Here is a 55,750-nt window from a genome sequence, read left to right as displayed (position 1 = left end):
CCGGCGATACGTTTCCTAGCAAGGCACTCGCCGGCGTAGGCGTGGCGTTTTATCTGATGGCCGCGCTGACGCGCGCTATGCAAGAGCGCGGGCTCTCGGCGAATCCGCCGGCGGTGGCCGAGTTGCTCGATCTCGTCGCGCTCGGCACGGTGGCGGATCTGGTGCCGCTCGATAGAAACAATCGCGTGCTGGTGTATCAGGGACTGCGTCGCATTCGCGCGGGTCGATGCGCCGCTGGTATTCATGCGTTGCTCGAAGCGGCGAATTGCATTCCCTCCACTGTGAACGCAGCGGCTCTGGGTTATCAGATCGGGCCGCGCTTGAACGCGGCGGGCCGGCTCGACGACATGTCGATCGGCATTCAATGTTTGCTCACGGACGATCCCAACATGGCCCGCATGCTGGCCGCGCGGCTGACCCAACTCAACACCGATCGCAAAGAGCTCGAGCTGCAGATGCAGCAGGAAGCGCTGATGGCGATCGCGGACATGCGCGCTGAAGATCCGCAGCTGCCGCTGGGCCTCTGTTTGTTCGATGAGTCGTGGCACCAGGGCGTCGTCGGTCTGGTCGCGTCGCGCGTCAAGGAGCGGGTCAATCGTCCGGTCATCGCGCTGGCTCGCCAGGATGCAGACACGTTGAAGGGCTCGGCGCGCTCCATTTCCGGCGTTCATATTCGCGACGTGCTCGATGCGGTCGCGACTCGTCACCCCGGGTTGATCGAAAAGTTCGGCGGTCACGCCATGGCGGCGGGCTTGACCTTGCCGGCTGCGACGCTCGAGACGTTCCGCGCCGAGTTCGACGCCGAGGTGCGTCGTTGGATGAGTGTCGATGACACCATCGGCATCGTGCATTCCGACGGCAGCCTGCAACAGGAGGAGTTGACGCTCGATGTCGCCCGGCTGCTGCAGCAGGCGGGGCCGTGGGGCCAGAACTTTCCCGAGCCGATGTTCGATGGCTGCTTCGAGGTGCGCAACGTGCGCATCCTCGGCGAGCGGCACTTGAAGCTGGAGGTGAGGAGCGTGTCGGGCGACGGTCCGATCAAGGCTGCGACCAGCTGCGAGGCCATCGCCTTCCGGCATTTCGATCACGACGACGCGCCGCACGTCGAGCCCGAGTCCCGGGTCGAGCTGGCCTACCGGCTGGACGTGAACCGGTTCAACGGCTCGGAGCGCCTGCAATTGGTCGTGGAGTATTTGCGGGTCCTTTAAGGGCCCGTTTTTGCTAGGATCCGCCTCCCGCAATTGAATTGCCCGCGACCGACGCCACGCTCAAGACATGGAAACCAACCCTATTCGCCGAGCCATCGAAGACCTCACCGAGCGCAGCGGGGCGCTCCGGAGGTTTCTTTGACTACGACACCAAGGCCGAACGACTCACGGAAGTAAGCCGCGAGCTGGAAGATCCCAAGATCTGGAACACGCCGGACCGGGCTCAGGAGCTGGGCAAGGAACGGGCGCGCCTGGAGCAGGTGGTCGGCACGATCGACAAGGCCACCAAGGGCCTGGCGGACGCCACCGAGCTGCTGGACATGGCCATCGCCGAGAATGAGCCGAGCGCCGTCGCCGATGTCGAGCGCGATGTCGCGGCCATCGACGAGTACATCAAGAAGCTGGAATTCCAGCGCATGTTCCCGGGCGAGATGGATCCGCACAGCTGCTTCCTGGACATTCAGGCCGGCGCCGGCGGTACCGAGGCGCAGGACTGGGCCAGCATGCTGATGCGCATGTATCTGCGCTGGGGCGATCAGCACGGCTTCAAGACCGAGGTTGAGGAAGTCAGCGACGGCGAAGTCGCGGGCATCAAGAGCTGCACGATCAATTTCAGCGGCGAGTATGCCTACGGCTGGCTGCGCACCGAGACCGGCGTGCATCGCTTGGTCCGCAAGTCGCCGTTCGATTCCAACGCGCGGCGGCACACGTCGTTCGCGTCCGTGTTCGTTTCGCCGGAAATCGACGACAACATCAAGATCGACATCAATCCCGCGGACCTGAAGACCGACGTGTACCGCTCGAGCGGCGCCGGCGGTCAGCACGTCAACAAGACCGAATCCGCCGTGCGTATCACGCACATGCCTACCGGCATTGTGGTGGCCTGCCAGGCCGAGCGCAGTCAGCACAAGAATCGCGACAAGGCGATGAAGATGCTGAAAGCCAAGCTGTACGAGCTGGAAGTGAACAAGCGCAACGCGGCCGCCAAGGTGCTGGAAGACTCCAAGTCCGACGTGAGCTGGGGCAACCAGATTCGTTCGTACGTGCTCGATCAGTCGCGCATCAAGGATCTGCGCACCAACGTCGAAATCGGGGCCACCGACAAGGTGCTCGACGGCGATCTCGATCCGTTCCTGGAAGCCAGCTTGAAGCAGGGTCTGTAAAACATGTCCGATAACACCAAGACTCCGCCGACTGAAGCACCGGTCGATGAGAACAAGCTGATCGCCGAACGGCGCGCCAAGCTCGACAAGCTGCGCGGCCCGGGCGCCAACGGCTTTCCGAACGATTTCCGTCGTGACGCACTCGCGGATCAGTTGCTGACCGCTTACGGCGATCGCGAGCCGACGTGGTTCGACCAGAACACGGTGCGTGTGAAGGTCGGCGGCCGCATGATGAGCAAGCGCGTCATGGGCAAGGCCAGCTTCGCCAAGATCGCCGATCGCACCGGTGAGATTCAGCTGTTCCTGCAAAGCGCCGCCATCGGTGCGGCCTATGACGAGTTCAAGGGTTGGGATGTCGGCGACGTGCTCGGCGCCGAAGGCACGCTGTTCATTACCAAGACCGGCGAGCTGTCGGTGAAGGTCGAGAAGCTGCGCCTGCTGACCAAGTCGCTGCGACCGCTGCCGGACAAGTGGCACGGCCTGTCGGATCAGGAGACGCGCTATCGCCAGCGTTACGTCGATCTCATCGTCAGCCCGGAAAGCCGGCAGACGTTTCGTACGCGCACGCGGCTGGTGAAGTATCTGCGTGACTTCCTCGATGCGATGGATTTTCTGGAAGTCGAGACACCGATGATGCAGGCGATCGCCGGCGGCGCGGTGGCGCGGCCTTTCGTCACGCATCACAACCAGCTCGACATCGATTTGTATCTGCGCATCGCGCCGGAGCTTTATCTGAAGCGTCTGGTGGTCGGCGGTTTCGAGCGCGTGTACGAGATCAATCGCAACTTCCGTAACGAGGGCGTGTCGACCCGACACAATCCCGAGTTCACGATGCTGGAGTTGTATCAGGCGTACGCGGACTACACCGATCTGATGAATCTGGTCGAGCGGATGTGTCAGGGCCTGTGCGACACCATCCTCGGCAAGCGCCAGATCGAATATCAGGGCGAAGTGTTCGACTTCGGTCAGCCGTTCCGTCGCGTGACGGTCGAGGACCTGGTCGTGCATTTCAATCCCGGGATCGAGCGTTCCAAGTTGCGCGATCTGGACTATCTGCGCGCTCATTGCGACAAGATCGGCGTGCCGTACGGGCAGGGCGATGGGCCGGGCAAGCTGCAAATCGAGATCTTCGAGAAGACCGCCGAGCATCGGCTGCTCGCGCCGACGTTCGTTTACGGCTATCCGACCGAGGTGTCGCCGCTGTCACGTCGCAACGATTCGGATCCGTTCATCACGGATCGTTTCGAGTTCTTCATTGGCGGACGTGAGATCGCCAACGGCTTCTCGGAACTGAACGATCCTGAAGATCAGGCGCAGCGATTCAAGGATCAGCTGGCCCGCAAGACTGCCGGTGATGAAGAGGCGATGCAGTACGACGCCGATTACATTCGCGCGTTGGAATATGGCTTACCGCCTACGGCGGGGTTGGGCATCGGTATCGATCGGCTTGTGATGTTGTTTACCAACTCGCCGTCGATTCGCGACGTGCTGCTGTTCCCTTACATGCGGCCTGAGACCTGACGCTATCGCGGTTGCGCTTCGCGTTGTCGCAAACGCGTTGCGCGCAGCCTTCGGCAGAGCTGGGGCGTAGGTGGGGGTCTCGGGAAACTCGCGAGCGTCTTCACCGCCGGCTGACTTTGCCTTCGATGGCTGCCGCACGATTCGGTCAGTTGCCGTTTCACGCTCCGTATCGCTCGGTCGCGCTATCGCGCTCCGAGCTGCAACGCGCGTCGTCGGCTGTACTGCCAACGTGCAACGGCTTGCTCGACTGGCCGCGGTGGGCCGAGTCACCGTGGTTGCGAACTTCCCGAGACCCCCACCTTTCCCAGCTCGAGATGCGCGACTCGATGCCTCTTACCACGCCCGCAGTGGTGTGATCGAAGCAGTCGCTTTGAGGCACTCGCTTCGCGTGCGCCTGCGCTTCGCTGGGCGCGGAAGCCGGCGCTGAGCGTCGGCGTGAGGGAGCGGTCGCTGAGGTGGAATTTTACGTTCGGCGTTTCCGCAGAAACTTTCGGGCACGAATTCGCGCGTGAGGGGTGAGCTCAATAGCAGTTCATTTGCGCGTGCCGGCAGGCGCCAAACTTCTGTCGGCTGCATAGTCGAGACAGCGAGAGGTGATGCTCCCTCGTGCGCCTATCTTCCTTGCCAAACCTCTTATCCCGGGGAATAGGGCATCGTCAGCCGCGTAAGCGCGCCATCCTGCCCATCAATGCTCAACTCGCTGTCGAGCTGCGCCAGGCTGATGACGGCGAGGATGTCACTACCATTCTCGGTGGCGACGGCATCCACGATGTCGCCAGCGTGTTGCTCACCAGCCAACACGCGCGTGCCGGGCACGGGCGCCGGGCCGGCGCTGTGGAATAGAAACATTCGTCGTTTGACGGCGCCGCGGAAGTGGGTGCGGGCGATGATTTCCTGGCCGGTGTAACAGCCTTTCTCGAAGTTGATGCCGCCGAGCAGATCGATGTTCAGCATCTGCGCCACGAACGCTTCGTGGGTCTCTGGATAAACCTGCGGCAATCCGGCACGCACTTGTGACAAATGCCAGCGATGCTCGGTTGCCGGATCGGCGGGAGCGGAAAACGCACCGAGTACCAGAACATCGTCCACGCCGGGCAATGTGAAATAGCTCACACCGCCGAGCTCCCGATGCGAGCCGGCCTCGGCCAAAGTCACATCGGCAGGCAGGGCGCTGCGAGAGATAACGCCGACCTGCAAATGTTTCGCGGCTTCGATCTTCGCTTTCGCACGCAGGACATATTTTCGTAGGCGAAGCACAGTCGAATCGACCAGTGCGGCCGGTAGCACTAATGCAATGCCCTCCGAGCGTTCCAACATCCAGAACACCGCCTGCACGCGCCCCTGCGGGGAATTGCAGCAGGCGAGCTGCGCTCGATTCGAGTTGAGCGTGTCCAGATCGGCCGTCAGCTGACCTTGCAGATAGGCGCGTGCGTCCGCGCCGCTGACCATAATCGCGGCGAGCGTTGTCAGGGGGCGGAAATCGGGGATCGGGGTCCCGGCAGCCACGGCCGGGGCGGAAATAGGGGCAGACATTCGTGAAATCCGAAATCAAGCCTCGCCACAAACGAAAAGCGTCCCGTTCCGGGCCTGTGGTGCTTCTGGCACACTACCGGCCGTTCGAACGGTCACCGCCATCATCGTCCGGTTCAATGGCAGATACAAATTCGCGGCCAGATTCACCGCCCGAGGCCGAGCGCCTCGAGCCGGCGATTGCGACGGCCACCGATATAGGGACCGGACCGCGCACCGCGGGTTCCGTGGCGCCCAAAGAAATCGGTGGCCGCGACGGGCCGGAGCCGACGCGGTTCGGCGATTGGGAAAAGTCCGGCCGTTGCATCGATTTTTGAAATCCATCCGATTGCCGGAAGAGCAGGCTATCCCCACATGAGCAATCCCAAGTTGGAACGGCCACTGTCGCCGTTCATGAATTATCGATGGCAGTACACCAATACGCTGTCGATCCTGCACCGGGTCACCGGCATCGCGCTCAGCGTCGGTTTGCTGTTGTTTGTTTATTGGCTGGTCGCGGCTGCCAACGGCCCTGAGGCCTATGCCTCGGCGCAAGCGGTGTTCGCGCATCCGCTGACCATCGTTCTGCTGGTCGGTTTCTCGTTCGCGTTCTTTTATCACTTGTTGAACGGCGTGCGTCACCTGGTGTGGGACGCGGGCCATGGCTTCGAGAAATCCACGGCTCGCACCAGCGGCTGGCTCGTTGCCATCGGCGCAGTCGTGCTCACCGCGATGCTTTGGTTCCTGCTGGTCCGCGGAGGTGCGGTATGAGTTTGCGCAGTCCAGTCGGACGAGTTCTGGGATTGGGCGCGGCCGGCGAGGGTGTCGGTCACTGGTGGACACAGCGAGTCACCTCGGTCGCGCTGGTGCTGCTCGGCCTGTGGTTTGTGTTCGTGCTGATTGCTTTACCCGATCGCAGCTATGAAACGGTCACGGCGTGGATGCATGCTCCGTTCAATGCTGTGATGTTGTCGCTGCTGGTGGGCACGGCCGTGTATCACTCGCTGCTCGGCGTCGAAGTGGTGGTCGAGGATTACGTGACCGATCACGCCACAAAGATCGTCACGTTGCTCGCCCTGAAGTTCATTCATATCGTCATTGGCGCTCTCGGTGTCTTCTCCGTGCTGCGCGTCGCATTCGGGAGCGCGGCATGAGCGCCTATCAATTCATCGATCACAACTACGACGTGGTCGTCGTCGGTGCCGGTGGCGCCGGCCTGCGCGCCACTTTCGGTCTGGCGCATTCCGGTTTGTCGGTTGCGTGTATCACCAAAGTTTTCCCGACGCGCAGTCACACGGTCGCCGCGCAGGGTGGCATCAGCGCCGCGCTCGGCAACATGGGCGAGGACGATTGGCGCTGGCACATGTATGACACCGTCAAAGGGTCGGACTGGCTGGGCGACCAGGACGCGATCGAGTTCATGTGTAAAGAAGCGCCCGGCGCCGTGATCGAGCTGGAGCACTATGGTGTGCCGTTCTCACGCACCGATGACGGTCGCATTTATCAGCGTCCGTTCGGCGGCATGACCACGCATTACGGCAAGGGCACCGCGCAGCGCACTTGCGCAGCGGCGGACCGTACCGGCCACGCGATGTTGCATACGTTGTATCAGCAGGCGCTGCGTCACGAAGCGCAGTTCTTCATCGAATATTTCGCCGTCGATCTGATCATGGAGAACGGCGAGTGCCGCGGCGTCGTCGCCATCAACATGTCGGACGGCACGGTGCATCGTTTCCTCGGTCATCAGACGATTCTCGCCACCGGCGGTTACGGTCGCGCGTACTTCTCTTGTACGTCGGCTCACACTTGCACGGGCGACGGCGGCGGCATGGTGTTGCGCGCCGGCCTGCCGATGCAGGACATGGAGTTCGTGCAGTTCCATCCGACCGGCATCTACGGCGCCGGCTGTTTGATCACCGAAGGCGTGCGCGGCGAGGGTGGCATTCTGCGTAACTCGCAGGGCGAGCGTTTCATGGAACGTTATGCGCCGAACGCGAAAGACCTCGCGTCGCGCGACGTGGTCAGCCGTTCGATGACCATGGAGATTCGCGAAGGCCGCGGTGTCGGTCCTCACAAAGATCATATCTTCCTGCACCTCGAGCACCTCGGTGCCGAAGTGATTCACGAGCGTCTGCCGGGCATCGCCGAGACCGCGAAGATTTTCGCCGGCGTCGATGTGACCAAGCAGCCGATCCCGGTCCTGCCGACCGTTCACTACAACATGGGCGGCATCCCTGCTAACTATCACGGCGAAGTGGTGACGCTGAAGAACGGCAACCCCGACTCCGTGGTGCCGGGCTTGATGGCGGTGGGCGAGGCGGCTTGCGTGTCGGTGCACGGCGCGAATCGTCTCGGCTCCAACTCGCTGCTCGACCTGGTGGTGTTCGGTCGCGAAGCCGCGCGTCATGCCGCCGAGATCGTCAAGCCGAATACCAAACATCGGCCGCTGGCGAAGGATGCGGGCGATCTCGCGATCAGCCGCATCGACAAGTTCCGTCACGCCAAGGGTTCGCTGAAGACCGCGGACATCCGCCTGAACATGCAGCGGACGATGCAGAACCACGCCGCTGTGTTCCGCACTTCCGAATCACTCATCGAGGGCGTGCACAAGATGCGGGAAGTGTTCAAGTCGTTCGAGGACGTGAACGTCAGCGACCGCGGCATGGTGTGGAATACCGACCTGATCGAAACGCTGGAGCTCGACAACCTGCGCAGCCAGGCGGTCGCGACGATCGTCTCCGCGGAGAACCGGAAGGAAAGCCGTGGCGCGCACGCCCACGAGGACTATCCGGAACGTGACGATGTGAACTGGATGAAACACACCCTCTCGTGGGTGGACCCGCAGGGCAAGGTGTCGCTCGACTACCGCCCGGTGCACTTGAACACACTGACCAACGACGTGGAAGTCGTTCCGCCGAAGGCGAGGGTGTACTGATCATGGCGCAATTCCGTCTTCCCAAGAACTCGGTCGTCGGTGTCGGCAAGACCTATCCCGCGCCCTCGGGTGCCAAGGACGTGCGGTCGTTCCGCATCTATCGCTTCGATCCGGAGTCGGGCCAGAACCCGCGCTACGACACGTACGAAGTGGACATGGCGACCTGCGGCCCGATGGTGCTCGACGCGCTCATCAAGATCAAAAACGAGATCGACCCGACGCTGACGTTCCGTCGCTCGTGTCGCGAAGGCATTTGCGGCTCGTGCGCGATGAACATCGACGGCGTCAACACGCTGGCCTGTACGCGGGCCACCGAGGATGTGAAGGGCACGGTGAAGATTTTCCCGTTGCCGCATATGCCGGTGATCAAGGATCTCGTGCCGGATCTCACCAATTTCTATGCGCAGTACGCGTCGGTGAAGCCGTGGCTGCAGACCCGCACGCCGGCGCCGCCGGATCGCGAGCGCCTGCAGTCGAAGGAAGATCAGGAGAAGATCGACCGTCCGGCGGCGTGCATCCTGTGCGCCTGCTGCTCCACCTCGTGCCCGAGCTACTGGTGGAATGGCGATCGTTACCTGGGCCCGGCGGCGTTGCTGGCGGCTTATCGCTGGATCGTGGACACCCGCGACGAGGCGACCGGTGAGCGCCTGGACGCGCTGGAAGATCCATTCAAGCTGTATCGGTGCCATACCATCATGAACTGCACCGAGGCCTGCCCGAAGGACCTGAATCCGGCCAAGGCGATCGCCGAGATCAAGAAGAAGATGGCCGAGCGCAGGCACTGATGAGCACGACTCCAGCCGTGGGACAGCTCCGATGGCGTTGCCGCCGGGGCATGCGCGAGTTGGACGTGCTGCTCGAACGCTATCTCCAGGAACGGTATCCTTCCGCCCCGGCTGCCGAACAACAGGCCTTCGTAGCATTGCTCGAGGCGCCAGACCCGCAGCTGTTCGCCTACGTAGTGCAACGAGAGGTCCCGGAAGATCCGGATTGGGCGCATGTCATCGCCAAGCTTCGCAACCCCAACTCTGCTGACGATTGACGTACGGAGCCGCCGCTCCGAGCGTCGGCTCGGCGTGCTCGCGCTCGGGGGCGTGGCGGTGGCGACCTGGCTACTGCCATTGCCGCTCGTGTCCGCCGTGCTCTTTTTCGTGACCGCGTCCGCCGTCGTGCTGCTCGGCTTGCAGTGGCAAGGATGGCTCGGCGGTGCCGACCGGTTGACGGCTGTCAGCTGGATGTCCGACGGCAGCTGGGTCCTCAGCAGTGCCCACCGGAAAAATATTCCCGCCACCCTGGGCACTGACACGCGCGTCGGCCGCCGCTGGTTGTGGCTTCGTTGGCACACCGGTCAGGGGCAGCGCTCGATGCTGCTGCTGAAGGGTGACGCACTACCTGCAGAAATCCGTCGTTTGAGCGTGCGTTTGCGACTGGAATCGGTCTCGGCGACATGATTATTGATCCCGGTCACGCAATCGCTCAGCGAGTGTTCAGGAACACTTATGTCGCAGCGAACTTTCGCGCGGCTCATCAGTCTATGAGGGCAGTTGTCGCGTTGCCGTTGAGCGCGCTTCCGCCGGTCCGGCAGGGAGCGGGCGCTTGACGACCAACCCGACCAACGCGACGGATGACACCGACCAGGAACTGGTCCGGCGGGTCCAGGCGGGCGACCAGACGGCGTTCAACCTGCTGGTGCTGAAATACCAGCATCGGGTGTTGAAGCTGGTGGGCCGTTTCGTCAACGACGCTGCCGAGGCCGAGGATGTTGCCCAAGAGGCGTTCCTCAAGGCGTATCGGGCGCTGGCATCCTTTCGTGGCGATAGCGCGTTCTATACATGGCTGTATCGGATCGCGATCAACACCGCCAAGAACGCGCTGGTGTCGCAACGCCGCCGGCCGGTGGACTTCGATCTGGATCTGCAGGATCCGGAACAGTACGACCGGCACGCGAAACTGAAGGAAGTGGACACCCCCGAAGGGGTGCTGCTGACGGACGAGATTCGCGCCGTGGTCGAGGAGGCCATGGAGCAACTGCCCGAAGACCTGCGCACCGCCATCGTGTTGCGCGAGTTGGAAGGGTTGTCGTACGAGGAGATTGCCGAAGCGATGGATTGTCCGGTGGGCACTGTGCGGTCCCGGATATTCCGGGCGCGCGAAGCCATCGACAAGAAGCTGAAGCCCTTGCTCGATGGACCTGTGGACTGAGCCGTTCGAATCGATTTGAGTTATCGTGGTGACAGCATGACGGATGCTCTGAACGAACAGCTTTCTGCTTGCCTGGACGGCGAATTGCCGCCGGCAGAGCTCGACCTGCTATTGAAGCGGGTAGGGCGAGAAGCTGAGCTGCGCGCTGCCATCGGCCGCTACTCGCTGATCGGCGAGGCGATGCGGGCCGAGCGCCCGGCCGTGGCTTCCCGCGATTTCGCCAGCAAGGTGATGGCCGCGGTGGCCGCCGAGCCGGCCCAGGCTCAGCCCCAGGTGCCAATCGCTCGACCGGCCGTCGTTCAGGCGCCGCCGGTGACGCGTCCTTCCAGAATTTCCCCCGCCGCAATTCGTTTCCTGCGCCCCGCGGCCGGCATGGCCATCGCCGCCGGTGTTGCCGCCGTCGCCGTGTTCACGATGCAGCCGATGGGTCAGCCGGATGTGGTTCCGGTGAATGCTCCGTTGGTCGCCGCCAATCAGCCTGCTGCCAACGAGCCGACGGTCGCGAGAGATACGGCGTCGAGCTACGTGGTGCCGACCTCGACCACGCAGTCCGCCTTCATTCCTGCGACGCGTCTGACCAATTACGTGGTCGCACACAGCGAATATTCCTCGCCGCTCGGGCGTCGCTCGGTGTTGAGCGGCGTGCTGTCCGATGACGCGGAGGCCGAAGCCCTCGAGTCCGGCGAAGCCGAAGTGAAGATTTCCGTTGGCGACGAAGGCTCGTCGGAACGTTGATGGCATCTCTGCGCGCTACCAGTCTGATCGCCGCGTTGCTCGCGGTGGCCTCCACGGCGAACGCCGGGGATCGCGAGGCCCGCGAATGGCTCGAGCGCATGTCCGAAGCGCTCGCGACCCGCAATTACGAAGGTCGTTTCTTCCACATGCGCGACTCGCGCCGCGAGTCGATGCGGATCTATCACCGCGTCGATAAGGGCAAGGTGACCGAGCGCCTGGTGTCCCTCGACGGCAGCGGCCGCGAGATCATTCGCAATCAGAGCGAGGTGGTTTGTTATTTGCCGGATCGTCGTACCGTGCTGGTGGAAAAGCGCACCGACGACAACACGTTGCTCGCCGCCGTGCCGGCGTACAACGAAGAGCTCGAAGCTCACTACAACATCGAGCGCGGCCCGTTCACCAAGGCGCTGGGCCGTCGCACGCAAGTCATCAATGTCACGCCGCGCGATCAATTCCGTTACGGTTATCGCCTGTGGCTGGACGATGAGACGGCCATGCCGCTCAAGTCGCAGCTGTGCGATCGCGAAGGCAACGTCATCGAGCAGATCCTGTTCGCGGAACTGAATTTCCGCGACCGTATTCCCGCCGACAGCCTCAAACCGTCCGTTTCCGGTGAAGGTTTTCGCTGGATCCGACAGGACGTGCAGCCGCAACTGGCTGCGGGTCAGGTCGCAGGGTGGGGCGTGATTCGCCTGCCCGCGGGCTTCAGGCTGACGGCGTGGCGCATTCAATTGATGGCCGGCTCCAGCGTCCCGGTTCAGCACCTGGTGTATTCGGACGGCCTGGCGTCGGTGTCGGTCTTCATTGAGCCGACCGACCCGCAGGCTCAGCCCATGAGCGGGCTGGCCAAAGTGGGCGCCGCCTTTGCTTTCTCGCGCGCGATGGATGGCCATCAGGTCACCGCTGTAGGCGAAGTGCCGCCAGCCACGCTGGAGGCGATTGCCGCCGGCGTAACCAAGGACGACGCCGCCCGGAACGCGCCGACCCCGGCCACGCCAGTGCCGCCGCCCGCGGCTACGCAGCCCAACCACCATCCCGCCGGGCCGACGCCGCCTCAACAATGACGACTTGGACGGTGCTGAGCCGCGCCGAGTGCAGCCTCTGCGACCAGTTGCTCACCGAGCTGGCCGAGGAGCTGAGCCCCGCCGAAGCCGCCGCCGTCAGGGTGGTGGACGTCGACAGCGATCCCGAGCTGGTCCGTAAATACGGTCATCGCGTGCCAGTTCTGCTGGCCGACGACGACTTCGTCTGCGACTACCGGCTGGACCGGGAGCGAGTCCGGGCCGTCGCCAGGTAAGCGCCGGCGCAATACGCCCGACGCCGGGCGCCAACCCCGCTATAATCCGCCGCCGCTGGCCAGTCCCCGGCCAGCAATTACAAGCCCTTGCAGATGAAGCTGATCCGCAACTTCTCGATCATCGCCCATATCGATCACGGCAAGTCCACGCTCGCCGACCGCTTCATCCAGTTGACCGGCGGTCTGGAACAGCGCGAGATGGAGGCGCAGGTGCTCGACTCCATGGATTTGGAGCGGGAGCGCGGCATCACCATCAAGGCGCAGAGCGTTTCGCTGCGCTACAAGGCGCGCGACGGCCAGACGTATCAGCTCAACATGATCGATACGCCGGGCCACGTGGACTTTTCCTACGAAGTGTCCCGATCGCTGGCCGCCTGCGAAGGCGCGCTGCTGGTCGTGGATGCGGCCCAGGGCGTCGAGGCGCAGAGCGTCGCGAACTGCTACACGGCGATCGAGCAGGGCCTGGAAGTGGTGCCGGTGCTGAACAAGATCGATCTGCCGTCGGCCGAGCCCGACCGGGTCATCAAAGAGATCGAAGAAATCATCGGGATCGAGGCGGAAGACGCGGTCCGCGTCAGTGCCAAGACCGGTGAGAACGTGCCCGAGCTGCTGGAGCAGTTGATCGCGCGCATTCCGGCGCCGAAGGGCGATCCGGACGGGCCGCTGCAGGCGTTGATCATCGACTCGTGGTTCGACAACTACGTCGGCGTCGTGTCGCTGGTGCGCGTGATGAATGGCTCGCTGCGCATGGGCCAGAAAATTCGCATGTGGTCGACGGGCCGCGCCCACACGGTCGACAAGCTCGGCCGCTTCACGCCGAAATCCAAGCCGACCGAGACGCTCGAGACCGGCGAAGTCGGCTTCGTCATCGCCGGCATCAAGGAGATCAACGGCGCTCCGGTCGGCGACACCATCACGCTCGACAATCGTCCCGCGAGCGAGCCGCTGGCCGGTTTCAAACAGGTGCAGCCGCGCGTGTTCGCGGGCCTGTTCCCGGTGCAGTCCGACGATTACGAAAACTTCAGGGACGCGCTCGCCAAGCTCAAGCTTAATGACTCGGCCCTGCACTACGAGCCGGAAGTCTCGAGCGCGCTCGGCTTCGGGTTCCGCATCGGCTTCCTGGGCCTGTTGCACATGGACATCGTGCAGGAACGATTGGAACGCGAGTACAACCTGGACCTCATCACCAGCGCGCCCACGGTGGTGTACGAGATCCAGAAGACCGACGGCACCACCGTCAACGTCGACAATCCGTCGAAGCTGCCGCCGAGCAACGAGATCGAGGACCTGCGTGAGCCCATCATCACAGCGAACATCCTGCTGCCGCCGGAGTACGTCGGCGCGGTGATCACGTTGTGCACGGAAAAGCGCGGTCGCCAGACCAAGATGCTGTATGTCGGCAACCAGGTCTCGCTGCAATACGAAATGCCGATGGCCGAAGTGGTGCTCGACTTCTTCGATCGCTTGAAGTCGGTGAGCCGCGGCTACGCGTCGTTCGATTACGAATTCAACCGGTTCGAGAGTGCGCCGCTGGTGAAGCTGGACGTGCTGATCAACGGCGATCGGGTCGACGCGCTGTCTTTGATCGTGCACAAGGACAACGCGTATCAGCGCGGCCGCGAGCTGGTCGATAAGATGCAGGAGCTGATTCCCCGGCAGCAGTTCGAGATCGCGGTCCAAGCGGCGATCGGCAGTCACGTGGTGGCCCGCGCGACCGTGAAGGCGCTGCGCAAAAACGTTCTGGCCAAGTGCTACGGCGGCGACATCTCGCGTAAGCGCAAACTGCTGGAGAAGCAGAAAGAAGGCAAGAAGCGGATGAAGCAGGTGGGCTCGGTCGAAATCCCGCAGGAGGCGTTCCTCGCCGTTCTGCAGGTGGGCAAGGCCAAGAAAGAATAAACGGACAAAGCATGATCTTCGACTTCTCTTTCATTCTGGTCGCGGCCACGTTGCTGACCGGCCTGATCTGGGGCATCGACTCGGTCGCCTTCAAGCCGCAGCGGGTCGCCACCGCCAACGCCAAGGGCGTCGCGCCTGAAAACATTCGCGAGCCGCTGCTGGTCGAGTACGCGCGCTCGTTCTTTCCGGTCATCCTGATCGTGCTGCTGATCCGCTCGTTCCTGTTCGAGCCGTTCCGCATTCCCTCCGATTCGATGATGCCGACGCTGCTCGACGGCGACTTCATCTTCGTCAACAAATTCTCCTACGGCCTGCGCCTGCCGGTGCTCAATTCCAAGATCGTCTCGATCGGCGATCCGCAGCGGGGCGATGTCATCGTGTTCCGTCTGCCGCGCGATCCGGCAACCAACTACATCAAGCGACTGGTCGGCCTGCCGGGCGATCACATCGTGGTGCGCGGGCAGAACCTCTATATCAACGGCGAGCGGGTGCCGGTCGAGTTCAACGGCGAATACACCGGCCCCGGGCATCGGGGCGAGACGCTGGGCACCGAGCATCTCGGCAATGTCGACCACAATGTGCTGTACATCCCGAGCCGGATGGACGGCGAGGGGCGGGACTACGACCAGGTGGTGCCGGCCGGGCACTATTTCTTCATGGGCGACAACCGGGACAACAGCAAGGACAGCCGCTTTTTCGAAGTGGGCTTCGTGCCGGAGCGCAACCTGGTGGGCAAGGCGGTCCGGATCTGGCTCAACTGGGACCTGCCGAACGCGCCAATTTGGGAACGGATCGGCGCTCCAATCCGCTGATTGGAGTATCTTGCGCGCCATGCTGGCCTGTATTCGGCCTGTTTAGCGGAGTTCGGAGCATGCGTTCTCGTCAGCGTGGCGCTACGGCCCTCGGTATGTTGACCATCATTGCCATCGTGGGCTTCGCCCTCTATGGCGTGGTCCGGCTGGTGCCCATCTATTCCGAGTACATGGCAGTGGTGCGTGCGATGGAACAGACCGCCAAGGAAGACGCGGGCGGTACGCCGCAAAGCATGCGCGCCGCGCTGGATCGCCGGTGGACGGTCGAGGACATCAAGAGCCTCGATCCCAAGGACATCGAGATCAAGCGCCAGGGCAACGGCTACACCATGCGCGCCTGGTACCGGGCCGAAGCGCCGTTCATTTCCAACATTTCGCTGGTGGTCGACTTCGACAAGACCGTGACGGTGGGCTCCGGCGGCGCCATGGCGGGGACCTGATCCGCATTGAAGACCGCTCGCGAATGGCTGCGTGACAAGCTCGGATACGAGTGCCGAGACCCGGCCCTGCTCGAGTCCGCGCTCACCCATCGCAGCGCCGGCGGCTCACACAATGAGCGCCTGGAGTTTCTGGGCGACGCGGTCCTCAACTGCGTGGTTGCCAAGCTCGTCTTCCATGAATTCGCGACCGCCGACGAAGGCGACCTGTCCCGTTTCCGCGCCAGCCTGGTAAGCGGCGAGGCGCTGGCCGTGATCGCCGCCGAGATCGATCTCGGCAGCCAGCTGCGGCTGGGCTCGGGCGAGCTGAAGTCCGGCGGTTTCCGACGCAAATCCATTCTGGCCGATGCCCTGGAGGCGTTGTTCGGCGCCGTCTATCTGGACGGCGGCTTCGATGCCGCGGCCGGCGTGGTCGAACGGCTGTTCGTGCCCAGGCTGGATCGGCTGCCGAGCGCGGCCGAGCTGAAAGATCCCAAGACGCGTCTGCAGGAGGCGTTACAGGCCCGCGGCTTGCCCTTGCCTTCATACGCAGTCGAATCCATCTCCGGCGAGGCGCACAATCAAGTTTTCCAGGTGCGCTGCTCGGTCAGCTCGCTGGGCCTGAAAGTCTCGGCGAGCGGTCCAAGCCGTCGCCGCGCGGAGCAGGCCGCCGCGCAACTGTTGTTGGCCGCATTTCACGAGAGCCAGGGAATCTCCTCCTGAGGAGCCCCGGTTCTGATCACCTTTCGATGATGAGTAAGCGCCATGCACGAAGATCCCCCTGAGCTCGACGATATCGACGACGGCGACGACGAAGCTGAAGCCGAGGCGAGCGAGACCTTCCCGGAAAACTATCGCTGCGGTTTTGCCGCCATCGTCGGCCGCCCCAACGTGGGCAAGTCGACGCTGCTGAACGCGATGCTCCATCGCAAGGTGAGCATCGTCAGTCCCAAGCCGCAGACCACGCGTCATCGCATTCTCGGCATCCTGACCCGACCGACAGAGCAGATTATTTTCGTCGACACGCCCGGCATTCATTCCGGCGCGCGTCGGGCGATGAATCGTCATATGAATCGCGCCGCGCTGTCCTCGCTGGCGGACGCCGACATCAATCTGTTCGTGGTCGAGTCGTTGAGCTGGAGCGAAGAAGATCAACGCGTGCTCGAGGCTTTGAAAGAGCAGAAGCGTCCGATCATTCTGGTCCTCAGCAAAGTCGACAAGGTGCAGCCGCGCGAGCGCATGCTGCCGTTCATCCAGGAAATGAACCGTCGCGCCGACTTCGTCGAAGTGGTGCCGCTGTCGGCGCTGAAGAACAGCAATCTCGAACAGCTGCCGTCGATCATCGCCAAACATTTGCCGCTCGGGCCGCCGCATTTCCCGCCGGAGCAGGTCACCGATCGCAGCCCGGAATTCCAGGCCGCCGAGATCGTGCGCGAGAAACTCACATTGCGCCTGCGGCAGGAGCTGCCGTACGGCCTGACTGTGGCCCTCGAACAGTTCAAGGAAGAAGACGGGCGACTGCTGGTCAACGCCGTGATCTGGGTCGAGCGCACCGGTCAGAAGGCCATCGTCATCGGCCAGGGCGGCGAGCAGTTGAAGGAAGTGGGGCGCTCGGCGCGCATCGAGATGTCCAATCTGTTCGGCCGGCCCGTGCACCTGGAGCTGTGGGTGAAGGTCAAGGAGAACTGGTCGGATAACGAGATGGCGCTGAAGCAGCTGGGCTACGAAATGTAACGCCGTGAGCGACGCTCGCCGCATCCAGTTACAACCCGCTTACGTGCTGCATCACCGGCCGTATCGAGATACGAGCCGGATTCTCGAATTATTCACTCGTGATCACGGGCGTGTGTCCGTGTTCGCGCGCGGCGCGCGTGGCGGCACCAAAGCCGGCGCGTCGTTGCTGCCGATCTTGCAGCCCTTCAATCGTCTGCTCGTTTCCTGGAGCGGCAAGGGCGAGGCAGGTCAGCTCACCGGCGCGGAATTCGATGGCGCGATGACGCCGTTGCCGGCGGATCGGCTGGTCCACGGCTTCTACTTGAACGAGCTGTTGCTGAAGCTGTTCGCCCGTCACGACAGTCATCCCGACGTGTTCGCGCTTTATGCGCAGACCATGGAACAGTTGAAGCGCGAGGACGCGATTCGTCCCTTGCGCCTGTTCGAAAAGCGCCTGCTCGAAGCCATCGGCTACGGTCTCGCCTTGGAGCGCGACGCACACGACGGCTCGGAGCTCGATCCGGCGGCGATCTATCACTACCGGATCGAGCAGGGCCCGGTGCGCCTCGAGGCCGTCGACGAGAATGCCGTGGTTTATTCAGGCGCAATGCTGCTGTCGCTGGCACGCGAGGAGTTGTCGGACGCGAGCGTGTGCGCCGATGCCCGCCGCCTGTTACGGGCTGCTCTGGATCGCTGTCTGGATGGCCGCGAGCTGCGCACGCGACAAGTCATGCTGGCATTGAGAAAGGGAAAATGACAGCATTCTCAAATGCTTCACCTCGGTGTAAATGTCGATCACGTGGCCACGCTGCGTCAGGCGCGCGGCACTACCTATCCTGATCCGCTGTTCGCGGCGCTGATCGCCGAACAGGCGGGCGCGGACAGCATCACCATCCATCTGCGCGAAGACCGTCGGCATATTCAGGACCGCGATGTCCGCATGTGCAAGGACGCGCTGCAGACCCGGCTGAACCTGGAGATGGCGACCACGGATGAGATGGTCCGCATCGCACTGGAAGTGCGGCCCCCCGATGTCTGCCTGGTGCCGGAGAAGCGCACCGAAGTCACGACCGAAGGCGGCCTCGACGTACTCGGCCAGCAGGATTCGTTGAAGAAGGTCTGCGCACGGCTGGGCGATGCGGGCATTCGAGTCTCGCTGTTCATCGATCCCGAGCCCGCGCAGCTGGAAGCCGCCGTGCGCGTCGGCGCACCGGTCGTCGAATTGCACACCGGCGCGTATGCCGAAGCGATTGGCGAGCATCGCGCCAAAGAGCTGAATCGTATCGAGGTCGCTGCCCGGTATGCCGCGAAGCTGGGGCTGACGGTGCATGCGGGACACGGCTTGCACTATCACAACGTGCATCCCATCGCCGCCATTCCCGAGATCGTCGAATTGAACATCGGACACGCCATCGTCGCGCATGCCGTGATTCACGGCATGGCGGCGGCGGTCTCGGAGATGAAACGCCTGATGCTGCAGGCCCGAGCCGGGCGGTGATCTTCGGCATCGGCACGGACATCGTGCAGATCCAGCGCATCGAGCGGCTGCACCAGAAGTTCGGCGAGCGTTTTGTGGAACGACTGCTGATGCCCGCCGAGGCCGATGCGTATCGCGCCCAGACCCGTCCCGACCGGTTTCTCGCCATGCGTTTCGCCGCCAAGGAAGCCATCGTCAAAGCCATGGGCACCGGTTTCCGCCACGGCCTGTGGATTCGCGATGTGGGCGTGGCCGCCAATGAGCTCGGCCGGCCCGGCATCATCTGGTCTGAGCGCGGCCAGCGGATGCGAGAGCAGCTCGGCATCGGCGAAGGTCACATCACGCTGACCGACGAAGCGGGCCTGGTGGTCGCGGTCGCAGTGTTGATGCGTCGAAATTAATTAGTTTTTGCGCACCCGAGGTGCGACTCCAATGCCTGTTTTCGTTTTCGATATAGAAACTATTCCCGACGTCGAGCTCGGCCGGCGCATTTATGACCTGGGCGACCTGAGCGACAAGCAGGTCGGCTATGTGATGCAGGCCAAGCGTCGCGAAGAGTCGGGTACCGAGTTTCTTTCCTATGAGCAGCAGCGCGTGGTCGCGATCTCCGTCGCACTGCGTACGCGCGATTCGTTCAAAGTGTGGTCGCTCGGCGATCCCGGTGCGTCGGAAGCCGAGATCATCCAGCGCTTCTATGACGGCATCGACAAGTTCACCCCCGATCTCGTTTCCTGGAACGGCGGCGGCTTCGATCTGCCGGTGTTGCACTATCGCGCGCTTCGACATGGCATCGTGGCGCCGCGTTATTGGGAGTCGGGCGAAGAAGATCAGTCGTTCCGCTTCAACAACTATCTCAACCGCTATCACTCGCGGCATCTGGACTTGATGGATGTTTTGTCGAGCTTCCAGGGACGCGCACGCGTGAGCTTGCAAGCGGCCGCGACGTTGTTGGGACTGCCGGGCAAGCTCGGCATGAGCGGCGACAAAGTCTGGGACGCGTATCTCGATGGCCAGCTCGAGCACATCCGCAATTACTGTGAAACCGACGTCTTGAATACTTTCCTGGTTTATTTGCGATTCGAGCTGATGCGCGGTCGCTTGATGCGCGACGAATATCACGCCGAAGTGGCGCGAGTGCGCGACGTCCTCGCGGCGCAAGCCAAACCTCACTTCCAGGAATTCCTCGCCGCTTGGGGACCGCCGCCGGATGTGATTGCGCAGGGGCCCAGCTCGTGAACGCGCGAGCCAGAGATCGAGTCTCTCGTCAGCCAGAGATCGCGAAGATCGACGATCTGTCGCACGAAGGCCGCGGCGTAGCGCACGTCGACGGCAAGACCGTGTTCATCGACGACGCGCTGCCCGGCGAAGTGGTGGAATGGCAGCGGCTCAAGCGCGGTCGCAATTTCGACGAAGGTCGGTTGCTGAAAGTGATCGAGCCGTCGCCGGATCGCGTCGAGCCTCGTTGCGCGCACTTCGGCATGTGCGGTGGCTGCGTGTTACAGCACCTGTCGGGCGAGCAGCAGCTGCAATTCAAACAAAAGCAGCTGATGGATTCGTTGACCCGCATCGGCAAGGTCACGCCGGAAGCCGTGCTGCCGCCACTGCAGGCCGGCAGTTGGAACTATCGCCGTCGCGCCCGGCTCGCGGCGCGCTGGGTGCCGAAGAAGGGGCGCACCATCGTCGGCTTCCGCGAGCGAAGCACGCCCTACATCACGAATATCGAGCGATGCGAGGTGCTGCAGGCGCCGCTCGATCGGCTCATCGTGCCGCTGTCTGAGCTGGTGACCGCGCTCAGTATTCGTAACCGCGTTCCGCAGATTGAAGTGGCGGTCGCGGATAATGCGGTCGCCTTGGTCGTCCGCGTGCTGGAGCCGCTGACCGAGGCCGATCAGGAGCTGCTGCGTCGGTTCAGTCGGGAACATTCGGTGCAGATGTTCCTGCAGCCCGGCGGCTATGAAACGGTCGCGCCGATGGATCCGGTGGAGCCGCTTGAATATCGGCTGCCGGCCTTCGATCTGACGCTGCAATTCCTGCCCACCGATTTCATTCAGGTGAACAGCCCGCTGAACCTGCAAATGATTGACCGGGCGGTGGAGCTGCTGGCGCTCGAGCCCGATGACCGGGTGCTGGATCTGTTCTGCGGTCTGGGCAATTTCTCTTTGCCGCTGGCGCGCCGGGCCGGGCAGGTCGTGGGCGTGGAAGGCGAGGCCAGCCTGGTGGCTCGAGCCCGGGATAACGCGGCTCGAAATGGCCTGGGAAATGCGCAGTTTTTCACGGCCAATCTGGCCGACGAGAGCCTCGGTTCAGCCGCCTGGACAGGCAAGTTCGACAAGGTTCTGCTCGATCCGCCGCGGGCCGGCGCTAAAGAAGTGCTGCCGGTGGTCGCTAAGTCTGGAGCCGACACCGTGTTGTATATTTCCTGTCATCCCGGCAGCCTCGCGCGCGACGCGGGTATTCTCGTGCATGAGCATGGTTACAAGCTGCGGGCCGCGGGTGTGATGGATATGTTCCCGCATACAGCCCACGTGGAATCGGCCGCATTATTCGTGAAGCCATAGACCGTACATCGATATGACGCTCGGCCCGGTGATGATGGACGTGCAGGGCAAGACCCTGACCCAGGAAGATCGTGAGCTGCTGGCCCATCCGCTGGTCGGCGCCGTGATCCTGTTCACACGGAATTTCGAGAGCGTCGAGCAACTTCAGCAGCTGGTCGCCGAGATTCGTGCCGTGCGCTCGCCGCCGTTACTGGTGACGGTCGATCACGAGGGCGGCCGCGTACAGCGGTTTCGCAAGGGTTTTACCGTGTTGCCGTCGATGCGAATGATCGGCCGGCAATATGACCTGGATGCGGTCGCGGGCCGCTTGCTGGCCCGGCAGTGCGGCTGGCTGATGGCTGCCGAATTGCGCGCCGTCGGCATCGATATGAGTTTCGCGCCCTGCGTGGATCTGGATTACGGCGCCAGCAGCGTCATCGGCGACCGCGCCTTCCATCGGGATCCGAAGGTGGTGTCGGAGCTGGCCATTTCGTTCATGGGCGGCATGCGAGAGGCGGGGATGTCCGCCTGCGCCAAACACTATCCCGGCCACGGTTTCGTGGTCCCGGACTCCCATGTGGCCATGCCGGTCGACCGTCGCCCGCTGGTCGATATGGACGAAGATCTCACTCCTTATCGCCGGCTGATCGACAACGGCGTGGCCTCCATCATGGCGGCCCATGTCGTGTACACCGACGTGGACGATAAACCGGCCGGATTCTCCGGCCGCTGGCTGCAAAAAGAACTGCGCGGCCGGCTCGGTTTCGACGGGGCCATCTTCACCGACGACCTGTCCATGGCGGGCGCCAGTGTGATCGGCGACATGCCGGCACGGGCCAAAGCGGCCCTCGCGGCCGGTTGTGACGTGCTTTCGGTGTGTAACGATCGCCAAGGTGTGCTCCAGGTCATCGATTCTTTGCGGGGGAGCGGGGATCCTTTAAGTCAAGTTCGCATGGCCCGCCTGCACGGCAAGCCGGCCTTCACCCGGGAAGCGCTGTTCGCTTCGATGGATTGGCAGACCTGCGAAGGAGCGGTCAAGGGTTGTATGGAACGGCCCGATCTCCGATTGAATTCATAAAACTATGAGCGTCGACGCAACACTGCTGCAGAGCCTGGTGGAATCCGCCCCGGAGGGCGTGGTCATTTGCGATGCGCGGGCGGCCGATCGCCCCGTGATCTTCGTGAACGCGGCCATGGAGAAACTCACCGGCTACGAGGCCAATTACATTCGCGGTCGCAACCTGCGGTTTCTGCAGGGCGAGGATCATGAACAGGAGGGTCTGGAAAAGATCCGGACGGCCTTGCGGCAGGGCACGCCGGTTCATACGACGCTACGCAACTACCGTAAAGACGGCACGATGTTCTGGAACGAAGTGCACATTCAGCCGCTGCGCGATGCCAACGGCAATGTGACGCACTTCGCAGGCTATCACCGCGAGGGCGGCGATCGCCTGCGGTTACGCGAGTCGACCGAGAAGACCGATCCGATGCTGAGTACGCAGACCATGATGGCGTACCTGCGCGACGACAAGCTCACCGGGCTGCTGCGCCGGACCTATTTCGATGAATTGGTGAAGCGCGATTGGGGCCTGGCCCAGCGTGAGTCGCGTCGCCTGAGCTTCCTGGTGTTCGACCTGGATTGTTATCTCGCTTACAAAGAGACCTTCGGCAAGAACGGCGCCGACCAATCCTTCAAACGAATTTCGCGGGTCATCAGCGGCTGCTTCCGTCGTGCGAGCGACTTGTGCGGCCGATTCGATGAAGATCAGATTGCCGCCGTGACCACCGGGCTGGATCTGGCGCAGGCCTCCAAGCTGGCGGAAGCCGTGCTCGGGCGAGTGCGCGATCTCGCCATTCATCATCCGCGGTCCGTGGTGTCTCGCTACGTGACGGCGAGCGCCGGTGTGGTTTCGCTGGTGCCGCCGCACGATGCGGCCCCTGAACGCGTTTATGAAACGGCGCTCAAGGCGCTGAAAGACGCCAAGGAGCTGGGGCGGAATCGAGTCGTGAGCCGCGAGGCCGACTGATTCTTTAGCCCGCTTCGCTGCCCGTGCTGGGCGTGATGACTGCGATCACGCCGAACTTCGGACTGTCGATGTAATGGCGCTCGTTACTACGCATGCGCCGCGTCTGTCGCAGTACATAGCGCGAGCCTTCACCCGTCGCGGTTCCATCCATCACCAGATCCAATGTGAGATGCAAATAGCGGCCGCGGGTCAGCGCGATCTGCCCCTGCAATCCCGACGTGGCCGGCACCAGCGTGCTCACCGCTAGATATTTCGCCGCGTTTCTCGCATAGCCCGGCTGCGTCCAGCCGACGTGCGCCACGGGCTGATACCCCCGACTACGACGCATCTGTTCTTCGATAGCGGTTAGCTTCATCTTTGCCGCCGGCAGGGAAGGGAAGGAAGCAACCGGCGCCACGGCCGTCGTCGGAGGTACGGCTGGTTCAGTTTCGTCGTCAGGAATCGCGATCTGCTGTGCCGAGTCGGCTGCCGCCTCCACGCCCCAACTCTCCGGCGTATCCCGCGCATTGAGATTGCGGAAGATGAGCAGCTCTACGTCGTAGGACTGGAGCGCCGGCGTCTGTTGAGCGACTGCCGAGCCTACGGACATGAACGCCGTTAGCAGGACCGCCGCCATGGGGAGTTTGCGCTTAGAAAGGAAAGCTGAATGGCTCATGCGGGGAGTTTAGCAGCTGACGGGTGGGGTTCACGTTGTTGGCGCCCGCGTGAGACAGGTCGGTGGTTCGCAGCGTCAGGGTGTGCGCGGTGCCGGGGAGGAGATCCCCCACCCTGGCGATGCGAACCACCGCCCTCAGCGCCCGCTCTGGCGATGCGAACCACCGCCCTCAGCGTCTGAATTTCTGCGGCTTCCCAGACGACGGCTTGTAACTCACCGTTGGCTTCGGTGGTGGAGCCTTAGCCGGAGGCGGATTCGCTTTACTAGCAGCGGCTGCGATGGTTTTCTCCCGCGCCTTCTCAGCAGCCAGCTCACTCGCAGTGGGAGTCGCTTTGCTCAGCTCAGTGAGCAACTGCTCGACCTGGGCGAACCGAAGCTCGTCCTGCTCGAGGTTCATGGTGAACTTCAGTTTGTTGCCGCCCTCGAGCCGATGCGTGCGTGAGTTCCGCTGAACGTAGCGGATCAGCGTGCCCGGCTCGACTTTGGTGTCGCTCTCGAACGTGACGGACCCGCCGCCCGGGCCCACATCGACCTTGCGCAACCCAAGCGTCCGAGCCGCCTGTTTGAACTCGGCGATGCGGAACAAATTCTTCGCCGGCTGCGGCAACAGACCGAATCGATCGATCATCTCCACTTGGAGTTCACGCAACTCTTCATGGGTCTTGGCAGCCGCGATGCGCTTGTAGAGCACCAACCGCAAATGCACGTCGGGCAAATATTCATCGGGCAGCAACGAGGGCGTATGCAAATCCACTTCCGGCCCCTGATGCATCGGCTCATCGAGCTGCGGCACCTTGCCTGACTTCAGCGCATTGACCGCGCGCTCCAGCATTTCCATATAGAGCGCGTAACCGATCTCCTGGATCTGTCCGCTCTGTTCCTCGCCGAGCAATTCGCCGGCGCCGCGGATCTCGAGGTCGTGGGTGGCGAGCGTGAAGCCGGCACCCAGGTCCTCCAGCGACTCGATCGCTTCCAAACGTTTGACCGCGTCGGCAGTCATCAGATTGCGCGGCGGCGTCATCAAGTACGCGTACGCCTGGTGATGCGAACGGCCGACGCGTCCGCGTAGCTGATGCAACTGGGCGAGACCGAGTTTGTCGGCGCGATCGATGATGATGGTGTTCGCGGACGGCACGTCGATGCCGCTCTCGACGATGGTCGTGCACACCAGCAGGTTCGAGCGCTGGTGATAGAAGTCCAGCATGACTTGCTCGAGCTCGCGCTCTCGCATCTGACCATGACCGATAGCGATGCGCGCTTCGGGAACGAGCTCCGCCAAAGTGCGCGCCGTCTTCTCGATCGTGTCGACCGCGTTATGCAGGAAATAAATCTGACCGCCGCGGCGAATTTCGCGGAGGCAGGCTTCGCGAATGGTGGCGGTGTCCCACTGAGAAACAAACGTCTTGATCGACAATCGAGACACCGGCGGCGTCGTGATCAACGACAACTCACGCAGGCCGCCCATCGCCATGCTCAAGGTACGAGGAATCGGCGTTGCGGTGAGCGTCAACACGTCCACTTCAGCGCGCAACTGCTTCATCTTCTCCTTGTCTTTGACGCCGAAGCGATGCTCTTCGTCGATGATGAGCAGGCCGAGCCGGGCGAACTTCACGCCGGATTGCAACAGCCGGTGAGTACCGACGACGATGTCCGTCTGCCCGGACTCCAGCGTCTCCATGACCTGATTCACTTCCTTGGTCGTGCGGAAGCGCGACAAAGATTCCACGCGAACCGGCCAATCGGCGAAGCGGTCGGCGAAGGTTTGATAGTGCTGCTGGGCGAGCAGGGTGGTGGGCACGAGCACCACGACTTGCTTGCCCGCCTGCACGGCAACGAACGCCGCACGCAGCGCCACTTCGGTCTTGCCAAAGCCCACGTCACCGCAGACCACGCGATCCATCGGCCGTCCGCTGCCGAGGTCGTCGACCACCGAGCGAATCGCGGCCGCCTGATCGGGGGTTTCTTCGAACTTGAATGCAGCTTCAAACGCACGCAGATCGTCTTCGGGCGCAATCAACTGCTCGCCCTGACGCGCGGCGCGACGCGAATACAAATCCAGCAATTCGGCCGCGGTATCGCGAATACGCTGGGCAGCCTTCTTGCGCGCTTTTTCCCAAGCATCGCCGCCGAGCTTATGCAGCGGCGCGTGTTCGGCCGGTGCACCGGTGTAGCGGCTGACCAGATCCAGCGCCTGCACCGGCACATATAACTTGTCGCCTTCGGCATATTCCAACACCAGGAATTCGCTGGTGAGACCGCCGACGTCGAGCGTCGCGAGACCGACGAAGCGGCCGACGCCATATTCCTCGTGCACCACCGGCGAGCCCGCATGCAGGTCGGTGAGATCGCGAATGATCTTTTCCGGATCGCGCTCGGGCCGGCGACGGCGCCGCTCCTGTCTCGCGCGCTCGCCGAACAATTGTTCTTCGGCGATCAATGCGAGCGGCGGCTCATCGAGCTGCAGACCCGTCGAGATGGGCGACACGGTGATCGCGAGGCGATCGTCACTGGCTTCGAAGGCCGACCAGCTTTCGACCAGCTGCGGCTTCAGATGACTCTTGGACAGCAGATCGATCAGCATTTCGCGCCGACCCGCGGACTCGGCGGCCAGCAACACGCGTCCCGGGTGGGTTCCCAGGAAATTTACCAGCTCGCGCGCGGGCTCTTCACTGCGCTGATCGACGCGCATGCTCGGCGGCACGCGCGTGGCGAAGTTCTGATACGGCAGGGTTTGCGTCAGCGGATCCAGCTCGACGCGCGACAGCTCGATGCGTCGATACGACGTCATGCGTTGCATGAACTCGGCGACGGGCATGAACACTTCGCGCGGCAGAAGAATGGGTCGGTCGACGTCGTGGCCGCGTTGTTCGTAGCGGTTTTCGATCTCAGTGAAGGCCTGTGTCGCCATCGAGTCGATCTCGCGCTCGACGGCGATGATAGTGTTCGCCGGCAGATAATCGAGCAGCGTCGAGGTGCCGTCGAAGAACAGCGGCAGGTAATACTCGATGCCCGGCGGCGGCGCGCCTTCCGCGATATCGCGATAGATCGACATGCGCGTGAGATCGCCAGGGAAACGATTCCGGAAGCGACGCTTGAAGTTCTGAATGCCTTCGGCCGTGAGCGGAAACTCGCGCGCGGGGAGCAAACGAAGCGCCGGCACTTTGTCGCCGGAGCGCTGAGTTTCAGGATCGAACTTGCGGATCGACTCGACCTCGTCATCGAACATATCGAGCCGATAGGGCGTGTCGCTGCCCATGGGATACAGATCGACGATCGAGCCGCGCACCGCGAATTCGCCCGGTGCCATCACTTGCGAACTGGCGACGTAGCCGGCGCCGGCCAGGCGGTCGCGAAAGGCGGCGACATCGAACGTTTCACCCGCGCGCAGATCGAACGCGTGCGCGTCGATGTAGGCCTGCGGCGGCAGTCGCTGGAGCATCGTTTCCAGATCGACGATGACGATGCCCTGGGTCAGTCGAGGCAACGTCGACAACAATCGCAGTCGTTGCGAAACGATGTCCGGATGCGGCGAGAACAAGTCGTAAGGCAGCGTCTCCCAGCCGGCAAAAGTTTCAATCGAGGTGCCGGGCTCACAGAAGAAGCGCAACTCGTCTTCAGTGCGGCTGGCCGCTCGCGCATCGTGCGCGATCACCAGCATCGGCTGGGAGGACTTGCGGGCGGCTTCCGCTAACCACAGCGCAGTGGCGGAGCCGTACAGCTGGCCCCACCGAACCTGCAGTTGGTTGCGGCTGGGAAGAATCGGTCGGTCGGACATCAGAAGTGACTAATGACTGGTGACTAATGACTGGTCAGAGGCGGCAAGGCCGCCCCTCGCCATGTGGTGGCGCGGATTACGTATGCAATACACACCGCTCGGGATGGCGCGCGTGGCGCCCCGAGACGGGCAAGATTAGCAGACGGGGCTGGAGCCGGTGGCGCCTCTGACTAGTCAGTAGTCATTAGTCACCAGTCACTTCTATCCGATGACGACCGTGTGGATGACCCGTTGATGCTCGAAATAGACCTCGAAGCCGGGGTATTTCCAGCGCGTAATCGGCGGTTCGCCGACGGCTGGCAGGCGCTCGCTGGGCGCGCCGAACTGGGCTTCGACCTTTTCCATGGTCGCCCCTCGGGCCGGCACGTTGGTCTGGCTGGCGGAGGGGGCGGGCGGGGTGTTCAGCTCGTCGGCCAGGGCGGCGGTGGAGGCCGCGCCAACGATCAGGGCCGCCAGCATCTGTGGCAGCTTGGAGCGCAGTTTCGGGCGGATCTGAAAGCTCATGACACCCTCCTGGGAACGCAAACCGGCCTCTCGAGAGACCGGCGGGGACTGTATAGCAGGGCTTACATAAGGGCCAAGCGTGACACCCCAATTTGTTGTCGCAGTTCACATTTCCGGGGCAGTTTCCATCAGGGCCCGACCGGGTTAGCCTTGCCGGCCCCGAAAGGAGTGACATGTTCCACCCCCTGCCGCTGTACATCGGGCTGCGCTATGTGCGCAGCCGCCAAGGCTTCTTCGTCTCCTTCATCAGTTGGGTTTCGATGGTGGGCATCTGCCTCGGGGTGATGGCGCTGATCACGGTGATTTCGGTCATGAACGGGCTGGAAGGCGAGCTGCGGGGGCGGCTGCTGAGCCTGGCGTCTCACGCCACCCTGTCCGGCGAACCTGAACAGCTGAAAGACTGGCCCCAGCTCGCGGAGCGGATCCGCAAGCAGGACGGCGTGGTCGGCGTCGCTCCTTATATCGATCTGCAGGGCATGCTGGGGCGGGGCGGCGACATGCGGGCGGCGATCATTCGGGGCGTCGATCCCAAGCAGGAGTCCGAAGTCTCCGACATCGGCGCCCACATGCGGGCGGGCAGCTTCGGCGATCTGATCGCGGGCGAGCAGCACATCATTCTCGGCGCCGGGCTGGCGTATGCGCTCGATGCGCGGATTGGCGATGAGATCACCGTGCTCGTGCCGGCGATGGCAGCCGCGGGTGAGGGCGCAGTCGGCGGCATCGATCTCAAGCCTCGCATTCAGAACTTCATCGTCAGTGGCGTATTCGAAGTCGGCGCTCAGGAGCACGACAACGTGCTCGCGCTCATTCATTTGCAAGATGCGTCCGGGCTCGCGGGCACGCACGGCATGCCCAACGGGCTGCGCTTGAAGTTCGACGACATCTTCGCCGCGCCGGTGCGCACACCGGAGATCAATAAAGCCCTCGGCGGGGAATTCAAAGTCAGCGACTGGTCGATCGAGAACGCCAGCTATTTCCGCGCGGTGAAGATCGAAAAGACCATGATGACTTTGATTCTGATGCTCATCGTCGCGGTGGCGGCGTTCAACATCGTCGCGGCGCTGGTCATGGTCGTGAACGAGAAGCGCACGGACATCGCGATCCTGCGCACCGTCGGCATGACGCCGCGAGATATCGTCGGTGTGTTCATGACGCAAGGTGTGTTCATCGGCTGGTTCGGCGCGCTGCTCGGGTTGGTCCTGGGGCTGCTGCTGGCGTTCAATGTGAGCACCATCGTGCCGTTCCTCGAGCGAATCGCCGGGGTGAAAGTGTTCGATCCGACGGTGTTCGTGATCTCGGATATGCCGTCGGAGGTGCAGTGGCCGCAGGTCATCGGCATCACGCTCACGGCGTTGTTGCTCACAGTGGTGGCGACGATCTATCCGTCTCTGCGTGGCGCGGCGACCGAGCCGGCGGAAGCCTTGCGCTATGAGTAAGCGTTACGAATTTTTGATCGGCCGGCGCTACCTGCGCTCGAACCGGGGCAATCGGTTCGTGTCCTTCATCTCGACCATTTCCATGCTCGGCATCGCCATCGGCGTGGCGGTGCTGATCGTCGTGTTGTCGGTGATGAATGGGTTCGAGCGTGAGGTGCGCGGTCGCATCCTCAGTCTCACCTCGCATGCCACGATCAGCGCCTTCGGTTCGGGATTGCCCGACTGGCAGGGAACGGCGGCGAAGATCGGCGAGAATCCCGACGTGGTCGCGTCGGCGCCTTATATCGAAGCACAGGCATTGTTGATCGCCGGCTCGAAGAGCAGCGGTGCGATGGTGACCGGTGTGCTCGCCGACTACGAACGCAAAGTCACATCGATCACCGAGAAGATGTCTGAGGGGTCGTTCGATGCTCTGAAAGGCGGTGGTTACGGCATTGTGCTCGGCGCGGAGCTGGCGAAAGCATTGAACGTGTCGTTGGGCGATCGGGTCGTGATCGTCACGCCGTTACGCAAAGTCACGCCCGTCGGGGTGACGCCGGTTTACCGTGCCTTCAAAGTGGTCGGCATTTTCAACGCCGCCATGTACGAGTTCGATCGGAATCTGGCCTATATCAATCTGCAGGACGCGGCGAAGTTGTATCGCATGGGCGATGACGTCACCGGGCTGCGCCTGAAGCTCACGGACATGATGCTCGCGCCGCAGCTCGTGCGTGAGCTGGCGCTGTCGCTGGGCGGCGGTTATTACATCGACGACTGGACGCGCAAGCACGCCAATTTCTTCCGCTCCATTCAGCTCACCAAGTCGGCGATGTTTCTGATCCTGTTGCTGGTGGTCGCGGTGGCGGCGTTCAACATCGTGTCGACGCTGGTGATGGTGGTGAAGGACAAGCGCACCGACATCGCGATTCTTCGTACTATCGGCGCGTCACCGCGCAGCATCCTGACGGTTTTCATGACTCAGGGAACCGCGATCGGCTTCATCGGCACGGTGGCGGGCGTGGCGCTCGGCGTGCTGATCTCGGTCAATCTGGAAACATTGATTCACGGCCTCGAGGCTGTGCTGGGCGTGCATTTCCTGGATGCCAAGGTGTATTTCATCAGCGATCTGCCGGCCACGGTGCAGTGGCCCGATGTGATCAAGATCAGTGTGACCACGTTCCTGTTGTGCTCCCTGTCGACGTTGTATCCGGCGTGGCGTGCCGCGCGCACGCAGCCCGCGCAGTCCTTGCGCCACGATTGAGAACAAAGAGAAATTCATGTCCGATCCGGTTCTGGCTTGTGGCAATTTGACCAAACATTTCCAGCAGGGCGACACCCGCGTGGAAGTGCTCAAAGGCGTCGATCTCGTCATCCACCCCGGCGAGCGCGTCGCCATCGTCGGCGCGTCCGGCTCAGGCAAGACCACGTTGTTGCAGCTGTTGGGTGGGCTGGATCTGCCCACGTCCGGCACGGTCCGGATCGCGGGCCAGGAGATCAGCGAGCTTTCCGACAAGGAGCGCGGCGATCTGCGCAACCGGGCGTTGGGCTTCGTGTATCAGTTCCATCATTTGTTACCTGAGTTCACGGCGTTGGAGAACGTCGCGATGCCGCTGCTGATCCGTCGCGTGGCGGTGGAAGAGGCGCGGGCGCAAGCACGCCAGCTATTGGAGCGCGTGGGCTTGGGGGCTCGTCTCGAACATCGACCGGGGCAATTGTCGGGCGGTGAGCGTCAGCGTGCTGCCGTCGCGCGTGCGCTCGTGACGCGTCCGCCGGTCGTGCTGGCGGATGAACCCACAGGAAATCTCGACGGCGCGAATGCGCGTCAGGTATTCGAGTTGATGCTGGAGCTGAACCGAGAGCTCGGCACGGCGTTGATCATCGTCACTCACGCGCCCGAGCTGGCTGCACAACTACAACGATCGCTCACGCTGACCGACGGAAGATTGCATTCCGCCTGACTCCATTCATCGGCCGTTCACGAAGTAACATCGTTGCGTCGCGAACTCGCGACGAGCAACGATTGATTACATTTGCGGGGAAGGTTCGCCCGTAGACTTCCGGCCGCGCTCGAGATCAAGCCAACGCAATAGGGACAGAAAGGAACGTCATGCGTTTCAGCCATATCCTGTTGAGTCTGTCGGTCGCGGTCTTCATCAGCTTCAGCGTCGCTGCCGCCGAATACAATCCGGCTCGCAAACAACCCGCGAGTGCGAGTGCCGGGAGCAAGCGAGTGATCGTCAGGTTCAGCGCTGGCGGCACATCGGGAAGCGCTCAAGCGAAGTCCGCCAACAGCACCATTGCCGCGCTCGCAGGGCGAAACAAACTCACGTTGCAACAAACGCGTCAGATCGCCTCGAATCTGCACGTGATGCAGTTCGAATCGGAGACGTCGGGTGAATCGCTCGACGAGAGTCTTGCGCGTCTCCGTGCGGACTCTGCGGTGGAATACGCAGAGCCGGATCAGCTGCGTTATCCGCACGCCGTGCCCAACGATCCGCTGTATTCGGGACAGTGGTACTTACAAAACGCGAGCTCGACGCCGGCCGCGATCAATGCCGAGGGTGCGTGGGATGTGACGACAGGCAACTCTGGTGTCGTGATCGCGGTGCTCGACACGGGGGTGTTGTTCAGCCATCCGGATCTGTTGAGCACGACAGCCAGCGGACGATTGCTGCCCGGCTACGATTTCATCTCCGATACATCGGTGGCCAATGATGGCAATGGGCGCGACGCGGATCCGACCGATCCGGGCGACTGGGTCACGACGGCGGAGGCGAATTCGCCCGCGTTCAGCGATTGCACAGTCTCCGACAGCTCGTGGCACGGCACACGCGTCGCGGGAATCCTGGGTGCGCTGACCAACAATTCGACGGGCGTATCTGGCATCACCTGGAGCAGTTCGATTCTGCCCGTGCGCGTGTTGGGCAAATGCGGCGGATATGACTCGGACATCCTAGCCGGCATGCTCTGGGTGGGCGGTATTCACGTCGACGGCGTGCCCGATAATCCCAATCCCGCGAAGATCGAGAACCTGAGTCTCGGAGCGACCGGCACGAGTTGCCCCGCGAGTTATCAAGACGTCGTCGATCAACTCACGGCGGCCGGCGTTCTCGTCGTGGCATCCGCAGGAAACGAAGGCGGACCTGTGGATGTGCCTGCGAGGTGCGACGGCGTTGCGGCCATCGCGGGCCTGCGTCATGCGGGCACGAAGGTCGGCTTCAGCAGTCTCGGCACTGAGATCAAACTCGGTGCGCCGGGCGGCAATTGCGTCAACACCGCGGCGGGCCTGCCTTGTCTGTATTCGATCGATACGACGTATAACCTCGGTGCCACGACAGCCGGCACTCATGCCTACACCGATCAAAGCAACACCAACGTCGGGACCAGTTTCTCCGCGCCGATCATCTCTGGGATCGCGGGACTCATGGTCTCGGCAAACGCCAATCTGAATTCCATTCAGTTGATCTCGCGCTTACAGGAGGGGGCCACCAAGCCGTTCCCGGTGTCGAGCGCAGCGAATATTCCTCAATGTCACGTCCCCACGAGCGCGATCGATCTGCAGACCGGTGAATGCAATTGCACGACGCAGACGTGCGGCGCGGGCATGGCCAATGCAAACGGCGCTGTGCAGGCAGCGCTGCGGCCGATTGCCGCTGTTACGACGCCTGTAAGCGTCAGTGCTGGGCAGAGCCTCACGCTGCGAGGCGCGGGCAGCGCTGCGGCTTGTAATTACACGGTCGCCTCGTATGCATGGACCGTAGTCAGCGGCTCAGTCTCGATTGTCGGAAGCAGTACGGATACGGCCACCGTGATTGCGCCCTCATCGGGTTCGTACACCGTGCGACTCACAGTCACGGACAACATGGGACGTCAGGACACAGCCGATGTCGTGGTGAGTTCCAGCGCTGCTACGACGACCGCGCCGTCGAGTGCCGGTACGAACGCTTGTGCGAGCGGAAGCTCGACTCCCGCGCCGATTACCGAGGCTCCGAGCACCCCCGCGGCTTCAAGCAATTCCGGCGGTGGCGGAGGAGGAGCGATCGGTCTGATAACGCTGCTCGCCGTCGCCTCATTTCTCGGCTTTCGCCGACGCTTTCAAAGCACTTCCGCCTTTGCGCTCGTGGTATTTGAGGACCAGGCTCAGATGCCACATGCCGCCGACGACCGCGTAGCCGATCAGGGCTGAGATCGCGCCCAGCACCAGGCATCCCAGCAGGAACGGTTTCCAGATGGGCAGCAGCTGCGTGGTCAGCCATTCCCACGTCATTGCAAACGCAATGGGGTGAGTGGTGATGCCGAGCAGATGGCTGCCGAGCCAGTAAGCGCCCATGTACATCGGCACCATGGTCAACGGATTGGCCAGGAAGGTGCCGAAGATCGCGGCCGGCACGTTCAAGCGAAAGCTCAACGCCAGCACGGTCGCGAGCAGGAAATGGACCGGGATGGGGATGAACGCGATCAGCAGGCCGAGCGCGAACGCTCGCGTCACATTGCGCCGGTTCAAGCTCCAGTACACCGACTCCTCCAGCAACAGTCGGAACGGCCGCATGAACCAGCGATCGTTCCAGCGATGGCGCTGGCGGCTGAGGGTTTTGAAGACTCGTCGGGGCATTCGAGGCGGCGGGGTGGACTGGAACGGCGATTATCTCAGTCGCGCGCGTCAGCCGCGACGGATTTGTTCACGCGCAAGGAGGCGCGATGGGTGCAATTGCCCTGGGTTTCCTCGTAGGCCACGGCCTGATTCACAGTTTGCCGACATTGCCGGCGCTTGCATGGCTTGCGGCATTTGTGGTTGCGATGGTGTTGCTCGTAGGGAGACACCGCGCAACCCGCCAAGCTGGCATAGCGGTTGTGCTCGGAGTCGTGTGGGCGTGGGGCCACGCAGCCTCGCGACTGGCGGACGATCTGCCGGCCGAGCGCGAAGGCGAGGACCTCTCCGTGCGGGGCTTCATTGCATCCTTGCCCGATTTGACCGTCGATCCGCAATTCACGTTCGACGTGGTCGATGCGGCAGTCGACGTCCCGCCGCGCTTGCGTCTGACCTGGTATCGAGCGCCAGCGACGCTGCACCCGGGCGAGCAATGGCAGCTCACCATTCGTTTGAAGCGTCGCAACGGGTTCGCCAATCCCGGGGGATTCGATTACGAAGGTCATTTGTTTCGTGAAGGCGTCGGCGCAGTCGGCTATGTGCGTGACGATGCAGGCAATCGTCGACTGCCTGTCACATCGTTTCGATATGTCATCGTGCAAGCCCGCGCATGGATAGGCTCGCGCATTGCCGCCGCAGTTGGGGATCACCGAATGCTCGGCGTACTGCAGGGCCTCGCGATCGGCGATACGAGCGCGATGAAGGCCGAGCAGTGGCGCGTGTTCGCTGCGACGGGCACGACTCATCTGATGGCGATCTCCGGCCTGCACATCGGCATGGTCGCGATGCTGGCGGCCTGGGCGGGTGGTTGCATAGTTCGTTGGCGTCGTGCGCAGCCGCTGGGGTTGACGGCCATGCACGGTCAGGTGCTCGCCGGCATGGCGGCCGCGGTGATCTATTCGGTACTCGCGGGGATGTCCGTTCCCACGCAGCGTACTCTCGTCATGCTGTGTATTTATTTCGGTTTGCGAGGATTTCGGCGGACGCTGGATATCGGCCGGTCGCTGAGTCTGGCGCTGATCGCGATTCTGCTACTCGATCCCTTTGCGCCGCTGGCGGTGGGCGCGTGGCTATCGTTCATCGCAGTGCTGGTGATTCTCATGGCGACGTCGGGCCGGCTGCTGCGGGAAGGCACGATCGCGAGCTTCAGCCGCGTGCAATGGGCGGTGACGATTGGTTTGGTCCCGGTGTTGCTGGCGTCGTTCGGCAATCTGTCGTTGGTGGCACCGATCGCGAATGTGCTGGCGATTCCCGTGTTCACCTTATTGATCGTGCCGAGCACACTGATCGGCACGGTGGCGGCAATGATCGATCCGTCGCTCGGTGCGCCGTTGCTCAAACTGCCTGCTTTTCTGCTCGACGCAGGCTGGCCTTTGCTGGAATGGCTCGCGCGCCAACCCTTGGCGGTGTGGCATGCGCCGCAGCCGTCGCTGCCGGTTTTCTTCGCGCTGATCGCGGGCGTTTTATTACTGACGTTGCCGGCGATCTGGCCGCTGCGATTCACGGGTGCTCTGCTATGTCTGCCGATGATGTTCTATCGCGCGCCGACGCCAGCGCCCGGCACATTCGAGCTGACGGTGCTCGATGTGGGGCAGGGATTGGCCACGGTTGTGAGAACGCATTCGCGCACGTTGGTGTACGACACGGGGCCGGCGTATCCATCGGGGCGTAGCGCCGCTGAGTTGGCGGTGCTGCCGTTCTTGCGTAATCGCGACGTGCGTAGCATCGACCTGCTCATGGTGAGTCATGGCGATCAGGACCACAGCGGCGGCATGTCCGAGCTGCTGGCGGGAATGCCGGTGCGCGCTATTGCCACCGGTCCGTCGGTTGCGTTCCATGATTCCGCCAGAATCGCCTGTCATCGTGGCCAGTACTGGGAATGGGACGGCGTGAGGTTCACGGTTTTGCATCCGCATTCTGAAGGGCAGGCGCGGGGACGCAGCGGCAACGACAGTTCATGCGTGCTGCTGATCCAAGGTCACGAGGGCGCCGCGCTGCTGACAGGCGACATCGAAGCCGATGCCGAAACAGCGCTGCTCGCGGCGGGTTTGCCACAGGCCGACGTCGTGGTCGCGCCTCATCACGGCAGCGACACTTCCTCGAGTTCGCTATTCGTCGCCGCCGTGCGACCGGATGTGACGATTTTTTCCACCGGCTATCGGAATCGCTGGAATTTCCCGCGTCCGGCGGTGGTGGCGCGCTGGCGAGAGGCGGGCTCGCGCTGTTACGAAACGGCGGCGAGCGGCGCAATCACCGTCACGTTCGAGGCTGCCGGCTTGCAAGTTCGCGAGCACCGTCACACACAGCGACGTTACTGGACCCGGTAATGATGCTCGTGCGGCGAAAGCTGCTAGTATGCGGCGAATAACCCGGCTCCCCACACACGGTCACAGCAAACACTGTCATGTTCGAAATCGTGAAAGCCGGCGGCATCATGATGGGGCCCATCATCCTCGCCTCCATCGTGACCGCAGCCATTTTTCTGGAACGTCTCTGGACCCTGCAAACCAAGCGCGTGCTGCCGGCCGAGCTCACCGAAAAGGTGTGGCGCTGGGTGGAGCAGGGGCAGATTCAGGACAAGCATATCGCCGCGCTTCAGCAGAACTCGCCGCTGGGCAAGATCCTGGCCGCGGGCCTGACCAATCGTAATCGCGATCGTGTCGTGATCCGCGAGGCCATCGAGGACACCGGCCGGCACGTGGTCCACGAGCTGGACCGGTTCATCGGCACGGTCGGCACCATTGCCTCGCTGTCGCCGTTGATGGGCCTGCTGGGCACGGTGTTCGGCATGATCCGGACCTTCAACTCGATCACCGTGTCCGGTATCGGCAATCCCGCCAGCCTGGCCGGCGGTATCGCCGAGGCGCTGATCACCACCGCTGCGGGCCTTACGGTCGCCATCCCGGCGCTGCTGGCCTATAAATACCTGCGCGGCCGCGTGCAGACGCTGGTGGTGCAGATGGAAAAAGAAGCCATCAAGCTGGTCGAGGCATTGGAATCCCAGTCGCGGGAAGGCGCATGAACCTCCGCCCGAAAGCCGACGAAGAGCCGGAGATGAACCTCACGTCGCTGATCGACGTGGTGCTGCTGCTGCTCATCTTTTTCATGGTCTCGACCACGTTCGTCGACGAGTCGCGCATCAAGCTGCAGCTGCCCCAGGCCAGCACCGAGCCGGCGGCGGACCAGAAAAAGGATCCCATCGAGGTGGCCGTGACCGCCACCGGCGAGTATCGTGTCAATGGCCAGGTGTTGATCAACACCAGCCCCGCGACATTGTCGGCGGCGGTTTCCAAGCTTGCCGGCGAGCGACGCGACCTGCCGGTCACCATCCGCGCCGATGCCCGTAGCACGCATCAGTCGGTGGTGACAGCCATGGACGTGCTCGGTCGCCTCGGATTCAAGGCTATCAGCATTGCCACAGTCAACGATCAGAGCACCTCGGGCGCAGCCCAGTAACGACGTCACTCATAAGAACGTCCCGGTCACCATGTCACGTTCCGCGAAGGCTGCCATGCCAGACGACGCCTGGCAGACCTACAAACGCCTGATCGGTTATCTGCGACCCCATCGCGGCATGTTCGCGCTCGGCATGCTCGGCGCGATCGTGTTCTCGATCAGCATGGTGAGCTTTACCGCGTTCGCCAAAGTGTTCGGCGACGGCACGTTCGAGAATCGCGATCCACGCACCATCGTTTGGTTGCCGCTGGCGCTGATCGGCCTGTTCTTGTTACGCGGTCTCGGTGACTTCACCCAGACGTATTGCATGGGCTATGTCGGCCGGCAGATCGTCAAGCGGCTGCGCGGTCAGGTGTTCGAGCGCATCGTGCATCTGCCGGTGGGCTACTTCGATCGCAACTCGAGCAACGTGCTGCTGACCAAGCTCACATACAACACCGAGCAGATCGGCCAGGCGTCCACCGATTCGGTGCTGATCACGCTGCGCGAGGCGCTGACTATCATCGGCTCCATCGTGGCCTTGTTTTATTTCAACGCGCGGCTGGCGGCCATCGCGCTGATCATGGGCCCGCTGGTGGCCTGGCTGATCGGCATCATCAACAAGAAATTCCGTCGCTACAGTCATCGCATCCAGGACTCGATGGGCGACATCACGCGCATCGCCAAGGAAACATTGGAAGCGCCGCGCGTCATCAAGGTCTACAACGCCGAGGACTATCAGACGGCGCAATTCGAAGGCGTGAACGAGCACAACCGTCGCTCGCACATGAAACTGGTGCTCACCAAAGGCTTGTCGAATCCGGTCGTGCAGATGGTCACGGCGACCGGCTCGGCCATCGTGCTGTCCATCGCGATCGCGGACGCGATCAATCACCGTACCAGCATGGGCGATCTGCTCGCGTTCTTTGTCGCGCTGGTCGGCATTGCTCAGCCGCTGCGCGCGTTGGTGGGTGTGTCGGGCCCGCTGCAGCAGGGCATCGCAGCCGGGCAGAGTATCTTTCAGATGCTCGACGAAACGGTCGAGCCTGCAGGTGGGAGCTACATCGCCGAGCGTGTTCGTGGCGACATTGAGTATCAGAATGTTTCTTTCACGTATCCGGTGGGCAAGGGCGCGGCCCTGCACGATGTGAGTTTGAAGGTCGCGGCGGGCGAGATGATCGCCATCGTTGGCCGCTCCGGCAGCGGCAAGTCCACGCTGGTGAATCTGTTGCCGCGTTTCTATGAGCCGGACGCAGGCAGCATTCGCGTCGATGGTCACGAGCTTCCCGAATATCAACTGCGCAGCCTGCGCGAGCAGATCGCGGTCGTCAGCCAGGACGTGGTGCTGTTCAACGATACCATTCGCGCCAATATCGCGTTCGGTCGCAAAGTGACCGACGAGCAGATCGAACGCGCGGCTCAAGCGGCTCTCGTGATGGATTTCGTGCGCGAGCTGCCGTTAGGGCTCGATACGATGGTCGGAGATCGCGGCGTGTTGCTGTCCGGCGGACAGCGGCAGCGCATTTCGATTGCGCGAGCCTTGTTGAAAGATGCGCCGATTCTGATTCTCGACGAGGCCACCTCGGCGCTCGATACCGAGTCCGAGCGCTTCATTCAGTCGGCCCTCGAAGAACTCATGCACAACCGCACGACGCTGGTGATTGCGCATCGCCTGTCGACCGTGGAGAAGGCCGACCGCATTCTGGTGATGGAAGCGGGCAAGATCATCGAGAGCGGCACGCATGCCGAGTTGATCGCAAAACAGGGACAGTACGCGATGCTGCACGCGATGCAGTTCAACGCATGACGTCCTGATGGACGCGTTCCTGCAGCGGGTCTGGTACGAAGGTCGATCGCAGTGGTTCTCGCTGCTGCTCCTGCCGCTGTCGTGGTTGTTCGGTGCCGTCGCGGCTGTACGGCGCGCGGCTTATCGACGCGGCTGGTCGCAATCGTTCCGTGTTTCACGCCCGGTGATTGTCGTCGGCAACATCACGGTCGGCGGAACGGGCAAGACTCCCATGACGATCTGGCTCGCCGAGCGGCTGCAAGCGCGGGGCGTGAGAGTCGGTATCGTGTTACGTGGCTATGGCGGCACATCGACGCAATGGCCGCGCGATGTCACAAACGAAACTTCTGCCGAAGAAGTGGGCGATGAAGCCGTGCTCCTGGCGCGACGAACCGGCGCGCTGGTCGTTGCAGGTCCTGATCGGGTCGCAGCCGCAAATCGCGCCATCGAGCGCGGCGCCGAAGTCGTCGTGTGTGATGACGGTTTGCAACACTATCGCCTGGTACGCAATCTCGAGATCGCCGTGGTCGACGAGCGGCGCGGTCTGGGAAATCGCCGACTGCTGCCCGCCGGGCCGTTGCGTGAGCCGCCCAGTCGCTTGAATAGCGTCGGCTTGAAGGTGCTCACCCGACGCGCACAACCCACCGCCGGCAACGCGATACCGAATGCAATCGTGACAACGCCAGTGCTCGGCGACGCGGTGTCGCTCGGCACCGGCGAGCGCCGTTCGTTAGAGAGTTTCGTCGGCTCGCCCGTGCATGCCATCGCGGGCATCGGCAATCCACAGGCGTTTTTCGATGCGCTGACGGCCCTGGGCCTGTCGGTCGACGCGCACCCCTTGCCGGACCACGTTCGGCTGACCGAGGAGCACATTTCCTTCCCCGACGGCGCGCCAGTGCTAATGACCGAGAAAGATGCAGTAAAATGCCCGCCTGGCGCGACTGCCTCGCGGCTCGCGAACTGCTGGGCCGTGCGCCTGGATATCGCGATCGGCGAGGCGGATGCGCAAGCCATCGATCGTCTGCTCGATCGCCTGCTGCCGTCTCATTGATTCATTGGAGCGTCCGTCATGCTGGACACCAAATTACTCGACATCATCGCCTGTCCCCTCTGCAAGGGCCCCGTGCAGTATGTGAAGTCCCAGCAGCTGCTGGTCTGCCGGGCCGATCGGCTCGCTTATCCGATTCGCGACGGATTTCCGATGATGTTCGAAGACGAGGCGCGCACGCTCGACCCGATGGACCCGCTGCTGAAGGATTGATGTGACATTCAAAGTCGTCATTCCGGCGCGCTACGCGTCGGCTCGCTTGCCGGCGAAGCCGCTGCTGGATCTTGCCGGTCGGCCGATGATTCAGTGGGTGATATCGGCGGCCGCACAGAGCGGCGCAGACGAAGTACTCGTTGCTACAGACGACGAGCGCATTGCCGGCGCCTCCATCGATCCGCGCTCGAAACAGTCGATCGCGGTGATGACAAATGCCAATCATCTGTCGGGCACGGACCGCATTGCTGAAGTCGCCAGTCAGCGCGGCTGGGACAAGCGAACCATCGTCGTGAACGTGCAGGGCGACGAGCCGCTGTTACCGCCGGCGCTGGTGGGGCAGGTGGCCAGCTTGTTGGAACAGCATGCCGATGCCGCCATCGCGACGCTTTCCACGCCCATCACCAGCCTGCACGAGTTTCTGGATCCGAACGTAGTGAAGGTCGTGACAGCGAAAGATGGCACTGCGCTGTACTTCAGTCGCGCGCCGATTCCCTGGACGCGGGACGGTGCTTTGCAGGGGCTCGCGAGCCAGGTCAGCTTCGCAGGCGCGCAACGTCACTTGGGCATCTATGCTTATCGAGTCGAAGCTTTGCAGCGGGTGACGGCGCTGCCGCCGGCGGAGCTGGAGCTCACAGAAAAACTCGAGCAGCTGCGCGCGTTGCAGGCGGGAATGAAACTCGTCGTCGCGGTCGCTTCGGAGACGCCGCCGGCGGGCGTCGACACAGAGAGCGATCTGATTCGAGTGCGCGCGGTGCTAGGCGCGAGCTGAGTCGTCGCGCAGCTTGGTGAGCTCCGAGTGATGTGCGGTCTCCAGCACGTCGCTGTCCCAGCGGATCAGTAAATAACCCAGATCCATCAGCCGCAGGACCGTACCGTCGGGAAATTCCGGGCGGCGTGCGGCTCGCACGCGATCGCCTTCTGCGAAGTTGTGTGCTGACTTCGGCATGAGTGGCCGCTATTTGGGCCGTGCTCGGCCGATAGGGATGCGTTTGTACGCACGCGCCCGAGACGCGCCCATCAGCATTTTCGACTAGGGGCCGAGGCGCGGATTGGCGTCAGCAAACAGCTGAGCGCGCAGATATTTCCAATCACGCGGTCGGTCGCGGGACGATTACAATAGCCGTCATTCAGCGCCAGAGGGCGGCGTCGAGCCGTACCAGCATGGGAACTCGCAGCGTCAAGCGCATTCTGTTTGTCTGCATGGGAAACATTTGCCGTTCGCCGACGGCGGAGGGCGTGTTTCGTCACGTCCTGGTGAGCAACGCGCCGGACTTGCAGATCGAGATCGACTCCGCCGGCACTCACGATTATCACGTCGGCTCGCCGCCGGACCGTCGTTCGATTGCGGCGGCCAGGCGCCGGGGCATCGATCTGTCGTCGCTTCGAGCGCGTATGGTCGCGGCCGAGGACTTCGCTCTCTACGATCTGATTCTGGCAATGGACGAGGACAACTTGCAGGAGCTGCGTCGACGCGCGCCGGCAATTCATCACGATCGGATTCGTTTGATGATGGAGTTCGCGCCCCACGCGCCGTCGCGCTTCGTGCCCGATCCGTATTACGGCGGAGCGCAGGGGTTCGAGGACGTGCTGGATTTGCTGGAAGAGGCGGCGCAGGGCCTGCTGGCCGAGCTGCGCAGATAAAACAAAAGGGCCGGCGGTTGCCCGCCGGCCCTTTGTTTCAAACGAAGAACGCTGGATTACTCGTCGCGACGCGTGCCGCCCGAGCCACCCCACGAGCTGCTGCCCGCCGACGGCGAAGAGCTCCACACGGTGAATTTCTCCGCACCACTCGACGCGGCCGGAGCCTGACCTTCGGGCTCACGAGGCTTCGGCGCGGGAGGAGGAGACGACTCGCTCGAATGTTCGCGGGGCGCGTGCTCACGCGGCGCCTGTTCACGCGGCGCTTCGGAGCGAGGCTGCTGGGGCTCGGGTCGGCTCGGCGCATCGCCACCGAAATCACCACCACCACCCGAGCTCGATTCACGAGGTGCGGACGGAGCATGATCACCAGACGCAGCCGCTGACGAGCCGCCACCACTGGACTCTCCGCCGCCGTGAGCCTGGCCGTCGCCGCCGCCCTGACCGCCATCGTCACCGCCGCGACCGCGGCCACGACGACGACGACCACGACGACCGCGTCCGCCGCGCTCACCGCGTTCACCTCTATCGCCACGCTCGCCTGAGCGTTGCGCGTCACTACCTTGAGCGGCGCCAGGCGCGGCCGGAGCTGCACCTTCAGCAGGCGCTGCGGCCGGAGCGGCGGGTGCTCGCTGAGGTTGCTGTTGCTGACGCTGCTGTTGTGGACGACCGCCGCCTTCGTGGTGACGACCGCCATCCGCGCCTTGTTCGCGCGGCTTGTTTCGATCCTGTCGTTGCTGCTGACCGTCGCGGCGAGCTTCCTGCGCCGGCTTGTCCGAACGCTGTTCCTGCTTGCCACCGCGATCGCGATCACGATCACGCGGGCCGCGGCCCTGACGATCACGATCTCCGCCGCGGTCACGGCCATGACGATCGCGATCACGACGATGACCACCGTCGGAGCGAGCAGGGCGCTGACCCGCGTCGCGACGTGCCGGTTCAGCGACCGGTGCGGGCGGCGTCCCCGTGCCGAAGAAGAAGCGCCACAGCTTCACGAAGATGCCGATCTGCTCAACCGGCTCGGGCTTCGGTGGCGGCGCAATGGTCGTTTCCATCGCAATCGTTGGCGGCGGCGGGATCGACGGCACCGTCGAGGTCACCACGGCCGGCTGAGCGGCGGCGGCGCGCTCTTCGCGCTTGGCAATTTCTTCGGCGGACGGCTGCGGAGCGACCGGAATCTGATGGCTGATTGCCGAATTCTCCGGCAGACCGGCCTCGTCGTCACGCACGCGACGGATCTCGTACGCGGGTGTCTCCATGTACTTGTTCGGCACCATCACCACTTGCACGGCGCTCTTGTGCTCGATGTTGTTGAGCCACTCACGCTTCTCATTCATGAGATACGTGGCGACTTCCACCGGCAGCTGCGCGATGACTTTGACGGTGCGGTCCTTGCGCGCTTCTTCGCCGATCAGGCGGAGCAGGGCGAGTGCTAGCGAATCGACGCTGCGGATCGAGCCCATGCCACTGCAGCGGGGGCAGTTGATGCTGGCGGACTCGCCGATCGACGGACGCAGACGCTGACGGGACAGCTCCAGCAAGCCGAAGCGCGAGATGCGGCCGATCTGAATGCGCGCCCGATCCTGCTTCACGGCGTCGCGCAGACGGTCTTCGACGGCGCGCTGATTCTTCTGCGACTCCATGTCGATGAAGTCGATGACGATCAGGCCGCCGAGGTCGCGCAGGCGCAGCTGACGGGCAATTTCGTCGGCCGCTTCGAGATTGGTGTTGAGCGCAGTGGTTTCGATATCGCTGCCGCGGGTGGCGCGGGCGGAGTTGATGTCGATGGAGACCAGCGCTTCGGTCGGGTCGATGACGATCGAGCCGCCCGAGGGCAGGTTGACCTTGTGAGAGTGCGCCGACTCGATCTGGTTTTCGATCTGGAAGCGCGTGAACAGCGGCACGCTGTCTTCGTAGAACTTCAGCTTGCGCAAGCCCGCGGGCATGAAGCGCTGCATGTACTGCTGCGCCTCGGCGTAGATCTCCTGGTTATCGATCAGGATCTCGCCGATGTCGTCGGACAGATAATCGCGCAGCGCGCGGATGATGGCTTTGGATTCCTGATAGATCAGGAACGGGGCGGCTTTGCCTTCGGCGGCGCCGGCCACGGCATTCCAGACTTCTTTCAGGTTATCGAGGTCCCACTGCAACTCTTCGGCGGAGCGGCCGACACCGGCGGTGCGCACGATGGCACCCATGCCGTCGGGGATCTGCACCTGATCGAGGGCTTCGCGCAGTTGCTCGCGGTCTTCGCCTTCGATTCGACGCGACACGCCGCCGGCGCGTGCGTTGTTCGGCATCAAGACCAGGAAGCGGCCGGCGAGGCTGATGAAAGTGGTGAGCGCGGCGCCTTTATTGCCGCGTTCTTCTTTTTCGACCTGAACGATGACTTCCTGGCCTTCGTTCAACAAATCGCGGATGTTGCCGCGACCGCCGGGCGATTGACCGTCCTTGAAATACTCGCGAGAGACTTCCTTCAGCGGCAGGAAGCCGTGGCGCTCCGCGCCGTAATCGACGAAGCAAGCTTCCAGGCTGGGCTCGACGCGGGTGATGCGTCCTTTATATACGTTTGCTTTTTTCTGTTCCCGCGACGGGACTTCTACATCCAGGTCGTATATTCGTTGTCCATCAACCAGTGCTACGCGCAACTCCTCTTCCTGAGTCGCGTTGACTAACATTCTCTTCATGAGGCCCTTCTAAGGATTCAAGGGCCGGGCGAGCACGCACGGCGGGCGCGAGCCATAAAGGCAGGGAGGAGCGATCGGGGAATGTCTTCATCCGATGTTGCCTGCGCGGACCCCTGGTGTAATACCGGGAAGATCCGGCGCGTTTTTTATCCTGTCGCTTTGGCGTCCCGCTCGTAGGCGCTGCGTCGACCCGGAATACGAGGTGCGTCATTCCGGCATCGCCGTTCGCGCGGCCGAGCGATGGTCTGCGACCCTGTCCGGTCTTGAGCAGGCAGGTCTGAGCAGAACCAACTAAGATGCGGCCCCTTCGGAAGCGTTGCCCACGAATGTGCCGCGTATCGGTGCGCGTGCGTCGCTTCGACTGATCGGTGTCGCAGATCTGTGTCTGGACGCGCGCGAACCTGAAATCGTCGCGGAACATATCACAGGCTATTTGCCCAATCAATGGTCAATCAATAAGTTACGAGCGCTTCTCAAAGTCTCCCCCGCATGCCCGGCTCCGCACCTGTGAAATCCCCCGACGACCCGTCCGCTGCTTCCTCCGCCCCTAAGACCGGCTCAGGCCCCGGGGTCAGCTATGTGGAGGCTGGCGAGGGCGATGCCGGACAGCGCATCGACAATTTCCTGAGCCGGATCATCAAGGATGTGCCTCGGAGCTTGATTTACAGGATCTTGCGAACGGGCGAGGTGCGCGTGAATGGCAAGCGCGCCAAGCCCGAAACGCGGCTGGTCGAGGGCGATCGGATTCGTCTGCCCCCCATCCAGCGGAAGACCGACGAGGAGCGCGCGGCCGAACGGAGCGCGCCATCACGTTCGCTCCGCGAGTTCGTCACGAGTGCCATCATTCATGAGGATCGAGACCTGATCGTCGTGAACAAACCCGCGGGGGTTGCGGTCCATGGCGGTAGTGGGCTCAACGCGGGAGTGATCGAAGCGTTGCGCGCGGCGCGCCCCGAGCTGAAGGAACTCGAGCTGGTGCATCGACTCGATCGGGACACCAGCGGCGTATTGATGATCGCCAAGCGCCGGGCCGTGCTTCGCGAGCTGCATTCCTTATTAAGAGAGCGCGACATGGAGAAGCGCTATCTGGCCCTGGTGGTCGGGCGCTGGCCGTTCGGCACCAAGACCATCGATCTGCCGTTGAAGACGAATATGAAGTCGGGTGGGGAACGGATCGTTCGCGTGCACGCCGACGGCCAGCAGGCGATCACCACGTTCAAGCCCATTCAGCACTTCGGCAAACTGGCTACTTTGCTGGATATTTCACTCGGTACTGGCCGCACTCATCAAATACGGGTGCACGCCGCGCATGCCGGGCACCCGATCGCGGGCGATGAGAAATATGGGGATCGCGAGCGGGACGCGAAGCTCAAGCCCTATGGATTACAGCGCATGTTCCTGCACGCGCAGTCGCTGTCGTTCGAGCGCAAGGGCGTGAAGCCCTTCACCGTGAGCGCGCCGCCACCGCCTGACTGGCAGGCGGTGATCGAGAAGCTGAAGCAGGACCTTAAATAGAAAGCCCGGGTACATGGATGTACCCCGCCGCTGCAGGCGGCGGGCGAGCGGCAAAAGTCACGCCTTTTGCCGCCTCGCCACGAGGGTCGTGGCAGGATGCCCGATCCCGAGTTTTAACTAGGGTAGATCGAAGCCGTTGCGACGGAGCGCGCCGGCCAGCCAGATCAACGGCAGGCCGATCAGCGCGGTCGGGTCTTGCGACTCGATGCGGTTGAACAGCGTGATGCCCAGCGTTTCCACTTTGAAGCCGCCGGCGCAGTCGTACGGCTTGTCCCGCATGACGTAGCGCTTGATCTCGTCCTCGGTGAGCGAACGGAAATGCACGTTGGTCAGATCGACATGACCCTCGTTGCCGTTCGTGGCCGTGTTGATGACATGCACGGCAGTGTGAAACACCACGCGCTGGCTGCTCAGCGATTTGAGCTGGGCGATGGCGCGGTCGCCGGACCCCGGTTTGCCCAGAACGTCCCGGCCGCACAGGGCCAGCTGGTCCGAGCCGACGATCAGGCTGTTGGTATGTCGGCGGGCGACCGCTTCGGCCTTGGCCCGGGCCAGACGCTGCACCAGGTCCACCGCCGACTCCCCGGGGAGGGGTTCCTCGTCGACATTGGACGCGGCGACCGTGAACGGAATACCCAGTCTTTCCAGGAGTTGCCGTCGATACGTGGAGGTGGATGCGAGCACCAGCCGGAGCCCATTGGCGGGGGCGAGCGGGCGGGTCATGGCCAAACCTTGACGAACCCGGCCATGGGCCGGATTACAAGCTGTGAGAAAACAAACATTTACGCTCTTTCTTTTTTTGACACCATGGGGGGTCGCCGCTAGTATACGCGCCCCATGCCGCGACCCCCGGCCGTCCCCGCAGACAATATCGTCGATGCAGAGGTCTGCGCGCGGGCGGGAAGCACGATTGCACGACGTTTTTCTGCTGCCGAGCTGCCGCGCCTGCGCGAGGCTGGCGGGCAGGAAGGTTCGTGGATCGAGGCGGAATTCCAGTTTTCGCTGTTCGATGGCAAGCCCGCTGTGGCCGGCGAGCTGCATGGCACGGTCGTGCAGACCTGCCAGCGCTGCATGCAGCCGGCGGACATCGAGCTCGACGACACCTTTCAGGTGATACTCGTCGAAGAGGAGCGTAGTGACGAGCCGGGCGGTTACGAGCCGGTGGTCACGAATCCCTCGCGGCTCGATCTGGCCTGGCTGGCGGAAGAGCAGGCCTTGCTGGCTCTGCCGCTGGTGCCGATGCACGAGAGCGAAGACTGCGCCGCCGCTGCGGCGTCGAGTGAAATTGCATCGACAGAGGAACGTGAGGATGAGGTCGAGGACGCGGAGGACGCGCCCGGAAAGACTCATCATCCGTTCCAGAATTTGCGGGACCTGCTGCGCAAGCAGTGAGCTTCCCGAAGTCGATATTGGATAGTTTGGAGATCAGTCATGCCTGTTCAGAAAAGCCGAAAGACCCCGTCCAAGCGCGGCATGCACCGCTCGCACGACGGCCTCGCGCGCCCGGCGCTGTCGGTCGACCCGACCTCCGGCGAAACTCATTCCCGTCATCGCATCTCGCCGGATGGTTTCTATCGCGGCAAGAAAGTGATCGCGACCAAAGAAAAGTCCGATAGCGACGAATAACTCACCGTCGTTAGCTCTGTAGGACCGTATCTGAGCAACCGACCGGTCACCATCGCGGTCGACGCCATGGGGGGCGATCACGGCCCCTCCGTCACCGTGCCTGCGGCGCTCTCGGCTCTGCAGAGAGACGCCGACCTGCGAATCACGCTGGTCGGCCTGAAAGAACCCGTTCAAGCCCTATTGAACGGCGCGGCTGCGCCGTTGCTGTCGCGTATTCAGCTGCGCGAAGCCTCCCAGGTCGTGACCATGGACGAGAAACCGCAGGAAGCTCTGCGGAAGAAAAAAGACTCGTCGATGCGCGTCGCCATCGATCTGGTGAAATCGGGCGAGGCTGACGCCTGCGTGAGTGCCGGTAACACCGGTGCGTTGATGGCGACAGCACGCTTCGTGCTCAAGACCATCGAAGGCATCGACCGGCCCGCGATCATCTCGCGTATCCGTGCCCGTCACGGTCACACTCATATGCTCGATCTCGGTGCGAACTCTCAATGCAGCGCCGAGCATTTGTTTCAATTCGCGGTGATGGGCTCGGTGGTCGCCTCCGACATGCATGGCATCGCCCGGCCGCGAATCGGCATCCTCAATATCGGCGAAGAAGAGACCAAGGGCGACAGCGTCGTGCAGGACGCCGCGCGCTTGATCTCGGCGAGCAAGCTGAACTACATCGGCTTCGTGGAAGGCGACGATATTTTCTCGGGCGAAGTGGACGTCGTGGTGACCGACGGCTTCACCGGCAACGTCGCGCTCAAGACGATGGAAGGGCTGGCCAACATGCTGGTCGGCGCCTTGAAGACCGAATACACGCGCAATCCACTGCGCTATGTGGGGGCGCTGACTTCGTGGCCGGTGCTCCGTTCGCTACGTAAAGAATTCGATCCCCGCACCTACAACGGTGCGAGCATGGTGGGGCTGACCGGTGTGGTGATCAAAAGCCACGGCAGCGCCGACACGGTGTCGTTCGCCAATGCCATCGCGGTCGGTCTGGTCGAGGCGCGTAAGGGAGTGCCCACCCAGATCGTCAATCTGCTCAAGGCCCATACGCCGGCAGTGGCTTGAAATCGATCACGGGCCCCCATAAATTGAACCAGTTAAGAAGTTGACAGGTCTGTTGGCATTTGTGGCAGCGAAGCTGCCACGGCTCACACTCTGGATCGTGCGCAACTGCTAGACTTTTTGCTCACCATGAAGATTCGCTCTCTGATCCGCGCCGCGCTGCTGCTGGCAGCCACTACCAACGCATTCGCCGCGACCTATACCTTGCCGGTCGGCAGGGACACCGTGATCGGCGAAGTGCAGAAGGTGGTGGCCGCGCACGAAGACACGCTGCTGGATATCGGCCGGCGCTATGGCGTGGGCTATGAAGAGATCGTCGCGGCCAATCCCGGCGTGAATGCCTGGGTGCCGGGGGCGGGCACGGAAGTGTTGATTCCGTCGCGCTACATTCTTCCCGACGGGCCGCGCGAAGGCGTCGTCGTCAGTCTGTCCGAACATCGCTTGTTTTATTTTCCGCCGCACAAGCCAGGCGAGGCGGCAGTGGTTCGTACCTATCCCATCAGCGTCGGGCGCATGGATTGGCATACGCCGCTCGGTCTCACACGCATCGTGAACAAGCGCGAGAAGCCGATCTGGTATCCGCCAGAGTCCGTGCGTGCGGAACATGCGGCCGACGGGCGTCCGTTGCCGAAGGCGGTGCCGCCAGGGCCGGATAATCCTCTTGGTGAATACGCCATGCGCCTGGGCATTCCGGGTGGCGCGTATCTGATTCACGGCACGAATCGTCCTTCGGGCGTGGGCATGCAAGTCACCCATGGCTGCGTGCGCATGTTCCCGGAAGACATCAAAGAGCTGTACGGGCTGGTGCCGGTGAATACGCCGGTGCGCTTGATCGATCAGCCATACAAGATGGGCTGGCGCGGCGATGAGCTGTTCATGGAAGTGCATACGCCGCTGGAAGGCACGGACAGTGCCGATTCGCACAGTCTCACCAACATCACCAAGCTGCTGGTGGCCGCGACTCAGGAGCGTCCGGAGATCGTCAGCTCCGGCGTGATCGACTGGGCGAAGGCCGAGCGCACGTTCGCCAGTGCCAGCGGTATTCCCGAGCCGGTGATGCTTCATCCCGCCTCGGTGCCCTCGACCGTCCAGGTCATCAACGACACCGCCGGTCGATAGTCTTCTTAGCGTCTCCCACGGGTAGTGGGGTGCACTGCTAAACTGCGCAAGCGGATCCCGCGGCCGAGGTCACCTAAACCACCGAGTTAGTCCAGGCTGAGGCTGTGGGGTCCGCCTCTATCGTTTTTTTTCTCCCGCCCAAAAGAAAAACGCCGCGGATTGCTCCGCGGCGTTTGTCCTGATCTTGCGATCTCGAAGCTTGAGTCGAATTACTTCGACTGCGACTTCTTGAACATGCGATCGATCTTCTCGTTGGTCGCGTCACAGCAGGCCTGGCTGGCCTGAGCGGCCTGCAGCGCCTGGTTGGCAGCGCTCTGCGCGCTGTCAGCAGCGGAACGAGCGGACTGAGCGGCGCTGGCAGCCGAATCAGCGGCAGCCTTGGCAGCAGCAGCGTCCTGCACGGCCTTGTCGGCAGTGGCCTTGATTTCATCAACGGCTTTCTGCGAGACGCAACCGCTGGCAGCGACGAGCGCCAACGCAGCAATACCTGCCTTCAGCGAGGTGGAGATGGTGTTCTTCATGAGTTCTTTCCCCTTCGGGTCGGATAAAAAAGGACCAGAGCGACAAATTTTCACGGCCTCTTAATACACGAGAGTTATGGCTGGTTCCCGTGGTTCAGGCTTGCCAGCTTCTTTTGTTGTAAAAGCTGCCAGCTTGGCCGAGCGCGGAGGATACAAGATTGGCGCCGGCCGATAAAGGTTATGTAGCTACACGTCGTTTCAACGCGACACAAACATACTTATTTGAAGCAGTGTTGCCACGCTCGCTTGCCGTTTCTTCGGCGGATTGACCGGGCCCGGCGCGGCCTCGCGGGCTGGGTTGGGCAATTTCACAGAATCAGTGCGCGTCAGCCGTCCGTCTCGGTCCGCAAGCCGCCGGTCGGCTGCAGTTGCCCCGGGTCCCGGCGGTGGGCAATTTGCGCGCCATGAAAAAAGCACCCACTCAGGTCAGCGGGCGAGGCCGAACGGCCGGCTTCACTTTGCTGGAGCTGATGATCGCCATCACGGTGCTCACCATCGGCATCAGCATTGCCGTGCCCTCGTTCAACGATATGACCCGGCGGCACCGGCTCACCACTCAAACCAACAGTTTGATGAGTGCGCTGGCGATCGCTCGCAGCGAAGCGGTGAAGCGGGGCACGCCAGTCACCGTTTGTCCCGTGGCAGCCAACAACCCGGACGATTGCTCGACGAACTCCAATTGGGCGGCCACCGGCTGGCTCATCCTGTCCGACGTGCGCACGCCGCTGGGCCGATTCAATGTCGACGCCACGGCGGAGCCCAATACCAACGACCAGATCCTGCAGCGTGTCGCACCCGCCTCCGAGCAGAAGATCCGGGTCGTCAACGCGGAGGTCTCGTCGCTGACCTATCGCCCCGACGGCATGGTCCAGTTGCCTGCGGGTACGCGGACCACGACGTTCGTGCTGTCGCCTGAGGTCTGCCGGAACCCTGATGGATCGCGCCGGGTGGAAGTGATCGCCGCGGGCCGGGTGAGCTTCAAGAAGGCCGCGTGCCCCACATGAACACGCCTATGAAAACTCTTCGCAGCTCCTCCCGTCGTGCCGCCGGCATGACCCTGGTCGAAGTGCTGGTGACACTGGTCATCATTTCGGTCGGTCTGCTCGGCGTCGCAGCTCTGCAGCTCACCACCGTGCGCAACAACTATGACTCTTTCGTCCGCACGCAAGCGGCAACGCTGGCTGGCGACATGCTCGATCGCATGCGGGCCAATCGCAGCATGGTCACGCAGTACGAGATCGACATCACTAATGAGACCGTTCCGAACAATGCGGCGGGCAGGGACATCCGTCGCTGGCGCGACACCCTCGCGGGGCAATTGCCCAGAGGCATCGGCGGCATCACATACGACGACGCCACGCGCATCGTGACCATCGAAATCCGCTGGCGTGAGCGCGTCGATGTCGGGGATGACGACGGCGGCGTGCTCGCATTCAAGACCGCCAGTCAGATCTGAGCTCAGAGCACACCGAGCAAACAATGAAAGTTATCGTTGGCAACTCGCGGATGCGTGGCTTCAGCCTGGTCGAGCTGATGGTCGCCATTACCATCAGCTCGCTGCTGCTGGTGGGCGTCATCGCGCTGTTCATCAGCTCACGTGCCAGTTATGAGACGACCGAGCGCCTGTCCCGCGTTCAGGAGAACGGCCGCTTCGCGCTCGATCAGCTGGCGACGGACATCCGTGCGGCCGGTTTTCAAGGCTGCGCACGCGGCACTACGCCGAGCCGCATGCGGGACTATCGGATCAGCTCGGTGGTCAATCCGGCCTCGCCGGACCTGCGCTGGAATTTCGCGGTGCCTGCCCAGGGCTTCGATGGCGGCGAGCAATTCACTCCGGCGCTGAACAACTCGATCTTCGCGCCCGCGCCGAACCCGCAAGGGGATGTGCTGGTGTTGCGCATTCCACGGCGCGAGGTTCGCTCCCTCGAGGTCAGAACCACTCAGGCCAATGCGGCCGATCCTTTGGTGGTGTACGACATCCCGTCGGCCCGACTCGAGGTGGGCGAGATGGCGACGGTCTCCGATTGCGAGGCTCGCGCCTTCTTCCAGGTCACTGGTTACAACTCCGCGAGCGGCGAGATCGCCCATGGTCAGCTCGACCCGGCGGGAGGCGATGAAGACGAGGACGTGAAGACCCCGGGCAACTCGAGCAATACGTTTCAGCATCCCTTCAAGAAGGGCGCGAGCGTGCTCCCCGTGGTGACGATGATTTATTACCTCGCGCCGACGCCCGATGACACCGATGACCCGACGCACATGTCTCTGTGGCGCAAGATGGGCGGCGCCAACCGCAGCGATGAGATCGCTCAGGACATCGATCGGATGGAGGTTCGCTTCGGCGTCGACGACGGCGGCGCCGGCGGCACGGTGGGCGATGGCCGCGTCGATCGCTACCGCGAGGCCGCCGACATCGCCAATTGGGATCAGGTGCTCACCGTGCAAATCGCTTTGCTGGCGCGAGCTCCTGAGGAATACGGCACCGACCGCGACAACATGACCTATACGCTGTTTGCCGCCGATCCCGCCGACCCTGACTCGGAAGAGGTGACGGCCGGGCCGTTCAACGATCGCACCCAGCGCAAGGTGTTCACCGCGACGCTGGCGCTGCGTAACCAGATCTACGATTGAAGGTGGATATGAACAGTCATCGAGCTTCGCGTCGGTTCGCGACTCGCCAGAAGGGCGCAGTGCTGGTGGTCAGCTTGCTGTTGCTGCTGGTGATGACCCTCCTGGGTCTGGGCGCGAGTCAGAGCACGCGTCTGCAGGAACGCATGGCCGGTAACCAGCGCGATCAGGAAATCGCTCTGCAGGGCGCCGAGGCCAGTCTGCGTGCCGCCGAGCGGGTGTTGTCGCCGGCGACCGAAGTGCTGACCCGCTGCCGCGAGCCGGCCGCCGGCTGCAATACCTACGAAAAACGCATCCTGGTGGATACGGCCGAGCTCGAGCTGGACCTGGCGAATCAGAGCAACGACTGGTGGACCGAGTGGGGCAAGCGCTATGGCAATCGCGAGGCGTTGGGCAGCGTGAAGAACGATCCGGATTACGTCATCGAGCACAAGGCCGAAGTTCGCGAAGTGCTCTCGGTGGGCGATTCGAATCTGGACACCGTGCGTGACTTTTATATGGCCACGGCGCGCTCCTCAGGCATGACCGACACCGCGCAGGTCGTGATTCAGAGCTCCTATGCGCGCATCGAATTCGAGTAAGCAGGTCGGCACTGCCAAAGGTAAGCAAATGCTCAAGCAGTACATCATGCGTAGTGTGACATTCGGCTTCGTGGCGCTGGCCGCGCTGGTGACGACGCCATCGCACGCCGGCAATCTCTTGCTCAGCGACTCGCCGCTGTTCCTCGAGCCGACCGTGCCGCCGCTCAACATGCTGGTAGTGGGGCGCGATCACAAGCTCTACTACGAGGCTTATAACGACGCCTCCGACCTGAACGGCGACGGCGTGCTGGACGTGGGTTACAAGGGCTATCTGGCCAACGATGCCGGCGGCATCGACTACTACGGCTATTTCGACTCGTACAAGTGCTACACCTATAGCACCGACAAGTTCGTGCCGAGCTCCTTCACTGCCAACAAACGTTGCAGCAACGCGTGGAGCGGCGACTTCCTGAACTATCTGACCATGTCGCGCATCGATGCGCTCCGCAAGGTGTTGTACGGCGGCAAGCGAGCCGTCGATACCGACAGCGAGACTGTGCTGGTCCGCTCGCACATTCCGATGGACGCGCACAGCTGGGGTAAGGAGTACGCCTCCGATGCTCCCTACGACATCGCCGATTTCGCGCCCTTGACTCGCCCGGATGCCGGTAGGAGGCACTTGTTCGCGAACACCACGCCGAACGTCGGCGCGTCGAACTGGACCCAGGACAATGGGCCGCCGTTACTGCGGGTGTTGCGCAACCGGACGTACCGCATCTGGGAATGGGTCAGTAAGGAAAGCCCAGTCGCGGGCACGACCGTCTCGCCGCCGAGTGGCGATGTGACCGTCACCATCGACAACGACTATCAGGTCAGAGTGCAGGTGTGCGTGCCCAATCTGATCGGTACCCATGAAGCCTGCAAACCATATCAGCACCAGAATTACAAGCCGTTCGGTCTGCTGCACGAGTTTGGCGAGAACGACTCCATGTTGTTCGGCTTGTTGACCGGTTCCTATACCGCGAACAAGAGCGGCGGCGTTCTGCGTAAGAACGTCGGCTCGATCACCGACGAAATCAATCCGGTCGACGGCACGCTCACCGACACGGTGGGCATCATCAGGACGCTGGATCGGCTGCGCGTCGCGGCGTACACGCGTTATACCGGCAGCGGCGGCACCAGCTATGACTGCGGTCTGCCGGCGATGGCTCGCGGCCCGATCACGGACGGTTCCTGCCGTATGTGGGGTAATCCGGTCGCGGAGATGATGTACGAGACGCTGCGTTACTTCCGCGGCCGGTCGTCGGGCACGGCGGCTTTCACGGCAGTCAAAGGCTCCAATTACACCGACGTTGAAACGACCCTGGGATTGCCGCGTGCCGACTGGGTCAATCCCTATACCGCCGATCGTCCGGTCTGCACCAAGCCGTTCCAGACGGTGATGGCGGATATCAACAATTCCTACGACTCCGATCAGCTGCCGGGCAAATATTCGGGATTCGCGCTCGAGTCGGG

General features: G+C 62.8%; 57 protein-coding genes (2 of these 57 cut by a window edge). 48 read left to right on the top strand and 9 right to left on the bottom strand.

Going from position 1 to position 55,750, the window contains the following annotated elements; all coding sequences use genetic code 11:
* The 3 genes from recJ to lysS form a co-directional block, all read left to right on the top strand.
* A protein-coding gene (gene recJ / locus ACFPN2_RS23995) for a single-stranded-DNA-specific exonuclease RecJ (RefSeq protein ID WP_380601310.1) crosses the window boundary here: on the top strand, positions 1-1,208 show its 3' portion. It extends 535 nt beyond the left edge of the window; only the last 1,208 of its 1,743 coding nucleotides appear in the window; its start codon lies off the left edge, out of view; it ends in the stop codon at positions 1,206-1,208.
* A 67-nt stretch (positions 1,209-1,275) separates the two neighbouring features.
* A protein-coding gene (prfB, locus tag ACFPN2_RS23990) for a peptide chain release factor 2 (protein ID WP_380601308.1) occupies positions 1,276-2,371 on the top strand; the annotation gives its coding sequence in 2 pieces (ribosomal slippage) (positions 1,276-1,338 and positions 1,340-2,371; 1,095 coding nt in all).
* 3 nt (positions 2,372-2,374) lie between these two features.
* Complete coding sequence (gene lysS / locus ACFPN2_RS23985; RefSeq protein ID WP_380601306.1) at positions 2,375-3,892, top strand: lysine--tRNA ligase; 1,518 nt, start codon at positions 2,375-2,377, stop codon at positions 3,890-3,892.
* A 633-nt stretch (positions 3,893-4,525) separates the two neighbouring features.
* Here lysS and ygfZ read toward each other — a convergent pair.
* Complete coding sequence (ygfZ, locus tag ACFPN2_RS23980; RefSeq protein ID WP_380601304.1) at positions 4,526-5,425, bottom strand: CAF17-like 4Fe-4S cluster assembly/insertion protein YgfZ; 900 nt, start codon at positions 5,423-5,425, stop codon at positions 4,526-4,528.
* A 116-nt stretch (positions 5,426-5,541) separates the two neighbouring features.
* Here ygfZ and ACFPN2_RS23975 point away from each other — a divergent pair, with 116 nt between their 5' ends.
* The 23 genes from ACFPN2_RS23975 (at position 5,542) to ACFPN2_RS23865 (ending at position 23,448) form a co-directional block, all read left to right on the top strand.
* A complete protein-coding gene (locus ACFPN2_RS23975) occupies positions 5,542-5,739 on the top strand; it encodes a DUF1674 domain-containing protein (RefSeq protein WP_380602825.1) in 198 nt (65 codons plus the stop codon).
* Between the two features lie 37 nt (positions 5,740-5,776).
* Complete coding sequence (gene sdhC / locus ACFPN2_RS23970; RefSeq protein ID WP_380601302.1) at positions 5,777-6,172, top strand: succinate dehydrogenase, cytochrome b556 subunit; 396 nt, start codon at positions 5,777-5,779, stop codon at positions 6,170-6,172.
* The gene (gene sdhD, locus ACFPN2_RS23965) at positions 6,169-6,555 is read left to right on the top strand and encodes a succinate dehydrogenase, hydrophobic membrane anchor protein (RefSeq protein ID WP_380601300.1); all 387 of its coding nucleotides are present in this window, start codon (positions 6,169-6,171) and stop codon (positions 6,553-6,555) included. Before sdhC ends, sdhD begins: the two co-directional genes overlap by 4 nt.
* Positions 6,552-8,336 (top strand): succinate dehydrogenase flavoprotein subunit, encoded by a 1,785-nt coding sequence (gene sdhA / locus ACFPN2_RS23960; protein WP_380601299.1) that lies wholly within the window; start codon positions 6,552-6,554, stop codon positions 8,334-8,336. The genes sdhD and sdhA overlap by 4 nt, the downstream gene beginning before the upstream one ends.
* Before the next feature lie 2 nt (positions 8,337-8,338).
* Positions 8,339-9,121, top strand: a complete 783-nt coding sequence (locus ACFPN2_RS23955; RefSeq protein ID WP_129778745.1) for a succinate dehydrogenase iron-sulfur subunit — start codon at positions 8,339-8,341, stop codon at positions 9,119-9,121.
* Positions 9,121-9,378: an FAD assembly factor SdhE gene (locus ACFPN2_RS23950; protein WP_380601297.1), complete on the top strand. Its 258-nt coding sequence runs from the start codon at positions 9,121-9,123 to the stop codon at positions 9,376-9,378. The genes ACFPN2_RS23955 and ACFPN2_RS23950 overlap by 1 nt, the downstream gene beginning before the upstream one ends.
* Entirely contained in the window at positions 9,335-9,787 is a 453-nt protein-coding gene (locus ACFPN2_RS23945) for a hypothetical protein (protein ID WP_380601296.1), read from the top strand. The genes ACFPN2_RS23950 and ACFPN2_RS23945 overlap by 44 nt, the downstream gene beginning before the upstream one ends.
* A gap of 145 nt (positions 9,788-9,932) precedes the next feature.
* Complete coding sequence (gene rpoE, locus ACFPN2_RS23940; RefSeq protein WP_380601294.1) at positions 9,933-10,538, top strand: RNA polymerase sigma factor RpoE; 606 nt, start codon at positions 9,933-9,935, stop codon at positions 10,536-10,538.
* A 36-nt stretch (positions 10,539-10,574) separates the two neighbouring features.
* Positions 10,575-11,273 carry a sigma-E factor negative regulatory protein gene (locus ACFPN2_RS23935; RefSeq protein ID WP_380601292.1) on the top strand — a complete coding sequence of 233 codons (699 nt, stop codon included), beginning with the start codon at positions 10,575-10,577 and terminating at the stop codon, positions 11,271-11,273.
* A complete protein-coding gene (locus tag ACFPN2_RS23930) occupies positions 11,273-12,337 on the top strand; it encodes a MucB/RseB C-terminal domain-containing protein (RefSeq protein ID WP_380601290.1) in 1,065 nt (354 codons plus the stop codon). The genes ACFPN2_RS23935 and ACFPN2_RS23930 overlap by 1 nt, the downstream gene beginning before the upstream one ends.
* A complete protein-coding gene (locus ACFPN2_RS23925) occupies positions 12,334-12,570 on the top strand; it encodes a glutaredoxin family protein (protein WP_380601288.1) in 237 nt (78 codons plus the stop codon). Before ACFPN2_RS23930 ends, ACFPN2_RS23925 begins: the two co-directional genes overlap by 4 nt.
* A 93-nt stretch (positions 12,571-12,663) precedes the next feature.
* Positions 12,664-14,466 (top strand): translation elongation factor 4, encoded by a 1,803-nt coding sequence (gene lepA, locus ACFPN2_RS23920; RefSeq protein ID WP_380601285.1) that lies wholly within the window; start codon positions 12,664-12,666, stop codon positions 14,464-14,466.
* A gap of 11 nt (positions 14,467-14,477) precedes the next feature.
* Positions 14,478-15,278, top strand: a complete 801-nt coding sequence (gene lepB / locus ACFPN2_RS23915; RefSeq protein WP_380601283.1) for a signal peptidase I — start codon at positions 14,478-14,480, stop codon at positions 15,276-15,278.
* A gap of 59 nt (positions 15,279-15,337) precedes the next feature.
* Complete coding sequence (locus ACFPN2_RS23910) at positions 15,338-15,718, top strand: DUF4845 domain-containing protein (protein ID WP_380601281.1); 381 nt, start codon at positions 15,338-15,340, stop codon at positions 15,716-15,718.
* Positions 15,719-15,724: 6 nt separating this feature from the next.
* Complete coding sequence (rnc, locus tag ACFPN2_RS23905; RefSeq protein WP_380601280.1) at positions 15,725-16,417, top strand: ribonuclease III; 693 nt, start codon at positions 15,725-15,727, stop codon at positions 16,415-16,417.
* A gap of 42 nt (positions 16,418-16,459) precedes the next feature.
* Entirely contained in the window at positions 16,460-17,428 is a 969-nt protein-coding gene (gene era / locus ACFPN2_RS23900; protein WP_380601278.1) for a GTPase Era, read from the top strand.
* A gap of 4 nt (positions 17,429-17,432) precedes the next feature.
* Positions 17,433-18,164, top strand: coding sequence for a DNA repair protein RecO (recO, locus tag ACFPN2_RS23895; RefSeq protein ID WP_380601276.1), 732 nt, complete (start codon positions 17,433-17,435; stop codon positions 18,162-18,164).
* Positions 18,165-18,176: 12 nt separating this feature from the next.
* Complete coding sequence (pdxJ, locus tag ACFPN2_RS23890) at positions 18,177-18,905, top strand: pyridoxine 5'-phosphate synthase (protein WP_380601274.1); 729 nt, start codon at positions 18,177-18,179, stop codon at positions 18,903-18,905.
* On the top strand, positions 18,902-19,285 hold the full coding sequence (acpS, locus tag ACFPN2_RS23885; RefSeq protein ID WP_380601272.1) for a holo-ACP synthase: 384 nt from the start codon (positions 18,902-18,904) through the stop codon (positions 19,283-19,285). Before pdxJ ends, acpS begins: the two co-directional genes overlap by 4 nt.
* A gap of 31 nt (positions 19,286-19,316) precedes the next feature.
* The gene (locus ACFPN2_RS23880) at positions 19,317-20,120 is read left to right on the top strand and encodes a 3'-5' exonuclease (RefSeq protein ID WP_380601270.1); all 804 of its coding nucleotides are present in this window, start codon (positions 19,317-19,319) and stop codon (positions 20,118-20,120) included.
* Positions 20,117-21,442, top strand: coding sequence for a 23S rRNA (uracil(1939)-C(5))-methyltransferase RlmD (gene rlmD / locus ACFPN2_RS23875; protein ID WP_380601268.1), 1,326 nt, complete (start codon positions 20,117-20,119; stop codon positions 21,440-21,442). The genes ACFPN2_RS23880 and rlmD overlap by 4 nt, the downstream gene beginning before the upstream one ends.
* Before the next feature lie 13 nt (positions 21,443-21,455).
* On the top strand, positions 21,456-22,499 hold the full coding sequence (nagZ, locus tag ACFPN2_RS23870; RefSeq protein ID WP_380601266.1) for a beta-N-acetylhexosaminidase: 1,044 nt from the start codon (positions 21,456-21,458) through the stop codon (positions 22,497-22,499).
* 4 nt (positions 22,500-22,503) lie between these two features.
* Positions 22,504-23,448 (top strand): diguanylate cyclase domain-containing protein, encoded by a 945-nt coding sequence (locus tag ACFPN2_RS23865; protein ID WP_380601264.1) that lies wholly within the window; start codon positions 22,504-22,506, stop codon positions 23,446-23,448.
* A gap of 4 nt (positions 23,449-23,452) precedes the next feature.
* On the opposite strand, the gene ACFPN2_RS23860 is transcribed toward ACFPN2_RS23865, so the two are convergent.
* From ACFPN2_RS23860 to ACFPN2_RS23850, 3 genes are all read right to left on the bottom strand, one after another.
* Entirely contained in the window at positions 23,453-24,064 is a 612-nt protein-coding gene (locus tag ACFPN2_RS23860) for a CsiV family protein (RefSeq protein ID WP_380601262.1), read from the bottom strand.
* Positions 24,065-24,272: 208 nt separating this feature from the next.
* On the bottom strand, positions 24,273-27,878 hold the full coding sequence (gene mfd, locus ACFPN2_RS23855) for a transcription-repair coupling factor (protein WP_380601260.1): 3,606 nt from the start codon (positions 27,876-27,878) through the stop codon (positions 24,273-24,275).
* 201 nt (positions 27,879-28,079) lie between these two features.
* The gene (locus ACFPN2_RS23850) at positions 28,080-28,382 is read right to left on the bottom strand and encodes a hypothetical protein (protein WP_380601258.1); all 303 of its coding nucleotides are present in this window, start codon (positions 28,380-28,382) and stop codon (positions 28,080-28,082) included.
* Between the two features lie 173 nt (positions 28,383-28,555).
* On the opposite strand from ACFPN2_RS23850, the gene ACFPN2_RS23845 reads away from it, so the two are divergent.
* The 4 genes from ACFPN2_RS23845 (at position 28,556) to ACFPN2_RS23830 (ending at position 33,983) form a co-directional block, all read left to right on the top strand.
* Positions 28,556-29,818: a lipoprotein-releasing ABC transporter permease subunit gene (locus ACFPN2_RS23845; RefSeq protein ID WP_380601256.1), complete on the top strand. Its 1,263-nt coding sequence runs from the start codon at positions 28,556-28,558 to the stop codon at positions 29,816-29,818.
* Positions 29,811-31,058, top strand: a complete 1,248-nt coding sequence (locus ACFPN2_RS23840) for a lipoprotein-releasing ABC transporter permease subunit (protein ID WP_380601254.1) — start codon at positions 29,811-29,813, stop codon at positions 31,056-31,058. Before ACFPN2_RS23845 ends, ACFPN2_RS23840 begins: the two co-directional genes overlap by 8 nt.
* Before the next feature lie 16 nt (positions 31,059-31,074).
* Positions 31,075-31,755: a lipoprotein-releasing ABC transporter ATP-binding protein LolD gene (gene lolD / locus ACFPN2_RS23835; RefSeq protein WP_380601252.1), complete on the top strand. Its 681-nt coding sequence runs from the start codon at positions 31,075-31,077 to the stop codon at positions 31,753-31,755.
* Between the two features lie 149 nt (positions 31,756-31,904).
* The gene (locus ACFPN2_RS23830; protein ID WP_380601250.1) at positions 31,905-33,983 is read left to right on the top strand and encodes a S8 family peptidase; all 2,079 of its coding nucleotides are present in this window, start codon (positions 31,905-31,907) and stop codon (positions 33,981-33,983) included.
* Here ACFPN2_RS23830 and ACFPN2_RS23825 read toward each other — a convergent pair.
* The gene (locus tag ACFPN2_RS23825) at positions 33,867-34,409 is read right to left on the bottom strand and encodes a DUF2062 domain-containing protein (RefSeq protein WP_380601248.1); all 543 of its coding nucleotides are present in this window, start codon (positions 34,407-34,409) and stop codon (positions 33,867-33,869) included. The two genes, ACFPN2_RS23830 and ACFPN2_RS23825, sit on opposite strands and share 117 nt — an antisense overlap.
* A gap of 86 nt (positions 34,410-34,495) precedes the next feature.
* On the opposite strand from ACFPN2_RS23825, the gene ACFPN2_RS23820 reads away from it, so the two are divergent.
* The 7 genes from ACFPN2_RS23820 (at position 34,496) to kdsB (ending at position 41,699) form a co-directional block, all read left to right on the top strand.
* A complete protein-coding gene (locus ACFPN2_RS23820) occupies positions 34,496-36,772 on the top strand; it encodes a DNA internalization-related competence protein ComEC/Rec2 (RefSeq protein WP_380601246.1) in 2,277 nt (758 codons plus the stop codon).
* A gap of 89 nt (positions 36,773-36,861) precedes the next feature.
* Positions 36,862-37,467, top strand: a complete 606-nt coding sequence (locus ACFPN2_RS23815) for a MotA/TolQ/ExbB proton channel family protein (protein ID WP_380601244.1) — start codon at positions 36,862-36,864, stop codon at positions 37,465-37,467.
* A complete protein-coding gene (locus ACFPN2_RS23810) occupies positions 37,464-37,901 on the top strand; it encodes an ExbD/TolR family protein (protein ID WP_380601242.1) in 438 nt (145 codons plus the stop codon). Before ACFPN2_RS23815 ends, ACFPN2_RS23810 begins: the two co-directional genes overlap by 4 nt.
* A 55-nt stretch (positions 37,902-37,956) precedes the next feature.
* Positions 37,957-39,687 carry a lipid A export permease/ATP-binding protein MsbA gene (msbA, locus tag ACFPN2_RS23805; protein ID WP_380601240.1) on the top strand — a complete coding sequence of 577 codons (1,731 nt, stop codon included), beginning with the start codon at positions 37,957-37,959 and terminating at the stop codon, positions 39,685-39,687.
* A 7-nt stretch (positions 39,688-39,694) separates the two neighbouring features.
* Positions 39,695-40,717: a tetraacyldisaccharide 4'-kinase gene (gene lpxK, locus ACFPN2_RS23800; RefSeq protein WP_380601238.1), complete on the top strand. Its 1,023-nt coding sequence runs from the start codon at positions 39,695-39,697 to the stop codon at positions 40,715-40,717.
* A 21-nt stretch (positions 40,718-40,738) separates the two neighbouring features.
* Positions 40,739-40,927 (top strand): Trm112 family protein, encoded by a 189-nt coding sequence (locus tag ACFPN2_RS23795; RefSeq protein WP_380602824.1) that lies wholly within the window; start codon positions 40,739-40,741, stop codon positions 40,925-40,927.
* 1 nt (position 40,928) lies between these two features.
* Positions 40,929-41,699 (top strand): 3-deoxy-manno-octulosonate cytidylyltransferase, encoded by a 771-nt coding sequence (gene kdsB, locus ACFPN2_RS23790; RefSeq protein ID WP_380601236.1) that lies wholly within the window; start codon positions 40,929-40,931, stop codon positions 41,697-41,699.
* On the opposite strand, the gene ACFPN2_RS23785 is transcribed toward kdsB, so the two are convergent.
* A complete protein-coding gene (locus ACFPN2_RS23785) occupies positions 41,685-41,876 on the bottom strand; it encodes a hypothetical protein (protein WP_380601234.1) in 192 nt (63 codons plus the stop codon). The two genes, kdsB and ACFPN2_RS23785, sit on opposite strands and share 15 nt — an antisense overlap.
* 215 nt (positions 41,877-42,091) lie before the next feature.
* Between ACFPN2_RS23785 and ACFPN2_RS23780 the strand changes: the two genes are divergently transcribed.
* On the top strand, positions 42,092-42,571 hold the full coding sequence (locus tag ACFPN2_RS23780; RefSeq protein ID WP_380601232.1) for a low molecular weight protein-tyrosine-phosphatase: 480 nt from the start codon (positions 42,092-42,094) through the stop codon (positions 42,569-42,571).
* Between the two features lie 56 nt (positions 42,572-42,627).
* Here the strand turns inward: ACFPN2_RS23780 and ACFPN2_RS23775 are convergent, their stop codons facing one another.
* Entirely contained in the window at positions 42,628-45,255 is a 2,628-nt protein-coding gene (locus ACFPN2_RS23775) for an Rne/Rng family ribonuclease (protein ID WP_380601230.1), read from the bottom strand.
* 489 nt (positions 45,256-45,744) lie between these two features.
* Here ACFPN2_RS23775 and ACFPN2_RS23770 point away from each other — a divergent pair, with 489 nt between their 5' ends.
* Positions 45,745-46,770 (top strand): RluA family pseudouridine synthase, encoded by a 1,026-nt coding sequence (locus ACFPN2_RS23770; RefSeq protein ID WP_380601228.1) that lies wholly within the window; start codon positions 45,745-45,747, stop codon positions 46,768-46,770.
* Between the two features lie 117 nt (positions 46,771-46,887).
* On the opposite strand, the gene ACFPN2_RS23765 is transcribed toward ACFPN2_RS23770, so the two are convergent.
* Entirely contained in the window at positions 46,888-47,493 is a 606-nt protein-coding gene (locus tag ACFPN2_RS23765) for a Maf family protein (protein ID WP_380601227.1), read from the bottom strand.
* Positions 47,494-47,607: 114 nt separating this feature from the next.
* On the opposite strand from ACFPN2_RS23765, the gene ACFPN2_RS23760 reads away from it, so the two are divergent.
* From ACFPN2_RS23760 to ACFPN2_RS23745, 4 genes are all read left to right on the top strand, one after another.
* Entirely contained in the window at positions 47,608-48,162 is a 555-nt protein-coding gene (locus ACFPN2_RS23760) for a YceD family protein (RefSeq protein WP_380601225.1), read from the top strand.
* 39 nt (positions 48,163-48,201) lie between these two features.
* Positions 48,202-48,396: a 50S ribosomal protein L32 gene (gene rpmF, locus ACFPN2_RS23755; protein WP_129778818.1), complete on the top strand. Its 195-nt coding sequence runs from the start codon at positions 48,202-48,204 to the stop codon at positions 48,394-48,396.
* Positions 48,397-48,426: 30 nt separating this feature from the next.
* On the top strand, positions 48,427-49,452 hold the full coding sequence (gene plsX, locus ACFPN2_RS23750) for a phosphate acyltransferase PlsX (RefSeq protein WP_380602822.1): 1,026 nt from the start codon (positions 48,427-48,429) through the stop codon (positions 49,450-49,452).
* A 126-nt stretch (positions 49,453-49,578) separates the two neighbouring features.
* Positions 49,579-50,568 carry a L,D-transpeptidase family protein gene (locus tag ACFPN2_RS23745; protein WP_380601222.1) on the top strand — a complete coding sequence of 330 codons (990 nt, stop codon included), beginning with the start codon at positions 49,579-49,581 and terminating at the stop codon, positions 50,566-50,568.
* A gap of 209 nt (positions 50,569-50,777) precedes the next feature.
* Here the strand turns inward: ACFPN2_RS23745 and ACFPN2_RS23740 are convergent, their stop codons facing one another.
* A complete protein-coding gene (locus tag ACFPN2_RS23740) occupies positions 50,778-51,089 on the bottom strand; it encodes an alanine-zipper protein (RefSeq protein WP_129647253.1) in 312 nt (103 codons plus the stop codon).
* A 404-nt stretch (positions 51,090-51,493) separates the two neighbouring features.
* Between ACFPN2_RS23740 and ACFPN2_RS23735 the strand changes: the two genes are divergently transcribed.
* The 5 genes in view from ACFPN2_RS23735 to ACFPN2_RS23715 are tightly spaced (at most 23 nt apart) and all read left to right on the top strand, a layout consistent with a single transcriptional unit that may run on beyond the window.
* The gene (locus ACFPN2_RS23735) at positions 51,494-52,093 is read left to right on the top strand and encodes a GspH/FimT family pseudopilin (protein WP_380601220.1); all 600 of its coding nucleotides are present in this window, start codon (positions 51,494-51,496) and stop codon (positions 52,091-52,093) included.
* A gap of 8 nt (positions 52,094-52,101) precedes the next feature.
* Positions 52,102-52,545: a type IV pilus modification protein PilV gene (gene pilV, locus ACFPN2_RS23730; RefSeq protein WP_380601218.1), complete on the top strand. Its 444-nt coding sequence runs from the start codon at positions 52,102-52,104 to the stop codon at positions 52,543-52,545.
* Between the two features lie 23 nt (positions 52,546-52,568).
* Positions 52,569-53,717, top strand: a complete 1,149-nt coding sequence (locus tag ACFPN2_RS23725; protein ID WP_380601216.1) for a PilW family protein — start codon at positions 52,569-52,571, stop codon at positions 53,715-53,717.
* An 8-nt stretch (positions 53,718-53,725) separates the two neighbouring features.
* The gene (locus ACFPN2_RS23720) at positions 53,726-54,295 is read left to right on the top strand and encodes a pilus assembly PilX family protein (protein WP_380601214.1); all 570 of its coding nucleotides are present in this window, start codon (positions 53,726-53,728) and stop codon (positions 54,293-54,295) included.
* Positions 54,273-55,750, top strand: the beginning of a protein-coding gene (locus ACFPN2_RS23715; protein WP_380601212.1) for a pilus assembly protein. The gene runs 3,106 nt beyond the window's last position; only the first 1,478 of its 4,584 coding nucleotides appear in the window; the start codon lies at positions 54,273-54,275; its stop codon lies off the right edge, out of view. Before ACFPN2_RS23720 ends, ACFPN2_RS23715 begins: the two co-directional genes overlap by 23 nt.

The sequence above is a fragment of the Steroidobacter flavus genome, assembly GCF_042651805.1.
GTDB lineage: Bacteria > Pseudomonadota > Gammaproteobacteria > Steroidobacterales > Steroidobacteraceae > Steroidobacter > Steroidobacter flavus.
The sequence above is the reverse complement of the archived record's forward strand: the minus strand, read 5'-3'. Positions and strand labels throughout refer to the sequence as shown.

What these genes read in the sequence shown, in the direction of transcription:
- ACFPN2_RS23725 (WP_380601216.1), top strand. Translation starts at nt 52,569, where the DNA reads ATGAAAGTTATCGTTGGCAACTCGCGGATGCGTGGCTTCAGCCTGGTC.
- ygfZ (WP_380601304.1), bottom strand. Translation starts at nt 5,425, where the DNA reads ATGTCTGCCCCTATTTCCGCCCCGGCCGTGGCTGCCGGGACCCCGATC.
- ACFPN2_RS23825 (WP_380601248.1), bottom strand. Translation starts at nt 34,409, where the DNA reads ATGCCCCGACGAGTCTTCAAAACCCTCAGCCGCCAGCGCCATCGCTGG.
- ACFPN2_RS23930 (WP_380601290.1), top strand. Translation starts at nt 11,273, where the DNA reads ATGGCATCTCTGCGCGCTACCAGTCTGATCGCCGCGTTGCTCGCGGTG.
- ACFPN2_RS23765 (WP_380601227.1), bottom strand. Translation starts at nt 47,493, where the DNA reads ATGACCCGCCCGCTCGCCCCCGCCAATGGGCTCCGGCTGGTGCTCGCA.
- ACFPN2_RS23720 (WP_380601214.1), top strand. Translation starts at nt 53,726, where the DNA reads ATGAACAGTCATCGAGCTTCGCGTCGGTTCGCGACTCGCCAGAAGGGC.
- rpmF (WP_129778818.1), top strand. Translation starts at nt 48,202, where the DNA reads ATGCCTGTTCAGAAAAGCCGAAAGACCCCGTCCAAGCGCGGCATGCAC.
- mfd (WP_380601260.1), bottom strand. Translation starts at nt 27,878, where the DNA reads ATGTCCGACCGACCGATTCTTCCCAGCCGCAACCAACTGCAGGTTCGG.
- pdxJ (WP_380601274.1), top strand. Translation starts at nt 18,177, where the DNA reads ATGCTTCACCTCGGTGTAAATGTCGATCACGTGGCCACGCTGCGTCAG.
- lepB (WP_380601283.1), top strand. Translation starts at nt 14,478, where the DNA reads ATGATCTTCGACTTCTCTTTCATTCTGGTCGCGGCCACGTTGCTGACC.
- ACFPN2_RS23840 (WP_380601254.1), top strand. Translation starts at nt 29,811, where the DNA reads ATGAGTAAGCGTTACGAATTTTTGATCGGCCGGCGCTACCTGCGCTCG.
- ACFPN2_RS23910 (WP_380601281.1), top strand. Translation starts at nt 15,338, where the DNA reads ATGCGTTCTCGTCAGCGTGGCGCTACGGCCCTCGGTATGTTGACCATC.
- ACFPN2_RS23975 (WP_380602825.1), top strand. Translation starts at nt 5,542, where the DNA reads ATGGCAGATACAAATTCGCGGCCAGATTCACCGCCCGAGGCCGAGCGC.
- lpxK (WP_380601238.1), top strand. Translation starts at nt 39,695, where the DNA reads ATGGACGCGTTCCTGCAGCGGGTCTGGTACGAAGGTCGATCGCAGTGG.
- ACFPN2_RS23785 (WP_380601234.1), bottom strand. Translation starts at nt 41,876, where the DNA reads ATGCCGAAGTCAGCACACAACTTCGCAGAAGGCGATCGCGTGCGAGCC.
- sdhC (WP_380601302.1), top strand. Translation starts at nt 5,777, where the DNA reads ATGAGCAATCCCAAGTTGGAACGGCCACTGTCGCCGTTCATGAATTAT.
- ACFPN2_RS23830 (WP_380601250.1), top strand. Translation starts at nt 31,905, where the DNA reads ATGCGTTTCAGCCATATCCTGTTGAGTCTGTCGGTCGCGGTCTTCATC.
- ACFPN2_RS23935 (WP_380601292.1), top strand. Translation starts at nt 10,575, where the DNA reads ATGACGGATGCTCTGAACGAACAGCTTTCTGCTTGCCTGGACGGCGAA.
- sdhA (WP_380601299.1), top strand. Translation starts at nt 6,552, where the DNA reads ATGAGCGCCTATCAATTCATCGATCACAACTACGACGTGGTCGTCGTC.
- ACFPN2_RS23745 (WP_380601222.1), top strand. Translation starts at nt 49,579, where the DNA reads ATGAAGATTCGCTCTCTGATCCGCGCCGCGCTGCTGCTGGCAGCCACT.
- ACFPN2_RS23820 (WP_380601246.1), top strand. Translation starts at nt 34,496, where the DNA reads ATGGGTGCAATTGCCCTGGGTTTCCTCGTAGGCCACGGCCTGATTCAC.
- ACFPN2_RS23850 (WP_380601258.1), bottom strand. Translation starts at nt 28,382, where the DNA reads ATGAGCTTTCAGATCCGCCCGAAACTGCGCTCCAAGCTGCCACAGATG.
- ACFPN2_RS23880 (WP_380601270.1), top strand. Translation starts at nt 19,317, where the DNA reads ATGCCTGTTTTCGTTTTCGATATAGAAACTATTCCCGACGTCGAGCTC.
- ACFPN2_RS23760 (WP_380601225.1), top strand. Translation starts at nt 47,608, where the DNA reads ATGCCGCGACCCCCGGCCGTCCCCGCAGACAATATCGTCGATGCAGAG.
- ACFPN2_RS23945 (WP_380601296.1), top strand. Translation starts at nt 9,335, where the DNA reads ATGTCATCGCCAAGCTTCGCAACCCCAACTCTGCTGACGATTGACGTA.
- pilV (WP_380601218.1), top strand. Translation starts at nt 52,102, where the DNA reads ATGAAAACTCTTCGCAGCTCCTCCCGTCGTGCCGCCGGCATGACCCTG.
- lepA (WP_380601285.1), top strand. Translation starts at nt 12,664, where the DNA reads ATGAAGCTGATCCGCAACTTCTCGATCATCGCCCATATCGATCACGGC.
- era (WP_380601278.1), top strand. Translation starts at nt 16,460, where the DNA reads ATGCACGAAGATCCCCCTGAGCTCGACGATATCGACGACGGCGACGAC.
- lysS (WP_380601306.1), top strand. Translation starts at nt 2,375, where the DNA reads ATGTCCGATAACACCAAGACTCCGCCGACTGAAGCACCGGTCGATGAG.
- ACFPN2_RS23810 (WP_380601242.1), top strand. Translation starts at nt 37,464, where the DNA reads ATGAACCTCCGCCCGAAAGCCGACGAAGAGCCGGAGATGAACCTCACG.
- ACFPN2_RS23845 (WP_380601256.1), top strand. Translation starts at nt 28,556, where the DNA reads ATGTTCCACCCCCTGCCGCTGTACATCGGGCTGCGCTATGTGCGCAGC.
- ACFPN2_RS23925 (WP_380601288.1), top strand. Translation starts at nt 12,334, where the DNA reads ATGACGACTTGGACGGTGCTGAGCCGCGCCGAGTGCAGCCTCTGCGAC.
- ACFPN2_RS23955 (WP_129778745.1), top strand. Translation starts at nt 8,339, where the DNA reads ATGGCGCAATTCCGTCTTCCCAAGAACTCGGTCGTCGGTGTCGGCAAG.
- ACFPN2_RS23775 (WP_380601230.1), bottom strand. Translation starts at nt 45,255, where the DNA reads ATGAAGAGAATGTTAGTCAACGCGACTCAGGAAGAGGAGTTGCGCGTA.
- ACFPN2_RS23865 (WP_380601264.1), top strand. Translation starts at nt 22,504, where the DNA reads ATGAGCGTCGACGCAACACTGCTGCAGAGCCTGGTGGAATCCGCCCCG.
- lolD (WP_380601252.1), top strand. Translation starts at nt 31,075, where the DNA reads ATGTCCGATCCGGTTCTGGCTTGTGGCAATTTGACCAAACATTTCCAG.
- msbA (WP_380601240.1), top strand. Translation starts at nt 37,957, where the DNA reads ATGCCAGACGACGCCTGGCAGACCTACAAACGCCTGATCGGTTATCTG.
- ACFPN2_RS23735 (WP_380601220.1), top strand. Translation starts at nt 51,494, where the DNA reads ATGAAAAAAGCACCCACTCAGGTCAGCGGGCGAGGCCGAACGGCCGGC.
- ACFPN2_RS23860 (WP_380601262.1), bottom strand. Translation starts at nt 24,064, where the DNA reads ATGGCGGCGGTCCTGCTAACGGCGTTCATGTCCGTAGGCTCGGCAGTC.
- ACFPN2_RS23770 (WP_380601228.1), top strand. Translation starts at nt 45,745, where the DNA reads ATGCCCGGCTCCGCACCTGTGAAATCCCCCGACGACCCGTCCGCTGCT.
- ACFPN2_RS23780 (WP_380601232.1), top strand. Translation starts at nt 42,092, where the DNA reads ATGGGAACTCGCAGCGTCAAGCGCATTCTGTTTGTCTGCATGGGAAAC.
- nagZ (WP_380601266.1), top strand. Translation starts at nt 21,456, where the DNA reads ATGACGCTCGGCCCGGTGATGATGGACGTGCAGGGCAAGACCCTGACC.
- ACFPN2_RS23950 (WP_380601297.1), top strand. Translation starts at nt 9,121, where the DNA reads ATGAGCACGACTCCAGCCGTGGGACAGCTCCGATGGCGTTGCCGCCGG.
- sdhD (WP_380601300.1), top strand. Translation starts at nt 6,169, where the DNA reads ATGAGTTTGCGCAGTCCAGTCGGACGAGTTCTGGGATTGGGCGCGGCC.
- ACFPN2_RS23740 (WP_129647253.1), bottom strand. Translation starts at nt 51,089, where the DNA reads ATGAAGAACACCATCTCCACCTCGCTGAAGGCAGGTATTGCTGCGTTG.